Annotated in this window: 48 protein-coding genes, 1 tRNA gene and 1 pseudogene (1 of these 50 cut by a window edge); 34 read left to right on the top strand and 16 right to left on the bottom strand. The window is 73.4% G+C overall.

Features of this window, described 5'->3' with window-relative positions; genetic code table 11:
• Positions 1–144: 144 nt before the first annotated feature.
• Positions 145–759 (bottom strand): 5-formyltetrahydrofolate cyclo-ligase, encoded by a 615-nt coding sequence (locus ABZ719_RS20960; RefSeq protein WP_366726682.1) that lies wholly within the window; start codon positions 757–759, stop codon positions 145–147.
• Between the two features lie 101 nt (positions 760–860).
• Between ABZ719_RS20960 and galU the strand changes: the two genes are divergently transcribed.
• The 7 genes from galU (at position 861) to ABZ719_RS20925 (ending at position 6,682) form a co-directional block, all read left to right on the top strand.
• Positions 861–1,763 carry a UTP--glucose-1-phosphate uridylyltransferase GalU gene (galU, locus tag ABZ719_RS20955; protein WP_366726681.1) on the top strand — a complete coding sequence of 301 codons (903 nt, stop codon included), beginning with the start codon at positions 861–863 and terminating at the stop codon, positions 1,761–1,763.
• Positions 1,764–1,768: 5 nt separating this feature from the next.
• Positions 1,769–3,091 carry a gephyrin-like molybdotransferase Glp gene (glp, locus tag ABZ719_RS20950; RefSeq protein ID WP_366726680.1) on the top strand — a complete coding sequence of 441 codons (1,323 nt, stop codon included), beginning with the start codon at positions 1,769–1,771 and terminating at the stop codon, positions 3,089–3,091.
• 85 nt (positions 3,092–3,176) lie between these two features.
• Positions 3,177–3,737: a cyclic pyranopterin monophosphate synthase MoaC gene (gene moaC / locus ABZ719_RS20945; RefSeq protein WP_366726679.1), complete on the top strand. Its 561-nt coding sequence runs from the start codon at positions 3,177–3,179 to the stop codon at positions 3,735–3,737.
• Entirely contained in the window at positions 3,734–4,276 is a 543-nt protein-coding gene (locus tag ABZ719_RS20940; protein ID WP_366726678.1) for a MogA/MoaB family molybdenum cofactor biosynthesis protein, read from the top strand. The genes moaC and ABZ719_RS20940 overlap by 4 nt, the downstream gene beginning before the upstream one ends.
• Before the next feature lie 20 nt (positions 4,277–4,296).
• A complete protein-coding gene (locus ABZ719_RS20935) occupies positions 4,297–4,911 on the top strand; it encodes a GNAT family protein (RefSeq protein ID WP_366726686.1) in 615 nt (204 codons plus the stop codon).
• A gap of 302 nt (positions 4,912–5,213) precedes the next feature.
• The gene (gene glpR / locus ABZ719_RS20930; protein WP_366726677.1) at positions 5,214–6,476 is read left to right on the top strand and encodes a gephyrin-like molybdotransferase receptor GlpR; all 1,263 of its coding nucleotides are present in this window, start codon (positions 5,214–5,216) and stop codon (positions 6,474–6,476) included.
• Between the two features lie 132 nt (positions 6,477–6,608).
• Positions 6,609–6,682: transfer RNA gene (locus ABZ719_RS20925), tRNA-Ala, on the top strand.
• A gap of 197 nt (positions 6,683–6,879) precedes the next feature.
• Here ABZ719_RS20925 and ABZ719_RS20920 read toward each other — a convergent pair.
• Positions 6,880–7,359 (bottom strand): GNAT family N-acetyltransferase, encoded by a 480-nt coding sequence (locus ABZ719_RS20920; RefSeq protein ID WP_366726676.1) that lies wholly within the window; start codon positions 7,357–7,359, stop codon positions 6,880–6,882.
• 90 nt (positions 7,360–7,449) lie between these two features.
• Here ABZ719_RS20920 and ABZ719_RS20915 point away from each other — a divergent pair, with 90 nt between their 5' ends.
• Positions 7,450–8,253, top strand: coding sequence for an exodeoxyribonuclease III (locus ABZ719_RS20915; protein ID WP_366726675.1), 804 nt, complete (start codon positions 7,450–7,452; stop codon positions 8,251–8,253).
• 19 nt (positions 8,254–8,272) lie between these two features.
• On the opposite strand, the gene ABZ719_RS20910 is transcribed toward ABZ719_RS20915, so the two are convergent.
• The gene (locus tag ABZ719_RS20910; RefSeq protein ID WP_366726685.1) at positions 8,273–8,893 is read right to left on the bottom strand and encodes a MerR family transcriptional regulator; all 621 of its coding nucleotides are present in this window, start codon (positions 8,891–8,893) and stop codon (positions 8,273–8,275) included.
• A gap of 190 nt (positions 8,894–9,083) precedes the next feature.
• Between ABZ719_RS20910 and ABZ719_RS20905 the strand changes: the two genes are divergently transcribed.
• The 4 genes from ABZ719_RS20905 (at position 9,084) to ABZ719_RS20890 (ending at position 12,797) form a co-directional block, all read left to right on the top strand.
• Positions 9,084–10,646 (top strand): NAD(P)/FAD-dependent oxidoreductase, encoded by a 1,563-nt coding sequence (locus ABZ719_RS20905; protein WP_366726674.1) that lies wholly within the window; start codon positions 9,084–9,086, stop codon positions 10,644–10,646.
• A complete protein-coding gene (locus ABZ719_RS20900; RefSeq protein WP_366726673.1) occupies positions 10,643–11,608 on the top strand; it encodes an alpha/beta hydrolase in 966 nt (321 codons plus the stop codon). The genes ABZ719_RS20905 and ABZ719_RS20900 overlap by 4 nt, the downstream gene beginning before the upstream one ends.
• Positions 11,605–12,498 (top strand): SDR family oxidoreductase, encoded by an 894-nt coding sequence (locus ABZ719_RS20895; protein ID WP_366726672.1) that lies wholly within the window; start codon positions 11,605–11,607, stop codon positions 12,496–12,498. Before ABZ719_RS20900 ends, ABZ719_RS20895 begins: the two co-directional genes overlap by 4 nt.
• A 92-nt stretch (positions 12,499–12,590) precedes the next feature.
• A complete protein-coding gene (locus tag ABZ719_RS20890) occupies positions 12,591–12,797 on the top strand; it encodes a hypothetical protein (RefSeq protein WP_366726671.1) in 207 nt (68 codons plus the stop codon).
• 91 nt (positions 12,798–12,888) lie between these two features.
• On the opposite strand, the gene ABZ719_RS20885 is transcribed toward ABZ719_RS20890, so the two are convergent.
• On the bottom strand, positions 12,889–16,422 hold the full coding sequence (locus ABZ719_RS20885; protein ID WP_366726670.1) for a S41 family peptidase: 3,534 nt from the start codon (positions 16,420–16,422) through the stop codon (positions 12,889–12,891).
• Between the two features lie 203 nt (positions 16,423–16,625).
• Here ABZ719_RS20885 and ABZ719_RS20880 point away from each other — a divergent pair, with 203 nt between their 5' ends.
• From ABZ719_RS20880 to ABZ719_RS20860, 5 genes are all read left to right on the top strand, one after another.
• Positions 16,626–17,270 (top strand): TetR/AcrR family transcriptional regulator, encoded by a 645-nt coding sequence (locus ABZ719_RS20880; protein ID WP_366726669.1) that lies wholly within the window; start codon positions 16,626–16,628, stop codon positions 17,268–17,270.
• Positions 17,271–17,406: 136 nt separating this feature from the next.
• Complete coding sequence (locus tag ABZ719_RS20875) at positions 17,407–19,623, top strand: MMPL family transporter (protein WP_366726668.1); 2,217 nt, start codon at positions 17,407–17,409, stop codon at positions 19,621–19,623.
• Positions 19,624–19,776: 153 nt separating this feature from the next.
• A complete protein-coding gene (locus ABZ719_RS20870) occupies positions 19,777–20,334 on the top strand; it encodes a YbaK/EbsC family protein (protein WP_366726667.1) in 558 nt (185 codons plus the stop codon).
• The gene (locus ABZ719_RS20865; protein ID WP_366726666.1) at positions 20,331–21,176 is read left to right on the top strand and encodes a DMT family transporter; all 846 of its coding nucleotides are present in this window, start codon (positions 20,331–20,333) and stop codon (positions 21,174–21,176) included. The genes ABZ719_RS20870 and ABZ719_RS20865 overlap by 4 nt, the downstream gene beginning before the upstream one ends.
• A 106-nt stretch (positions 21,177–21,282) precedes the next feature.
• Entirely contained in the window at positions 21,283–21,558 is a 276-nt protein-coding gene (locus ABZ719_RS20860) for a DUF1876 domain-containing protein (protein WP_037852975.1), read from the top strand.
• A gap of 47 nt (positions 21,559–21,605) precedes the next feature.
• Here ABZ719_RS20860 and ABZ719_RS20855 read toward each other — a convergent pair whose 3' ends face one another.
• From ABZ719_RS20855 to ABZ719_RS20840, 4 genes are all read right to left on the bottom strand, one after another.
• Entirely contained in the window at positions 21,606–22,823 is a 1,218-nt protein-coding gene (locus ABZ719_RS20855; protein WP_366726665.1) for a serine hydrolase domain-containing protein, read from the bottom strand.
• A gap of 68 nt (positions 22,824–22,891) precedes the next feature.
• Positions 22,892–23,677: an ABC transporter ATP-binding protein gene (locus ABZ719_RS20850; protein WP_366726664.1), complete on the bottom strand. Its 786-nt coding sequence runs from the start codon at positions 23,675–23,677 to the stop codon at positions 22,892–22,894.
• Between the two features lies 1 nt (position 23,678).
• Positions 23,679–24,440, bottom strand: a complete 762-nt coding sequence (gene cbiQ, locus ABZ719_RS20845) for a cobalt ECF transporter T component CbiQ (RefSeq protein ID WP_037852733.1) — start codon at positions 24,438–24,440, stop codon at positions 23,679–23,681.
• Between the two features lies 1 nt (position 24,441).
• On the bottom strand, positions 24,442–25,497 hold the full coding sequence (locus ABZ719_RS20840) for an energy-coupling factor ABC transporter permease (RefSeq protein WP_366726663.1): 1,056 nt from the start codon (positions 25,495–25,497) through the stop codon (positions 24,442–24,444).
• A gap of 170 nt (positions 25,498–25,667) precedes the next feature.
• On the opposite strand from ABZ719_RS20840, the gene ABZ719_RS20835 reads away from it, so the two are divergent.
• Positions 25,668–26,024 (top strand): SsgA family sporulation/cell division regulator, encoded by a 357-nt coding sequence (locus ABZ719_RS20835; protein WP_366726662.1) that lies wholly within the window; start codon positions 25,668–25,670, stop codon positions 26,022–26,024.
• A 21-nt stretch (positions 26,025–26,045) separates the two neighbouring features.
• Here the strand turns inward: ABZ719_RS20835 and ABZ719_RS20830 are convergent, their stop codons facing one another.
• The 3 genes from ABZ719_RS20830 to ABZ719_RS20820 form a co-directional block, all read right to left on the bottom strand.
• Positions 26,046–27,710, bottom strand: a complete 1,665-nt coding sequence (locus ABZ719_RS20830) for a penicillin-binding transpeptidase domain-containing protein (protein WP_366726661.1) — start codon at positions 27,708–27,710, stop codon at positions 26,046–26,048.
• Between the two features lie 326 nt (positions 27,711–28,036).
• Positions 28,037–29,659 carry a penicillin-binding transpeptidase domain-containing protein gene (locus ABZ719_RS20825; protein WP_366726660.1) on the bottom strand — a complete coding sequence of 541 codons (1,623 nt, stop codon included), beginning with the start codon at positions 29,657–29,659 and terminating at the stop codon, positions 28,037–28,039.
• 156 nt (positions 29,660–29,815) lie between these two features.
• The gene (locus ABZ719_RS20820) at positions 29,816–31,567 is read right to left on the bottom strand and encodes a phospholipid carrier-dependent glycosyltransferase (protein ID WP_366726659.1); all 1,752 of its coding nucleotides are present in this window, start codon (positions 31,565–31,567) and stop codon (positions 29,816–29,818) included.
• 97 nt (positions 31,568–31,664) lie between these two features.
• Between ABZ719_RS20820 and rsmI the strand changes: the two genes are divergently transcribed.
• The 6 genes from rsmI to ABZ719_RS20790 all read left to right on the top strand — a co-directional run bounded on the left by rsmI (position 31,665) and on the right by ABZ719_RS20790 (position 37,976).
• The gene (gene rsmI / locus ABZ719_RS20815; protein ID WP_366726658.1) at positions 31,665–32,513 is read left to right on the top strand and encodes a 16S rRNA (cytidine(1402)-2'-O)-methyltransferase; all 849 of its coding nucleotides are present in this window, start codon (positions 31,665–31,667) and stop codon (positions 32,511–32,513) included.
• A gap of 442 nt (positions 32,514–32,955) precedes the next feature.
• Positions 32,956–33,396, top strand: a complete 441-nt coding sequence (locus ABZ719_RS20810) for a hypothetical protein (RefSeq protein WP_366726657.1) — start codon at positions 32,956–32,958, stop codon at positions 33,394–33,396.
• A 71-nt stretch (positions 33,397–33,467) separates the two neighbouring features.
• Positions 33,468–34,352, top strand: a complete 885-nt coding sequence (locus ABZ719_RS20805) for a TatD family hydrolase (protein WP_366726656.1) — start codon at positions 33,468–33,470, stop codon at positions 34,350–34,352.
• Positions 34,353–34,465: 113 nt separating this feature from the next.
• Positions 34,466–36,016, top strand: a complete 1,551-nt coding sequence (locus ABZ719_RS20800; protein WP_366726655.1) for a ubiquitin-like domain-containing protein — start codon at positions 34,466–34,468, stop codon at positions 36,014–36,016.
• A 182-nt stretch (positions 36,017–36,198) separates the two neighbouring features.
• Entirely contained in the window at positions 36,199–37,086 is an 888-nt protein-coding gene (gene rsmA / locus ABZ719_RS20795; protein ID WP_366726654.1) for a 16S rRNA (adenine(1518)-N(6)/adenine(1519)-N(6))-dimethyltransferase RsmA, read from the top strand.
• Positions 37,083–37,976 carry a 4-(cytidine 5'-diphospho)-2-C-methyl-D-erythritol kinase gene (locus ABZ719_RS20790; protein WP_366726653.1) on the top strand — a complete coding sequence of 298 codons (894 nt, stop codon included), beginning with the start codon at positions 37,083–37,085 and terminating at the stop codon, positions 37,974–37,976. Before rsmA ends, ABZ719_RS20790 begins: the two co-directional genes overlap by 4 nt.
• Positions 37,977–37,987: 11 nt before the next feature.
• On the opposite strand, the pseudogene ABZ719_RS20785 reads toward ABZ719_RS20790, so the two are convergent.
• Positions 37,988–38,173: pseudogene (locus tag ABZ719_RS20785) on the bottom strand (Uma2 family endonuclease); the annotation flags it as partial.
• A gap of 152 nt (positions 38,174–38,325) precedes the next feature.
• Between ABZ719_RS20785 and ABZ719_RS20780 the strand changes: the two are divergent.
• The 4 genes from ABZ719_RS20780 (at position 38,326) to ABZ719_RS20765 (ending at position 45,241) form a co-directional block, all read left to right on the top strand.
• Positions 38,326–40,140, top strand: a complete 1,815-nt coding sequence (locus ABZ719_RS20780) for an ABC-F family ATP-binding cassette domain-containing protein (protein ID WP_366726652.1) — start codon at positions 38,326–38,328, stop codon at positions 40,138–40,140.
• Positions 40,141–40,395: 255 nt separating this feature from the next.
• Positions 40,396–42,300 (top strand): PQQ-binding-like beta-propeller repeat protein, encoded by a 1,905-nt coding sequence (locus tag ABZ719_RS20775; RefSeq protein ID WP_366726651.1) that lies wholly within the window; start codon positions 40,396–40,398, stop codon positions 42,298–42,300.
• A 199-nt stretch (positions 42,301–42,499) separates the two neighbouring features.
• Positions 42,500–44,377: a PQQ-binding-like beta-propeller repeat protein gene (locus ABZ719_RS20770; protein ID WP_366726650.1), complete on the top strand. Its 1,878-nt coding sequence runs from the start codon at positions 42,500–42,502 to the stop codon at positions 44,375–44,377.
• Between the two features lie 195 nt (positions 44,378–44,572).
• Positions 44,573–45,241, top strand: a complete 669-nt coding sequence (locus ABZ719_RS20765; RefSeq protein ID WP_366726684.1) for a response regulator transcription factor — start codon at positions 44,573–44,575, stop codon at positions 45,239–45,241.
• A gap of 35 nt (positions 45,242–45,276) precedes the next feature.
• Here the strand turns inward: ABZ719_RS20765 and ABZ719_RS20760 are convergent, their stop codons facing one another.
• Positions 45,277–45,627: a hypothetical protein gene (locus tag ABZ719_RS20760; RefSeq protein WP_366726649.1), complete on the bottom strand. Its 351-nt coding sequence runs from the start codon at positions 45,625–45,627 to the stop codon at positions 45,277–45,279.
• A 21-nt stretch (positions 45,628–45,648) separates the two neighbouring features.
• Positions 45,649–47,349, bottom strand: coding sequence for a sodium:solute symporter family protein (locus ABZ719_RS20755; protein ID WP_366726648.1), 1,701 nt, complete (start codon positions 47,347–47,349; stop codon positions 45,649–45,651).
• A 230-nt stretch (positions 47,350–47,579) separates the two neighbouring features.
• Between ABZ719_RS20755 and galT the strand changes: the two genes are divergently transcribed.
• The 4 genes from galT to ABZ719_RS20735 all read left to right on the top strand — a co-directional run bounded on the left by galT (position 47,580) and on the right by ABZ719_RS20735 (position 51,619).
• Positions 47,580–48,641, top strand: coding sequence for a galactose-1-phosphate uridylyltransferase (gene galT, locus ABZ719_RS20750; protein ID WP_366726647.1), 1,062 nt, complete (start codon positions 47,580–47,582; stop codon positions 48,639–48,641).
• The gene (gene galE / locus ABZ719_RS20745; protein ID WP_366726646.1) at positions 48,638–49,606 is read left to right on the top strand and encodes a UDP-glucose 4-epimerase GalE; all 969 of its coding nucleotides are present in this window, start codon (positions 48,638–48,640) and stop codon (positions 49,604–49,606) included. The genes galT and galE overlap by 4 nt, the downstream gene beginning before the upstream one ends.
• Complete coding sequence (gene galK, locus ABZ719_RS20740) at positions 49,606–50,760, top strand: galactokinase (protein ID WP_366726645.1); 1,155 nt, start codon at positions 49,606–49,608, stop codon at positions 50,758–50,760. Before galE ends, galK begins: the two co-directional genes overlap by 1 nt.
• Positions 50,761–50,929: 169 nt before the next feature.
• Positions 50,930–51,619 (top strand): adenosylcobinamide amidohydrolase, encoded by a 690-nt coding sequence (locus ABZ719_RS20735; protein WP_366726644.1) that lies wholly within the window; start codon positions 50,930–50,932, stop codon positions 51,617–51,619.
• A 135-nt stretch (positions 51,620–51,754) separates the two neighbouring features.
• On the opposite strand, the gene ABZ719_RS20730 is transcribed toward ABZ719_RS20735, so the two are convergent.
• Positions 51,755–52,198: a GNAT family N-acetyltransferase gene (locus ABZ719_RS20730; RefSeq protein WP_366726643.1), complete on the bottom strand. Its 444-nt coding sequence runs from the start codon at positions 52,196–52,198 to the stop codon at positions 51,755–51,757.
• Positions 52,199–52,486: 288 nt separating this feature from the next.
• Here ABZ719_RS20730 and ABZ719_RS20725 point away from each other — a divergent pair, with 288 nt between their 5' ends.
• Positions 52,487–53,260: a response regulator transcription factor gene (locus tag ABZ719_RS20725; protein WP_366726642.1), complete on the top strand. Its 774-nt coding sequence runs from the start codon at positions 52,487–52,489 to the stop codon at positions 53,258–53,260.
• On the opposite strand, the gene tamR is transcribed toward ABZ719_RS20725, so the two are convergent.
• Entirely contained in the window at positions 53,219–53,716 is a 498-nt protein-coding gene (gene tamR / locus ABZ719_RS20720; protein ID WP_037852775.1) for a MarR family transcriptional regulator TamR, read from the bottom strand. The genes ABZ719_RS20725 and tamR overlap by 42 nt on opposite strands.
• Positions 53,717–53,834: 118 nt before the next feature.
• Between tamR and ABZ719_RS20715 the strand changes: the two genes are divergently transcribed.
• On the top strand, positions 53,835–53,844 hold the 5' portion of the coding sequence (locus ABZ719_RS20715) for a trans-aconitate 2-methyltransferase (RefSeq protein ID WP_366726641.1). Its footprint extends 839 nt past the window's final position; only the first 10 of its 849 coding nucleotides appear in the window; it begins with the start codon at positions 53,835–53,837; the stop codon falls past the right edge of the window.

Here is a 53,844-nt window from a genome sequence, read left to right as displayed (position 1 = left end):
GTCCCAAACCCCCCGCGCCACAGGGTGTTTCACACGCGGGCCGCCGCTCCCCGCCGCCCCGCCCCCCCACCCGCGCCCGCCCCCCCCCGCGCGCGTGGAGGGCCGTCGCCGTACCCGGACCCTCCTTCGGGGACAGGCGGGCGGTCAGGTGAAGCGCCGGACCGCCGACGGCGTGACCACCGCCTGCACCGGCCGGTCGTGCGGTTCGGCCGGGACGTGCTCGACGACCTCGCGGTCATAGAGCAGGACGACGAGCGCGGGGTGCGCGTCCGCCCGCTCCAGACGCGCCAGGACGCGGTCGTAGGAACCGCCGCCGCGCCCCAGCCGCATTCCGCGCGCGTCGGCGGCCAGGCCGGGCAGCAGGACGACGTCGGCGGCCGTCACGGCGTCCGGGCCGAGCCGCGGGCCGACCGGTTCGAACAGCGCCATCCGCCCGCCGTGCCGCACGCGCGCGAGGGAGCCCTCACCGGCGTAGGCGCCCCAGTCCAGGTCGTTGTCCGGCAGCAGTACGGGCAGCAGGACCCGGGCACCCCGCGCGCGCAGCGCGTCGAGCAGCGCGAGGGTGCCCGGCTCGGCGCCCACGGAGACGTACGCGGCCACCGTGCGCGCCCCCGCCAGCTCGGGCAGCTCCAGCGCGTGCCGGGCCAGCGCGTCGGCGGCCTCCCGCACGTCGTCCACGGTCAGCAGGTCGCGCGCGGCGAGGACCTCCCGCCGCAGGTTCTGCTTGCCCGGCCCCGCCGGCCGTCCGATGTGACTCAAGGTCGCTCCCGTGCCCTTCCTCGAACAGTAAATGTGCTCATATGCGATCTAATGAACCGGAGGCGCGGAACCCCACAAACGCAGCGGTTAAGGTGGCCGCCATGAGTCACGCGCACCCCAGGATCAGCAAGGCTGTCATTCCCGCGGCAGGCCTCGGCACCCGGTTCCTGCCGGCCACCAAGGCCACTCCCAAGGAGATGCTGCCGGTCGTGGACAAGCCGGCGATCCAGTACGTGGTCGAGGAGGCCGTCGCCGCCGGCCTCGACGACGTCCTCATGGTGACGGGCCGCAACAAGCGCCCGCTGGAGGACCACTTCGACCGCAACTACGAGCTGGAGTCGGCCCTGGAGAAGAAGGGCGACACCGAACGGCTCTCCAAGGTGCAGGAGTCCAGCGACCTGGCGATGATCCACTACGTCCGCCAGGGCGACCCGAAGGGCCTGGGGCACGCGGTGCTCTGCGCGGCACCGCACGTGGGCGAGGAGCCCTTCGCGGTGCTGCTCGGTGACGACCTGATCGACCCCCGCGACCCGCTGCTGCGGCGGATGATCGAGGTCCAGGCGCAGTACGGCGGCAGCGTCGTCGCCCTCATGGAGGTCGCGCCCGAGCAGATCCACCTCTACGGGTGCGCCGCCGTCGAGGCCACCGGCGACAGCGACGTCGTCCAGGTGACCGGCCTGGTGGAGAAGCCCGAGCCGGCCGACGCCCCGTCCAACTACGCGATCATCGGCCGCTACGTCCTCGACCCGCACATCTTCGAGATACTGCGCAAGACGGAGCCCGGCCGCGGCGGCGAGATCCAGCTCACCGACGCCCTGCAGCGCCTCGCCCAGGAGGAGACCGCCGGCGGCCCGGTGCACGGCGTGGTCTTCAAGGGCCGCCGCTATGACACCGGCGACCGCGGCGACTACCTCCGTGCCATTGTCAGACTCGCGTGCGAACGTGAGGACCTGGGCCCCGACTTCAGGACCTGGCTTCAGCGGTACGTAGCCGAGGAGATGTAACGACGTTGAGCAGCGCCGCGCACCACAACGCAGACCCGGACCGCCTGTGGTCGGTGGACGAGCACCTGGAGGACGTCCTCACCACCGTCCGCCCGCTCGAACCCATCGAGCTGCAACTGCTCGACGCCCAGGGGTGCGTCCTCGTCGAGGACGTCATGGTGCCGCTGTCGCTGCCCCCCTTCGACAACAGCTCCATGGACGGGTACGCGGTCCGGGTCGCGGACGTCGCCGGCGCGAGCGAGGAGTTCCCGGCCGCCCTGGAGGTCGTCGGGGACGTCGCCGCGGGCGCGGCCGACCCGGTGCGGGTCGGCCCCGGCCAGGCCGCCCGGATCATGACCGGCGCCCCGCTGCCGCCCGGCGCCGAGACCGTCGTCCCCGTGGAGTGGACCGACGGCGGGCTCGGTGAGGGACCGGTGAGCGGGATGCGCGCCCGCAGCCTGGCGCCGGAGGGCGCCGCCGGACAGGTGCGCGTGTACCGGCCCGCGCAGGCACGCGCGCACGTGCGCGAGCGGGGCAGCGACGTGCGGGCGGGCGAGTGCGCCCTGAAGGCCGGTACGGTCCTCGGGCCGCCGCAGATCGGGCTGCTCGCCGCGATCGGCCGCGGCACGGTGCGGGTGCGCCCGCGCCCGCGCGTGGTGGTGCTCTCCACCGGCAGTGAACTCGTCCAGCCCGGCGAGCAGCTGGCCGGCGGCCAGATCCACGACTCCAACAGCTTCGCGCTGACCGCCGCGGCCCGGGACGCCGGCGCCATCGGCTACCGGGTGGGCGCCGTCGCCGACGACGCCGACACCCTGCGCTCCACCATCGAGGACCAACTGGTCCGCGCCGACCTGATGGTCACCACCGGCGGGGTGAGCGTCGGCGCGTACGACGTGGTCAAGGAGGCTCTGTCGCACGTAGGGGACGAGGACGAGCCGGGGGGCGGGGTGGAGTTCCGCAAGCTGGCCATGCAGCCCGGCAAGCCCCAGGGCTTCGGCACCGTCGGCCCCGACCACGTCCCGCTGCTGGCGCTGCCCGGCAACCCGGTCTCCTCCTACGTCTCCTTCGAGCTGTTCGTCCGCCCGGCGATCCGCACCCTCATGGGCCTGGCGGACGTGCACCGGCCGACGGCCCGCGCGAAGCTGGCGGCGGACAAGGCGCTGACGTCGCCGCGCGGCCGCAGGCAGTTCCTGCGCGGGACGTACGCCGACGGCGAGGTGACCCCCGTCGGCGGCACCGGTTCGCATCTGATCGCGGCGCTCGCGCAGGCCGACGCCCTGATCGTCGTCCCCGAGGACACCGAGTCCGTCGAGCCCGGCACCGAGGTCGAGGTGGTCCTGCTCGGCTGACCGCCCCCGGTTGGCGGTAGCGTGTCGCGCACAGCAGGCCCGCACGCCGCACCGCGCCGGGCCCGGACCGGGAGCGCCACAGAGCATGACCACACCTTCCCGGGGGGAGACCCCCGGACCCGTGCAGGACCGAGTGCAGGACGCGCAGCACCCGCGGCACCCGCAGGACAGCGCGCAGGACCGGCTGACCCACATCGACGAGGCGGGCGCCGCCCGGATGGTCGACGTGTCCGGCAAGGACGTGACCGCGCGCACCGCCCGCGCCAGTGGCCGCGTCCTCGTCTCGCCCCGCGTGGTGGAGCTGCTGCGCGGCGAGGGAGTGCCCAAGGGTGACGCCCTCGCCACCGCGCGGATCGCCGGGATCATGGGCGCCAAGCGCACCCCGGACCTCGTCCCGCTGTGCCACCCGTTGTCGGTGTCGGGTGTGAAACTGGACCTGTCGGTCGCGGACGACGCCGTGGAGATCACGGCGACCGTGAAGACGACGGACCGCACGGGCGTGGAGATGGAGGCGCTCACCGCGGTCTCCGTCGCCGCGCTCACCGTGATCGACATGGTCAAGGCTGTCGACAAGGGGGCGGTCATCACGGACGTCAGGGTCGAGGAGAAGACGGGCGGCAAGTCCGGCGACTGGAGCCGGGCATGACCTCCGAGGCGCCGGCCGGCGGCGCCCCGTCCGCGCCGTACCGCGCGCTCGTGGTCACCGCCTCCAACCGGGCCGCCGCCGGGGTCTACGAGGACAGGGGCGGCCCGCTGATCGCCGACGGCCTGGAGCGGTTCGGTTTCGCCGTCGACGGGCCGCGGGTCGTCCCCGACGGCGACCCGGTCCGGGCCGCGCTGCGCGCCGCCGTCGAGGCCGGGTACGACGTCGTGGTCACCACCGGCGGCACCGGCATCTCGCCCACCGACCGCACCCCCGAGGCCACCCGTGAGGTGATCGACCACGAGGTGCCGGGCATCGCGGAGGCCATCCGGGCGTACGGCCGGGAGAAGGTGGCGACCGCGGTGCTGTCGCGGGGACTGGCCGGGGTGGCCGGCCGCACCCTGATCGTCAACCTGCCGGGCTCCACCGGCGGGGTGAAGGACGGACTGGCGGTCCTGGAGCCCCTGTTGACGCACGCCGTTGACCAGCTGCGCGGCGGTGACCATCCCAGAGCCGCGGCAGGCCCCGGGGGTGCGAGCTGAACACCGCCTCCTGGCCCGTGGTGCTCGCGGAGGGCGACGTCGTCCTGCGGCCGATAAAGCTGCGCGACCAGCGGCTCTGGCGCGAGGTGAACCGGCGCAACCGGAACTGGCTCAGGCCCTGGGAGGCGACCATCCCGCCGCCCACGCCCAGCGGCCCGGTCACCCACCGGCCGACCTACCGCCAGATGGTGCGGCACCTGCGCGCGGAGGCCAGGGCGGGCCGGATGCTGCCGTTCGTCATCGAGTACCAGGGGCGGCTGGTGGGGCAGTTGACGGTGGCCGGGATCACCTGGGGTTCGATGTGCTCGGGGCACGTCGGCTACTGGGTGGACGAGGCGGTGGCGGGCCGCGGGGTGATGCCGACGGCCGTGGCGCTCGTCGTGGACCACTGTTTCCGCACCGTGGGCCTGCACCGCCTGGAGGTCTGCATTCGCCCCGAGAACGGCCCGAGCCGCCGGGTCGTGGAGAAACTCGGATTCCGCGAGGAGGGGCTGCGGCCGCGATATCTGCACATCGACGGGGCCTGGCGCGATCACCTGGTCTTCGCGCTGACCGCGGAAGAGGTGCCCGAGGGGCTGCTGAGCCGCTGGCGGCGCACCCGCGCCGACCGCACCCCCAAGGGAAATCCGGCCTGACCCTCCTCCTGCCCGGTCCCTGCCCCACCCGTCGGCGCCGCACCCCGCCCCCTGCGCGCCCTGGCTCCCGCCGCCGCCTCGTTCCTGCCGCATCCCGGCGAGCGAACAGCGGTAATTGAATAAGTGTTCGAATTTATTCCGGAACTGATCACTCTTCGATCGCCTCGTGCCGGGGAATTCCCCGGCTTGATGGTCCGCTGATCGCATCGGTCGCAAAAAAAGTTCGAAATATCAGCCAGATCGTGCGACACACCGGCCCAATTGGCCGATGGCCTCACGTGAACCCCTCTACGGTGTGAGGCGTGAGCAGCAGCGGCCTCATCTACGCAGTCATTGTCGGGGCCTGGGCCGCCTACTTGGTGCCGATGTGGCTCCGTAGGCAGGACGAGCTGAACGAGGCCCGTCCGACGGAACGCTTCAGCACCGCCATCCGGCTGCTGTCCGGACGGGCGGGCATGGAACGCCGTTACGCCAGGGACCTCCGGGCGCGCTCCGCCGACGCGGGGGAGTCCAGCGCCGTGGAACCGGACGTCGTCACCGACTCGGTGGACGTCCGGTCCTTCGCCCTGCCCCCGGACCGTGCGCAGGCTCCCGCGCCCGGAGCCGAGGCCGGGCGGACCGCCCGCCCCGCGGCATCGCCGGCGCCCGCGGCGCGGACGACGGCACCGGCGGCGCAGTCCGCGCCGGAACCCGGCCCCGAGCCGGAGGCCGCCCGGACGGACGAGGCCGCCCCCGCGCGGGGGCGGATCCCCGCGGCCCGGCGCGCGCCCGGCGCGGAGGCGGCGGCAGCACGCGCACGGCGCTCGAAGGTGCTCGCGCGCCGCAGGCGCACCACCGTCGTGCTCTTCCTCGCCTTCACCCTGGGCGCGATCGTCGCCGCCGTCGGCGGGCTCGCCTTCCTGTGGGCGCCCGCCGTGCCCGCCGTGCTGCTCAGCGCGTACATCGCCTATCTGCGCACCCAGGAGCGGCGCCGCTTCGCCTACCAGATGGACCGCCGCCGCGCCGAGGCCGCGGCGCAGCGGCTTCGGGAGAGCCGCCGCCAGCCGCGCCGTCGCGCGGCCCTGGGCGGGGCCGGGGCGGCGGACACGGAGGAGCCCGACGCGGGCCCCGAGCCGGAGACGGACCCCGGCCTGTCGGCGCTCGCCGCGGACCGGCGCGCCCTGGTGGAGCAGACGGACCACGCGGAGTGGCTGGACCAGCAGCAGCGCGAGCGCCGGCGGCGCCCCGGCCGCGGGGACAGCTGGGACCCGGTGCCCGTGCCGCTGCCGACGTACGTGACCGCGCCGGTCGCCCCGCGGGCCACCTCCGACGTGGACCTGGGCGCTCCGGACACCTGGAGTTCGGCGCGTTCGTCCGCCGCCGTGCCCGAGCAGGAGGCCGCCCCGGCGGCCGAGGAGCCGCAGGCTCCCGCGGCGGACGCGGCGGACGCGGAGGACCGTCCCGCCGCCGACGGCCGCAGCGACGCCCGCCGCGCCGCCTCGGCCCGCCGGTCCCGCGAGCGGGGCCGTACTCCGCTCTTCGACCAGTACGAGGACGGCGGCCGGCCGCGCGCGGCCAACGAGTAGCAGCCCGCGAGCCGGGCGGTCCGGCGCGGGGTGACACCGCCTCAGACGCCGTGCGGGGCCGCCGCCGCTGACCAGCCCGGGAACGGATTTCCAACCACCCGGATGAGGATGCTAGAGTTTCACTCGTTGCAAGGGCCTGTGGCGCAGTCCGGTAGCGCACCTCGTTCGCATCGAGGGGGCCAGGGGTTCAAATCCCCTCAGGTCCACGCAGCACGAGATCCCGATCAGACGGTCACCGTCGGATTGGGATCTCGTCGTTTCCGGGGCTGGTCCCGCAGTAGATGAGCCGCTGATCCGTTGCTCCGGCGGCCCGAAGGTCCGGAGAAACCGGAGATCCGGAGATCCCTCCAGGGCGTGGCGGGAGGGAAGCGGCGCGGCTCCCTCCCGCCGGGGTGCCCCGCCGTCACCGCAGGGGCTTGGCGTAGCACAGGCTCGACTGGTACTCCCGGTAGTAGCCGAACTTGGCGCACGGCTCGTAGCCGCTGGAGGTGTACAGGGCGATGGCCTCCGGCTGCTGGTCGCCGGTCTCCAGGACCATGCGGACGCGGCCGGCGGCGCGGGCGTCGTCCTCCAGGGCGGCGAGGACGCGGCGGGCCAGGCCCCGGCCGCGCATCGGTTCGATGACGAACATCCGCTTCAGTTCGGCGTCGCCGTCCTCGTTGCCCTCCTCGTTCTTGTCCTGGCTGCGCCAGCCGCCCGTGGCGACGGGGGTGCCGTCCTCGTCGTAGGCGATGAGGTACACCCCGTTCGGCGGCCGGAAGTCGGCCGGGTCGAGGTGGGTGGCGTCGCCGCCGTCGCCGTAGCGCGCGTGGTACTCGGCCTGGACCTCGTCGTTGAGCTTGACGGCGTCGGGGTGGTCGAAGGCAACCGGACGAATAAGCATGTTATGTACCGTATGTCAATGCAGTGTGGACGGGGAGGCTGGACCGGGTCTCTTGCGGGACCCCGTCCAGTGTGCAGGTAGGGTGCGCGAGTGCTCACTGTGACCTCCGTCAACGTCAACGGACTGCGTGCCGCCGCCAGGAAGGGCTTCGTCGAGTGGCTCGCCGGGACCGGCGCCGACGTGCTGTGCCTCCAGGAGGTGCGCGCCGAGCCGCAGCAGCTGCCCGAGCACGTGCGCACGCCGGACGGCTGGCACACCGTGCACGCGCCCGCCGCCGCCAAGGGCCGCGCCGGTGTCTCCCTCTACACCCGCCGGGAGCCGGACCGGGTCCGCGTCGGCTTCGGGTCGGCGGAGTTCGACGGCAGCGGACGGTACGTCGAGGCGGACCTGCCGGGCGTGACGGTCGCCTCCCTCTACCTGCCCTCCGGCGAGGCCGGCACCGAGCGGCAGGACGAGAAGCTCCGCTTCATGGGCGAGTTCCACGCCTATCTGAAGGAGCTGCGCGAGCGCGCCGCCGCCGACGGGCGCGAGGTCCTGGTCTGCGGCGACTGGAACATCGCCCACCGGCAGGCCGACCTGAAGAACTGGCGCGCGAACCAGAAGAACTCCGGCTTCCTGCCCGAGGAGCGGGAGTGGCTGAGCCGGGTCCTGGACGCGGCGGACGGCGGGTACGCCGACGTCGTGCGCGCCCTGCATCCGGACACCGAGGGGCCGTACAGCTGGTGGTCCTACCGGGGGCGGGCCTTCGACAACGACTCGGGCTGGCGCATCGACTACCACGTGGCCACGCCCGGGCTCGCGGGCCGGGCCGTCAAGGGTTTCGTGGAGCGCGCGGCCACACACGCCGAGCGCTGGTCGGACCACGCGCCCGTGACGGTCGTCTACGACCTCTGAGTGGTCCGGCCGGCCGGGCCTACGGCTCCTTGCGCAGCCGCCGGTCCAGCGCCATCGACAGCTCCGCGTCCACCACGCTCTTGGCCAGCGGGCGCAGCCGCTGGAGGTCCTCCTCGGAGGCGTGGCGGGTGATCAGGTCGGTGAACAGGGCGGCCAGCGCCTCGGCGTGCCGGCGGACGCGGTGGCCGGCGTCCAGCACCTCGGCGAGCGGGATGCCCTCGCGGACCAGTGCTGCGGAGACGTCCAGCAGCCGGCGGCTGATGTGGACGATCTCGTCGCCGTCGGTGCCGAGGTAGCCCAGCTCCATGGCGGCGGCCAGGTTCTCGGCGGTGACCTCGCCCGCGAAGTGGTCGGCGAGTTCCTCCGGGGTGAGGCGGACCGGGATCTCCTCGGTGGGGGCGCCCAGGCCCAGCAGGTCGCCCACGTCACGGCCGTGGTCGAAGGCCTCGGCGAGTTCGGCGATGCCGCTGAGCGTGTGGCCGCGTTCGAGGAGGGCCGAGATGGTGCGCAGGCGGGACAGGTGGTGGTCGTTGTACCAGGCGATCCGGCCCTCGCGGCGGGGCGGCGGTATCAGCCTGCGCTCGCGGTAGAAGCGCAGCGTGCGCACGGTGATGCCGGCCAGCCGGGCCAGTTCCTCCATGCGGTACTCGCGCGGGCCGCCGCCCTGTCCGTCCTGCCGTCCAGCGTCTTCTGCCACACCGGAAGCCTATGTTGTACCGCCGGTAACTTTCGTCGGCGTACCCCTACCGATCGGTACGTCTCTCCTCTACCCTCCCGATTGTGCCAGTGTTCACTGGCGGAATTGCTGGCGAGTCATGGAGGGGCGCTCAATGGCCGAGCACGAGTACGAGCACGTGCGGGTGGCGGTGATCGGGTCCGGGTTCGGCGGACTGGGCGCCGCGGTGCGACTGCGCCGGGAGGGGATCACCGACTTCGTCGTGCTGGAGCGCGCCGACAGCGTCGGCGGCACCTGGCGGGACAACAGCTACCCCGGGTGCGCCTGCGACGTGCCCTCCCACCTCTACTCCTTCTCCTTCGCCCCGAACCCCCTGTGGCCGCGCACCTTCTCCGGCCAGCGGCACATCCGCGCCTACCTGGAGCACGTCACCGACACCTTCGGCCTGCGCCCGCACCTGCGCTTCGGCTCCGAGGTCCAGAAGGCGGCCTGGAACACCGAGCGGCTGTGCTGGGACATCGAGACCAGCAGCGGGAACCTCTCCGCCGACGTCGTGGTCTCCGCGACCGGCCCGCTGTCCGACCCCAAGATCCCCGACATCCCGGGCCTGGACGGCTTCCCCGGCAAGGTCTTCCACTCCGCCCGCTGGGACCACGACTACGACCTGACGGGCAAGCGGGTCGCCATGATCGGAACCGGCGCCTCGGCCATCCAGATCGTGCCCGCCATCCAGCCCGAGGTGGCCCGCCTCACCCTCTTCCAGCGCACCCCGCCCTGGGTGATGCCCCGCGTCGACCGCGCCATCAGCGGCCTGGAGCGCTCCGTGCACCGGGCGGTGCCGGTCACCACCCGGCTGCGCCGCGGACTGCTGTGGGGCATCCGCGAACTCCAGGTGCAGGCCTTCACCAAACGGCCCGACGAACTCGGCTTCGTCGAGCAGATCGCCAAGCGCAACATGGCCCGCTCCATCAAGGACCCGGCGCTGCGCGCCCGGCTCACCCCCGACTACCGCATCGGCTGCAAGCGGATCCTGCTGTCCAGCACGTACTACCCGGCGCTCGCGCAGGACAACGTGGACGTGGTGGCCGGCGGCCTCAGCGAGATCCGCGGCTCCACCCTGGTCGCCGCCGACGGCACCGAGGCCGAGGCCGACGCGATCATCTTCGGCACCGGCTTCCACGTCACGGACATGCCGATCGCCGAGCGCGTCGTCGGGGCGGACGGCCGCACCCTCGCCGAGACCTGGAAGGACGGCATGGCCGCGCTGCGCGGCGCCACCGCCGCCGGCTTCCCGAACTGGATGACGATCATCGGCCCCAACACCGGCCTCGGCAACTCCTCGATGATCCTCATGATCGAGTCCCAGCTGAACTACATGGCCGACTACCTGCGCCAGCTCGACGTCCTGGGGGGCCGCCCAGGCCCTCGAGGCACCGGGGGAGGCAGGGTCGCCCTGGACGCCCGGCAGAGCGCCGTGGACGCCTGGAACCGCACGGTGCAGGAGCGCATGAAGCGCACCGTGTGGAACACCGGCGGCTGCACGAGCTGGTACCTGGACGCCCACGGGCGCAACACCACCGTCTGGCCGGGCACGACCACCGAGTTCCGGCGTGCCACGCGGCGCGTGGACCTCGCGGAGTACGAGGTCGTCCGGCGGCCCCGGCCGGCGGCCGCCCCCGCGGCTGCCGCACCCCGGCCCGCGGAGGTGGACGCGTGAGCCGTCCCACGCGCGCCCCCTTCGATCCGTACGCCCCGCCCGCCCCCGACCGCGAACTCACCGTCGTCTCCGCCGACGGCGCCCGGCTGCACGTCGAGGTGCACGGGCCCGAGGGCGCCCCCGCGGTCGTCCTCGCTCACGGCTGGACCTGCTCCACCGCCTTCTGGGCCGCCCAGATCCGCGAACTCGCCACCGCTCACCGGGTCGTCACCTACGACCAGCGCGGCCACGGCCGCAGCCCGGCGAGCCCGGTGTGCACCACGCGGGCGCTCGCCGACGATCTGGAGGCCGTGCTCGCCGCCACCCTCGCACCCGGTGAGAAGGCCGTGGTCGCGGGCCACTCCATGGGCGGGATGACGGTCATGGCGGCGGCCGGCCGGCCCGGGTTCCGGGAGCACGCCGCCGCCGTCGTGCTGTGCAGCACCGGCAGTTCACGGCTGGTCGAGGAGGCGACCGTCGTCCCGATCCGGCCGGGCCGGCTGCGCACCCGGCTGACCCGGGGAATCCTCGGCTCCCGGGCCCCGCTCGGTCCCGTCACGCCGCTCGCCCTGCGGATCCTCAAGTACGGGACGCTCGGGCCCGGTTCGGCGGCCCACGTGACCGAGGCGTGCGCGCGGATCGTGCACGCCTGCCCGGCCCGGGTGCGCCACGCCTGGTCGCGGATCTTCGACGGGCTCGATCTCGGCGACGGCGTACGGCGGTTGAGGGTGCCGGCCGCGGTCGTCGTGGGCACGGCCGACCGGCTGACGCCACCGGTGCACGCGCGGGCGCTGGCCGCCGCGCTGCCGCGGTGCGCGGGCCTGACCGAACTGCCCGGCATCGGGCACATGACCCCCATGGAAGCGCCCGGGCAGGTCACCGCGACGATCCGGGACCTCGTGGACAGGCACCTGCGCGCACGCGGGCACGACGGCGACAACGACAACGACAACGAGGCCGCACGGATCGGAGAGGGCGCATGAGCAAGGTCAGCCTGGAGGGACAGGTCGCGGTCGTCACGGGCGCCGCGCGGGGCGTCGGTGAACTGCTCGCCCGCAAACTGTCCGCGCGCGGCGCGAAGGTGGCGCTCGTCGGACTGGAACCGGACGCGCTCAAGCAGGTCGCGGAGCGGCTGCACGGCGAGAGCGCCCACTGGTACGCCGATGTCACCGACCACGAGGCGATGGCCCGGGTCGCGGCCGAGGTGAGGGAACGGTTCGGCCGGGTCGACATCGTGGTCGCCAACGCCGGTGTGGCGACCGGCGGTCCGTTCGCCGACTCCGACCCGGAGTCCTGGCGCCGCGTGATCGAGGTCAACCTCGTCGGATCGGCGGTCACCGGGCGGGCGTTCCTGCCCGCGCTGACCGAGAGCCGGGGGTATCTGCTCCAGATCGCCTCGCTCGCCGCGATCACCCCGGCGCCGATGATGACGGCGTACTGCGCCTCCAAGTCCGGTGTGGAGGCGTACGCGCACAGTCTGCGCGCCGAAGTCGGCCACCGGGGTGTGCGCGTGGGCGTGGCCTACCTGTCGTGGACCGACACCGACATGGTGCGCGGCGCCGACCAGGACGACGTCATGCGGGAGTTGAGGCAGCGGCTGCCGTGGCCGTCGAACAAGACGTATCCGCTGGGTCCGGCCGTGGACCGGATCGTGGACGGCATCGAGCGGCGCTCCAGCCATGTGTACGGGCAGTGGTGGCTGCGCGGGATGCAGGGGGTGCGCGGGTACCTGCCCGGGGTCATCGGGACCGTGGGGCAGCGGGAGATGCGGCGGTTCGCGGACCGGCTGACGGGCATGCGGACGGGGCTGGTCGGGGCGGGCGGAGCGGCCGACGAACAGCACCGGTCGACCTCGGTCACAACCCGTCACTGATCGACATGCACAGGGTCACCGCCCGTGTGAATCTGGTCGAGGCCGATCCCCTCACCCACTTGGGGATCCCCCTCACACGGGAGTGAAACAGCATGGGTATGAAGGACAAGTTCCAGGAGCAGTCCGAGCAGCGCAAGCAGCAGGGCAAGGAGCGCATGCAGGAGGGCCGCGAGAAGGCCGGCCAGCGTGCGGGCCAGCAGCGTGAGCAGGGCCGCCAGGGCGGTGAGCGTGGGCGTCAGGGCATCGAGGACGCGCACGACGAGATGGAGGACCGTCTCAACGAGGACTACGACCGGTAGCCGACGGGCCACCGGAAGCCGTTGCTGAGACGTGGGGTGCCCTGTGTGCCGGGGCACCCCATGCCGGCGACCGGACCGCCCGGGGGGTACGTCAGCCGGGGCGCGGGGGCAGCTTCGGGCGGGCCAGGTCGGGGACGCCGTCGTAGTCGGGCGGGGTCGCGGCCGGGTGGGAGTCCAGGAGCCGCAGGGCCAGTTCGATGGCGTCGTCCATCCCGACGTGCCGGCCCTCGGCCCAGTCCAGGGGGGTGCGCAGGGCCTCGACGTCGGGAGTGACGCCGTGGTTCTCCACGGACCAGCCGTAGGCGTCGAACCAGGCCGCGTTCATCGGCACCGTGATGACCGTGCCGTCGCCGAGGCGGTGCCTGCCGGTCATGCCGACCACGCCGCCCCAGGTGCGCTGGCCCACCACCGGCCCGAGCCCGAGCAGTTTGAAGGCGGCGGTGATCATGTCGCCGTCGGAGGAGGTCGCCTCGTCGGCGAGGGCCACGATGGGGCCCCGCGGCGCGTTGGAGGTGTACGACACCGGCTCGGCGTCCCGCGTCAGGTCCCAGCCCAGGATGGTCCGGGTCAGCTTCTCGATGACCAGTTCGCTGATGTTGCCGCCCGCGTTGCCGCGCACGTCGACGATGAGCGCGGGCCGGGACATCTCCATGCGCACGTCCCGGTTGAACTGCGCCCAGCCGGAGCCGCCCAGGTCCGGGATGTGCAGGTAGCCGCACTTGCCGTTGCTCAACTCGCGGGTGACGGCGCGGCGTTTGGCCACCCAGTCCTGGTAGCGCAGCGGCCGGTCGTCGATCAGCGGGACGAGCGCGACCCGCCGCGCGGGGCCCGTGCCCTGGGCGGGCGCGAAGGTCAGCTCCACGGTCGTGCCGCCGGACCCGGCCAGCAGCGGGTAGGGACCGGTCACCGGGTCGACCGGGCGGCCGTCCACATGGGTCAGCACGGAGCCCTCGCGGATGCCGGTGCCGGCCAGCGGCGAGCGGGCGCGCGAGTCGGAGGAGTCGCCGGGCAGGATCCGCCGGAGCACCCAGCCGGCGTCGCGGCGCACCAGGTCGGCGCCGAGCAGCCCCTGCCAGCGCTGGTAGTGCGCGGGGCCCTCGTTGCGGCGGGCGGCGGCGACGTAGGCGTGGGAGGTGCCCAGTTCGCCGAGGACCTCGCGCAGCAGGTCGGCGAACTCGTCGGGCGAGGCGACCCGTTCGACCAGGGGGCGGTACTGGGCGAGGACACCGTCCCAGTCGATGCCGCACATCCGCGGCTCCCAGAAGTAGGCGCGGATCAGCCGCCCCGCCTCCTCGTACGCCTGGCGCCACTCCGCGCCCGGGTCGACGACGTGCATGATCCGGCGTACGTCGATCCAGGTGGTGGTGTCGCTGTCGCCCAGCTCGGTGGAGGGGACGGCGCGCAGGTCGCCCTCGTCGACGACGACGAGCCGGGTGCCGTCGCCGCTGACCGCGAACCAGTCGAGGTGGCCGACGAGTTCGGACTTCTTCGCCTTGCTGATGGTGAAGTACTCCAGGGTGGGCCGGCCCGTCATGTCGTCCGGGTTGGCGAACGTCTCCCCGAGCGCGCCGGAGATCGGCCAGCGCAGCCAGACCAGGCCGCCGCCGGCGACCGGGGCGAGCGCCGAGTACTTGGAGGCGATGACCGGGAACGGCGTGACCCGGTTCTCCAGGCCCGCCACCTCCACGGTGACGGCGCCGGGCTCGCCGCCCTCCTCGTCCTCCACGGGGTCCAGGCCGCCCGCGGCCGGCCGGCCCTCGGGGTTGAGCGCGAAGGGGGAGGGGGTCGCGGAGGAGAGCGGGACCAGATAGGGCTTGCAGCCCAGCGGGAAGGACAGGTCGCCGGTGTGCACGTCGTACACCGGGTCGAAGCCGCGCCAGGACAGGAAGGCCAGGTAGCGGCCGTCGCGGGTGAAGACCGGGTTCTCGTCCTCGAAACGGCCGTTGGTGACGTCGACGACCAGCCGGTCCTTGATCCGGGCCATCTTGATCTGCCGCAGCGTCCGGCCGATCCCGGGATGGGACCAGGTCAGCCAGGCGCCGTCCGGCGAGAAGGCCAGGTCGCGCACGGGTCCGTTGGCGGACCGCACGAGTTCGGTGACCGGCCCGGCCACGACGGCGGGACCGTCGGCGCCCGCGGGCGCCCCCGCCCTGCCGGTCCCCGGGGTTCCGGCATCGGGGTCCGGGGTTCCGGCCGTTGGCGTCCCGCCGTCCGCCGGCCGGGCCGTTGGCGTCCCGGCTTCTGGCGTCCCGGCATCGGGGATCCCGGCCGTCGGGGCCCCGGCCTCCGCCGGTCCGCCCTCCGTGGTTCCGCCCTCCCGGGTGGTTTCTCCCGGAGTTTCCCCGGGGGCCGGTTCGGTCTGCTCCGCCGTCGTCGCGGGCGCCTCCTCGGATCCGTCCTCCTCCCGGACGTCGAGCAGCAGCAGCCGGCCGTCGTGCGAGGCCAGGGCGAGCCGTTCGCCGTCGGGGTCGGAGACCATCTCCAGCACCCGGCCCAGTGCACCGGAGGCGAGCCGGCGCGGCGGGCGGGCGCCGGAGGCGCGGGGCAGGTGCGCGATCTCGACGGCGTCGGCGCCGTCGGCGTCGGTGACGTAGGCGATCCGGCCGCTCTCACCGAGCATCTCCGGGAGGCGCACGCGGACCCCGGGGGTGTCGGTGAGGGTGCGCGCGGGGCCGTCACGGTGGGTGAGCCAGTACAGCGAGCCGCGGACGACGACCGCGCTGGCCCGTCCGGTCTCGTCGACCGAGAGGCCGTCCAGGTTCTGGGCGGCGGGCACCGGGTAGCGGCGGCGGCCCGCGCGGGGCCCGCTGAGCCGGACGTCGAGCCGGCGCGGGACAGAGTCCGGGGACAGGTCGTCCACCATCCACAGGTCGCCCGCGCACTGGTACACCACCCGGGCGCCGTCACTGGAGGCGTGGCGGGCGTAGAAGGCGTCGTGATCGGTGTGCCGGCGCAGGCCGGAGCCGTCGTACGCGCAGGAGTACAGGTTGCCCACGCCCTCGTGGTCGGACAGGAAGGCGATGCGGTCGCCGACGAACATGGGGCAGGCCAGGTGGCCGCCGATGTCGGGGAGCAGCCGCTGCCCGTGCAGCCAGAGCCGGCCCGTGGCACCGCCCCGGTAGCGCTTCCAGGAGGCGGGTTCGTGCGGCGGGGTGCCGGTCAGCAGCAGGCTCCTGCGTTCGCCGTCGATCTCACGGGCCTGGAGGTCGGAGACCGGCCCCCAGGGCAGTTTGCGGCCCGGGGAGCCGTCGGTGGCGACCTTGTAGGCCCAGGTGAAGTAGGAGAACGGTTCGCCGTGCGAGGTGACGGCGAGGATCTCGCTGTGTCCGTCCTCCTCCGGCGGCGTCCAGCCGCACACCTGCGTGTCGGAGCTGCCCCAGTACGTCAGCTGGCGGCCCGGTCCGCCGTCCACCGGGACGAGGTGGATCTCCGGCGCGAGGCTGCGCCAGCTGGTGCAGGCGATGTGGCGGCCGTCGGGGGAGAAGCGCGGATGGCCGGTCTTGGTGCGGTCCACCGTGAGCCGCCAGGCCCGGCCCGCTCCGTCGAGCGGTGCCAGCCAGAGGTCGTCCTCGGCCACGAAGCACAGCAGATCGCCGCTGAGGTGCGGCAGGCGCAGATAGCTCACCTCCTCAATGCTTCGCCCGGGAACCTGCCGCAGCAACCGGAGCACCCGACAGCTCCGGACAGAAGAAGGCCCTTATGCGGACCCGACAGGAGTGACCGAGCGCACGTACGAAACCGTTTCGTTTCGATGAGGGGGTGCGCTACATTCGTGTCGTACGAGAACGACAGCGGGAGCGCGGTCCTGCGGATCGGGAGGCGGACGGGATGACCGAGGCGGCCGAGGGCGCGGCGGCAGCCGCTCCGCCGGAACCGGTGCCCGCACCGGGGCGCCGCAGCCGGATCTCGCCCGAACGCGAGGCCGAGCTGTACGCGGCCGTGCTCGAGCTGCTCCGCGAGGTCGGTTACGACGCCCTCACCATGGACGCCGTGGCCGCCCGCACCCGTTCCAGCAAGGCCACGCTCTACCGCCAGTGGGGCGGCAAGGCCGAACTGGTCGTCCGGGCCGTCCGGCACGGCAAGCCCGGGAAACTGGAGGACACCGACACCGGATCGCTCCGCGGCGACCTGCACGAACTGATGAGCCGCGAGGACGACTGCACCATGGAGCGGAACTCCGCGCTGATGCGCGGCCTGGCCATGGCGGTGCACTCCAACCCCGACCTCAGAGAGGCCTTCCGGGAACAGCTCGTCGAACCGGAGATGGCCGCGTTCCGCAAGCTGGTGCAGCGCGCCGTCGACCGGGGCGAGATCCGCCCGGACTGCCCGGCGCTCGACTTCGTCGTGCACATGCTGGCCGGCGGCTTCGTCGTCCGGGCACTGATCGAGAACCAGCCGCCGACCCAGGCCTTCCTGCGTTCGTACATCGACGCCGTGGTGCTCCCCGCCCTCGGCGCGCCCACCACCTCCTGACACCCCTTCCCCGCGCCCGCCTCCCCGGCGGGCCCGCCGTCCCCAGCAAGCCCACCCTCTGACGTCACCGCTCACGTCGTCGGGCTGATGACCCCTGCCCTGATCCACCCCACGACCTGACCGGGAGTACGCCCACGTGGCCACGTTCCTGTACAAACTAGGACGCCTCGCCTTCAGGCGACGGCACTTCGTCGCGCTGATATGGGTGGCGCTGCTGACCCTCGCCGGTGTCGGCGCCGCCTCCGCGCCCCCCGCGGGCAACACCTCCTTCTCCATTCCGGGCACCGAGGCCCAGAAGGCCTTCGACCTGCTGGAACAGCGCTTCCCCGGCGCGAGCGCCGACGGGGCGACCGCGCGGGTGGTCTTCAAGGCACCCGGCGGGCAGAAGATGACGCAGGCCGGGAACAAGGCGACCGTCGAGAAGACCGTCAAGGAGCTGTCCGACGGCTCCGAGGTCGCCTCCGTCGCCGACCCCTACACCGGCCACGCCGTCAGCAAGGACGGCACCGTCGCCTACACCTCGGTGAAGTACAAGGTCTCCGGCATGGAGCTGGAGGACTCCTCGCGCACCGCCCTGGAGGACGCGGCGCAGCACGCGCGGGACGCCGGGCTGACCGTGGAGATCGGCGGTGACGCGCTCAACGCCGCTCCCGAGACCGGTGCCACCGAGGTCATCGGCATCGCCATCGCCGCCGTCGTCCTCGTCATCACCTTCGGCTCGCTGCTGGCCGCCGGTCTGCCGCTGCTGACCGCGATCATCGGCGTCGGCATCGGTGTCTCCACCGTGACCGCGCTCGCCAGCGCCCTCGACCTGGGCACCACCACCTCCACCCTGGCCTCGATGATCGGCCTCGCCGTCGGCATCGACTACGCGCTGTTCATCGTCTCCCGCTACCGGGGCGAACTGGCCGAGGGCCACTCCCGTGAGGAGGCGGCGGGCCGGGCCACCGGCACCGCGGGCTCCGCGGTGGTCTTCGCCGGACTCACCGTCGTGATCGCCCTGGTCGGCCTGTCCGTCGTCAACATCCCGATGCTGACGAAGATGGGCATCGCCGCGGCCGGCACGGTCGTCATCGCCGTCCTCATCGCGCTGACCATGATCCCCGCGCTGCTCGGCTACGCCGGCCGCAGGGTGAAGCCGGCCGGGGAGAAGAGCAGGCTGCTGGGCGGCGGACGGCCCGCGAAGAAGCCGGCCCGGGCGAACATGGGCACCCGCTGGGCGAGCTTCGTGGTCCGCCGTCCCGTCGCCGTGCTGCTGCTCGGCGTGGTCGGCCTCGGCGCCGCCGCCGTACCGGCCGCCTCCCTCGAACTGGGCCTCCCGGACGACGGCTCCCAGCCCGTCTCCACCACCCAGCGCCGCGCCTACGATCTCCTCTCGGAGGGCTTCGGCCCCGGCTTCAACGGCCCGCTGATGGTCGTCGTCGACGCCAAGGGCAGCCATGACGCGAAGGCCGCCTTCACCGAGGTGACCGACGAGATCAAGGGCCTCAAGGACGTCGTGACGGTCACCCCGGCCCAGCCCAACAAGGCCGGTGACACCGCGACCATCACCGTCGTCCCGAACTCCAAGCCGTCCTCCACCACCACCGAGGACCTGGTGCACGCCATCCGCGACGCGGGCAGCGGCATCAAGGACAAGACGGACGCCGAGGTGCTGGTCACCGGCTCCACGGCGATGAACATCGACGTCTCGCAGAAGCTGAACGACGCCCTGTTCCCCTACCTGGCGCTGGTCGTCGGCCTGGCCTTCCTGCTGCTGATCGTGGTGTTCCGCTCGGTCCTGGTGCCGCTGAAGGCGGCGCTCGGCTTCCTGCTGTCGGTGATGGCGGCGCTCGGCGCGGTCGTCGCGGTCTTCCAGTGGGGCTGGCTGTCCGGCCTGATGGGCGTGGAGGAGACCGGCCCGGTCATGTCGATGATGCCGATCTTCATGGTGGGTGTCGTCTTCGGCCTCGCGATGGACTACGAGGTGTTCCTGGTGACCCGGATGCGCGAGGCGTACGTCCACGGCGAGAAGCCGAGCCAGGCCGTCGTCACCGGCTTCCGGCACGGCGCACGGGTCGTCACCGCCGCCGCGGTCATCATGATCGCCGTCTTCTCCGGGTTCATCGGCTCCAGCGAGTCGATGATCAAGATGATCGGTTTCGGGCTGGCGATCGCGGTGTTCTTCGACGCGTTCATCGTGCGCATGGCCATCGTGCCGGCCGTCCTCGCCCTGCTGGGCCGCAGGGCCTGGTGGCTGCCGAGGTGGCTGGACCGCGCCCTGCCCAACGTCGACGTGGAGGGCGAGGGCCTGCGCGCCCACGACTCCCGGCGCACGGACCCGGACGAGGACCGGGAACCGGCCCTGGCCTGACCGGGCGGCTCCCGGCCGGGAGCGGGCCGCCGGCCGGTGAGGGTTCCGTGGGGACGGGCACCCTCACCGGCCTTCCGGTCCAGGTCACCAGGACGGCCGGGAGCGGCGGAAATCCCGGTGAGCGGGCGCGGGCCATGTCGTAGCGTGCTCGTCATGACGACGACAGCCGGCACCGACGGCGCCGGGCAGCCGGCCGCCCACCCCCGCTTCGCCGAGGCCCTGCGGCAACTGGGGCTCGGCGAGCTGGTGGCCGGGATCCGCCGGTTCCCCGACGCCACCCGGACCGCCGCCGAGGCGGCCGCCGCCGTCGGCTGCGAACTGAGCCAGATCTGCAAGTCGCTGATCTTCGAGGTCTGGGGGTCCCCCCTCCTCGGACCCGGCCGGGAACCGGGAGCGGGCGCCCCCGTGCTCGTGCTGGTGGACGGGGCCTCCAGGGTCGACGTGGAGCGGGTCCGGCGGGAACTGGGCGCGGACAAGGTCACCCGGGCGAAGGCCGACGTCGTACGGGAGACCACCGGGTACGCCATCGGCGGGGTCCCGCCTTTCGGGCACCGCACGCGGACCCGGGTCCTGGCCGACCGTTCGCTGCTGGAGCACGACGTCGTCTGGGCCGCCGCCGGCACCCCGCACACCGTCTTCCCGATGGAGCCCGGGGTGCTCGTTGCGCGGGCCGGGGCCGTCCTCGTGGACGTGCGCGAGCGCCCGTCGTGACCCCGCTGGTCACCGCGGCCGTCCTGCTGGCCGCCGTCACCCACGCCTGCTGGAACGCGCTCGCGCACCGCATCCCCGACAAGCTCGTCGGCTTCACCCTGATCAGTGGCGGCGGGCTCCTCATCGGCGCCGCGCTCGCGCCGTTCACCGCCGTACCGGCGGCGGCCGCCTGGCCGTACCTCGGCGCGTCGGCGGCCCTGCACATCGTCTACTACGCGCTGCTGATGACGTCCTTCCGGCTCGGTGACTTCGGGCAGGCCTACCCCATCGCGCGGGGCACGGCACCGCTGGTCGTCACGGTCCTGGCCGCCGTCTTCGCCCACGAGGTGCCCGACCTGTGGGCCGGCGCGGGCATCGCGCTGTCCTGCGCGGGCCTGACCGGCGTCGCGCTGTGGGGGCTGCGCGGGCGCCGCCCGGACTGGACGGCGGTCGGCGCCGCGCTGGCGACCGGCCTGTCCATCGCCGCGTACACGGTCGTCGACGGCCTGGGCGTACGGGCCGGCGGGTCCTCCCTCGGCTACATCGCCTGGCTCATGATGATCCAGGGCATGGTGATCCCGGCGTACGCCCTCACCCGCCGGCGCCGCCGGACCGCCGCCCTGCTGCGCCCCCACGCCGTCCTCGGCCTGCTCGGCGCCGCCCTGTCCGTCACGGCGTACGGCCTGGTCCTTTGGGCGCAGACCCGTGCCGACCTGGCACCGGTCTCGGCGCTGCGCGAGTCCTCCATCCTGGTCGGCGCGGCCATCGGCGCCGTCTTCTTCAAGGAGCGCTTCGGCGCGCCGCGGATCGCCGCGGCCGGTCTGCTGGTCGTCGGCATCGGCCTGATGCTGCACGCCGGTTAGGCCCTGACGACAGGGCCTGGTGGGCCCCTGCCCCCGCGGTGACTGGTGCTGCACGCCGGTCGGGAAGGGAGCACCCTGGAAAGAGGTGTTCGTGGAGGTGATGGTCATGATGAAGACGGCCGTGGGATGGCACGTGGAGCTGGAGTTCGAGGAGGACGGACAGCACACGCGGGCGGTGGCGATGGTCCGTCTGCCCGACGGCAGCGAGGTCCGGGCGCACGGCCGGGCCAGCCGGCACCGCACCGACTCCGACCAGCCGCGCGTGGGCGAGGAGATCGCCGGCGCCCGCGCCCTCAACGAGCTCGCCATGGAACTGCTCACCAAGGCGCACGAGGAGATCGACAGCGCGTCGGGCCGTACGTCCTCGCCCATCCACGTCTGAGCGCAGGCCGGGCGCCAGGGTCCGCAGGGCGGCCGGGCGCGGGGCGGTCAGGCCGGGCGCGCCGTCGCCGTCCGCACCGCCCGTACCAGCGCCTGGGCCCGCGGATCCGCCGTCACGCTCGTACGGAAGCCGTTGGTGACGTAACCGAAGGCGATGCCCGTGTCCGGGTCGGCGAAGCCGAGGGCGCCGCCGCGTCCCGGGTGGCCGAAGGAGCCGGGCCCGAGCAGCGGGGAAGCGCTGCCGTGCAGCATGTACCCGAGGCCGAACCGGGTGCCCACGACCAGCACCCGGTCGGGGCCCGCCGACCGTTCGGCGCGGGCCAGTTCGGTCGTCTCCGGTGCGAACAGGCGCCTGCCGCCGTCCACCTCGCCGATCAGCGCCGCGTAGAAGCGGGCCAGGCCGTCGGCGGTGGCGATGCCGTTGGAGGCGGGCAGGAGCGCCGCCCGGAAGGCCTCGCCGTTCTCGTCGGGCAGCGGGGTGATCGCCGCGAAGGCGCGGCGGGTCAGCGACCCGGGATCGGCGTACGCCTCGGCCACCGCCGGCTTGGGCCGCAGCCGCGGTCCGCCCGCGGACTCGGGAGCCGCGACCGGTCCGACCCGGCCCACGCGTCCGGCCTCGTGCCCGGGCAGCCCGACCCACAGCCGCGCACCCGCCGGTGCGGCGATCTCGCGCGCTATCCACGCGCCGATCGTTTCGCCCGTCACCCGCCGCACCAGTTCGCCGGTCAGCCAGCTGTACGTCTGCGCGTGGTAGCCGTGGTCCGTGCCCGGCTCCCACACCGGCGCCTGGGCCGCCACCGCACGGGCACCGAGCGCCGGGTCGGCGGCCTCGGCGGGCGTGAGCGGGCGGTCCAGGACCGGTACGCCCGCCCGGTGCGCGAGCAGGTGCCACACCAGCGTGTGCTCCTTGCCCGCCGCCTTGAACTCGGGCCAGTACGCCCCGACCGGCGCGTCCAGGTCCAGCTCCCCGCGCTGGTGCAGCAGCAGGAGCACGGCCGCGGCGATGCCCTTGGTGGCGGAGCGCACGACCTGCGCGGTGCCCTGCTCCCAGGGCGCGGGGGGCTGCGCCGCACCGGGCGCGGCGTCGACGTCCCGGGTCCCGGCCCACAGGTCGACGACCTTGTGCCCGTCCCGGTACACCGCGAGGGCCGCGCCCCGCTCGCCGCGTGCGGTGAAGTTCTCGGCGAAGGCCCGCCTGACCGGCTCGAAGCCCTGGGCCACCGCGCCGCTCACGTCCACGCCCACGTCCGCACTCCCGTCACTCATCACTCGTATCCGCCGACCGCCTGCGACAGTGAGTGCAACACGGGCGCTGCGCCTGCGATTCCTCGGGGTCAGGCGTCCGTCGTCACCGAGCGCGGGTCGAACCCGAACGGGAGCTCCAGGCGGTGGGCGCGCATCAGCGCCTCGTCGCACAGCAGGGTGCCGGTCGCGTCGTCCGCCGCGATCACCCCGTCGCTGAGGACCAGCGCGCGCGGGCACAGTTCGAGGGCGTACGGCAGGTCGTGCGTGACCATGAGGACGGTGACGTCCAGCGAGCGCAGCACGTCGGCCAGTTCCCGGCGGGAGGCCGGGTCGAGGTTGGAGGACGGCTCGTCCAGCACCAGGATCTCCGGCTCCATGGCGAGCACCGTCGCCACGGCGACCCGGCGGCGCTGGCCGAAGGAGAGGTGGTGCGGGGGGCGGTCGGCGAAGCCGGCCATGCCGACCCGTTCCAGGGCCGTGCGCACCCGCTGCTCCAGCGCGGGTCCCTTCAGCCCGGCCGCCGCCGGACCGAACGCCACGTCCTCGCGCACGGTCGGCATGAACAGCTGGTCGTCCGGGTCCTGGAAGACGATGCCGACCTTCTGCCGGATCTCGGCCATGTGCTTCTTGCCGACGGGCAGCCCGGCCACCTTCACCGAGCCGGCGCCGCCGCCCAGGATGCCGTTGAGGTGCAGCACGAGGGTCGTCTTGCCGGCGCCGTTCGGGCCGAGCAGTGCCACCCGCTCCCCGCGCGCGATCGAGAAGTCCACGCCGAACAGGGCCTGGTGCCCGTCGGGGTAGGCGAAGGCGAGGCCGGAGACCTCGAGGGAGGGGACGGCCGGGGAAGCCGGGGAAGTCACAGTCACGGCGTCCATCTCACACCATCCATCCCAGCAGGCAGACGACGAGCGCCGCGGCGGGCAGGGCCAGCGCGGACGACCACTGGGCCCGCGAGGCGGTCACCTCGTCGATGACCGGCATGGAGCCGGTGTAGCCGCGGCTCACCATGGCCAGGTGGACGCGCTCGCCGCGCTCGTAGGAGCGGATGAACAGGGCACCCGCGGACTTGGCGAGCACGCCCCAGTGCCGCACGCCGCGCGCCTCGAAGCCGCGGGAGGCCCGGGCGATGCGCATGCGCCGCATCTCGTCGGTGATCACGTCGCCGTAGCGGATCATGAAGGAGGCGATCTGCACCAGCAGCGGCGGGAGCTTGAGGCGTTGCAGGCCCAGCAGCAGTTCCCGCAGCTCCGTCGTGCTCGCCAGCAGTACGGACGCGGCGACGCCGAGGGTGCCCTTGGCGAGCACGTTCCAGGCGCCCCACAGGCCGTTCACGCTCAGCGAGAGCCCGAGCACGTGCACCCGCTCGCCCTCGGCCACGAACGGCATCAGCACCGCGAAGGCGACGAACGGGACCTCGATCAGCAGCCGGCCGAGCAGGAAACCGGCGGGCACGCGGGCCACGGCGGCGGTGGCGCCGAGCAGCACGGCGTACAGGGCGAACGCCCACAGGGCCTCGCGCGGGGTCGACACCACGACGACCACGAACGCGAAGGCGGCGGCGAGCTTGGTGTGCGGCGGCAGCGCGTGCACCGGCGAGTTCCCGGGCCGGTAGAGCCGGTGGGCGTGTCCGGCGCCCATGTCAGGCCGCGGCCCGGGAGGAGGTCTCGGCGTCCGCCGTACGGCGCCTGCGGACGACCCAGAAGACGCCGCTGCCGACGGCGACGGTGACGCCGACGCCGATCACGCCCGCGAGGCCGCCGGACAGCCGGGCGTCGGAGACGTCCTTGACGCCGTAGTCGGCGAGCGGGGAGTCCGCGGAGGCGTGCGGCTCCTCCTTCTTGTCGATGCCCTTGTCGTGGGCGACCTTCTCCAGGCCGTCGGGGCTGGCGGAGGCGTAGAAGCTGACGAACCCGGCGAGGACCAGGGAGGTGACCAGGCCGGTGATCCACAGCTTGCGGTGGGACAGTGCGGCGGCCGTGGGGGCGGGGACGGGTGCGGCGGCCGGGGCGTCGACCAGTTCGCCGTTCACCCGCAGCTTCAGGCGCTGCTCCAGGCCGCGTGCCCCGTACACCAGGTCCGGGCGTACGGCGATGACGGCGCCGACGGTGAGCGCGGTGATCGCGGCCTCGCCGATGCCGATGAGGACGTGCACGCCGATCATGGCGGTGGCGACCTTGCCGATCGCCACGTCGGTGGTGCCGCCCACGGCGTAGATCAGGGTGAAGGCGACGGCGGCGGCCGGGACCGAGACCAGCGCGGCCACGAAGGAGGCCACGGTGACGGTGCGGCGCCGGCGCGGCAGCGCCTTCACCAGGCCGCGGAAGACGGCGTACGCCACGACCGTGGTGACGATCGCCATGTCGGTGATGTTGACGCCGAGCGCGGTCAGGCCGCCGTCGGCGAAGAGGATGCCCTGCATGAGCAGGACGACCGAGACGCACAGGACCCCTGTGAAGGGCCCCACGAGTATCGCCGCGAGCGCTCCGCCGAGCAGGTGGCCGCTGGTGCCGGCCGCGACCGGGAAGTTGAGCATCTGCACCGCGAAGATGAACGCGGCGACCAGGCCCGCCAGCGGCGCGGTCCGCTCGTCGAGTTCCCGGCGGGCGCCCCGCAGGCTGACCGCGACGGCACCGGCGGCGATCACCCCCGTGACGGCGGAGGTGGGGGCGTTGATGAATCCGTCAGGCACATGCACCGTTCGATGATAGTGGCCTGTTGCGAACCTCTTGCAAGAGCGAGGCGCTGTGCATCTGCGGTGAGGGGCGGCGCATCGGTTGAAAAGGAATAAATCGACATTTATGGGACATTGGTAAGGAAACCGAAAAGTGCCTCCTGGTGAGGTCACTGAGTGTGAGGGGCCGTCCGATGACTGTAGTCGAACAGTACGCGCGAGCCCGTATCGTCACCGAGGACGACGAGTCCGAGGACCACTGTGCGGTCCCGGTCGTCCTGCGCTACGACCCGCGGGACGACCCGCGCGCGGTCCGGATCGCGCTGCCCGGCGCGCGCGAGTGGACGTTTCCCCGGTCACTGCTCGAACAGGGGCTGCGCGCGCCGACGGGCACCGGTGAGGTGCGGGTGTGGCCGTGCGGCCGCGTGCAGGCCGTGGTCGAGTTCCACTCGGCGCGCGGCGTCTCGGTGGTGCAGTTCGAGACGAAGACGCTGCTCAGGTTCCTGCGGCGGACCTACAGCGCGGTGGCGACGGAGATGGTCCACCGGTAGGGTCCGCGGCCGACGTGGCGGTCAGCCGCCCTTCTTCAGCAGGGCCGCCACGATCGGGCCCGCGGTGTCGCCGCCGTGGCCGCCCGCCTGCACGACGCCCGCCGCCGCGAGATCACCCCGGTAGGCGGTGAACCAGCCGTTCGGCTTCTTCTGCCCGTCGACCTCGGCGGAGCCCGTCTTCGCGCCGTAGTCCGGGCCGAGCCCGGCCATGGCCTGGGCGGCGGTGCCCGAGGAGGCCGTGTAGGCCATCAGCTCCCGCAGCTGGGCCAGCGTGGACGCGGACAGCGTGCGCGAGGCCGTGGCCCGCTTGCGGTGGTCGGTGTCCGGGGAGACCAGGTACGGCTGGCGGAAGGTGCCCGAGCGGACCGTCGCGGCCACCGACGCCATGTTCAGCGGGTTCATCCGGACCCCGCCCTGGCCGATGAGCGAGGCCGCCTTCTGGGCGGCCGACTGCACCGGCACCGCGCCGTCGAAGGACGGCACACCGATCGCCCAGTCGTCCCGCGCCAGCCCGAACACGTCCTGGGCCTGCCGGGTCAGGTCGTCGTCCTTCAGCTTGCCCGCCTGGCTGATGAAGGCGGTGTTGCAGGAGCGGGCGAAGCTCGCCTTGAACGTGCCGCCCTTGATCTCGAAGTCGTCGTCGTTGTGGAACTTCCAGCCGCCGTAGGTGAACGTCTTGGGGCACGGGTGTTCCTTGTCCGCGGACGCCAGCCCCTTGTCGATCAGCAGCGAGGCGGTGATGACCTTCATCGTGGAGCCGGGTGCCAGGGAGCCCTGCAGCGCGGTGTCGAAGCCGTGCCCGCTGTTGGCCACGGCGAGGATCTCCCCGGTGGAGGGGCGCACCACCACGACGGAGGCACGGTCGCGCCGGGACACCTCCCGCTCGGCGGCCGACTGGAGCGAGGGGCTCAGCGTCGTGCGCACCGTGCCCGGGGTGCCCTCGCTCAGTTCGGCGAGGGTCTTGTCCGAGAGCCCGGCCTTCTTCGACGCCTTGCCGCGCACCACCCGCAGCTCGACGCCCGCCCTGCCGCCCGCCGTCCTGCCGTACTTCTCGCGCAGCCCGTCCAGGACCGAGCCCAGCGACGGGTAGGCCGCGGTGGTGATCGCGCCGCCGTCCCGGTCGAGCGCCTTGACCGGCGGGATGCCCGACTCGCCGGTGACCAGCGTGTCGCCGTCCTTCAGGTCGGGGTGGACGACCGCCGCGTGCCAGTCGACGACCGGGGCGCCGTCGGCCGCGCGGCGCACGACGGTCAGCGCGCTGTCGTACCTCAGCGGCTTGCTCACGCCCTTGTACGCGACCGTCGCCTTCACGGAGAAGGGGACCCTGCCGCCGCTCGGGGCGCCCTGGGTGAGCGTGACGTTCTCCAGGTGGGCGTCCTTGGTGTAGCCGGCCAGCAGCGCGCCGGCCGCCGCGGCGTCGCTGGTGGCGGCCGCGGCCTGGGACGGCCTGCCCTGCTGCCACGCCGTCAGGAACCGGCCCGCGGTGGTCTGCGTCTCCAGGGCCGTCACCGGACCGGTCTTCACCTTCTTGTGCGCGCCGGCCGCGGTGCGGCCCTCGGCCTCGGCGCCGCCGCCGGACAGCGTGTAGGCGCCGACCGCGACACCGCCCACGACCACGGCGATCACTCCGCCGACCACGGCGGGACCCGTCCTCCGCCGCTCGGCGACGCGCCTTCTCTTGCCCACTGCCGTCCGTCCTTTGCGATCCCGGGCCCCGGGAGCCCCCGCTGCCGTCGTCCTCGTCCGCACCGGCGTCCCGCGCGGTCCCGCACGGCCCTCGTGCCGCGCGGACGCGACGACGCCCACCACCCTAGGGTCCCGTCCCCGGGGGACGGCCGCCGCGAGCCGTCCGTAGCCAACCTGCGACAAACGGCGCGGCGGCGCACGCCCGGCGGGGCCGGGTGGCTCAAGGGCGGGCGCGGCAGCGGACCCGCGCCGGACGCCCCGGCCGGCGCGGAGCGCGCTCGCCTCGTCGCCCCCGCGCCCGGCGCACCCCCCCCCGTGCCGCGTGCTCAGCCGGCCGCGCGCAGTACCGCCGCCACGATCGGGCCGGCCGCGTCACCGCCGTGGCCGCCCTCCTGGGTCATGGCCGCCGCCGCCACGTCGTTGCGGTACCCGGTGAACCAGCTGTTGGACTTGGCCTGCCCGTCCACCTCGGCGGAGCCGGTCTTCGCGCCGATGCTGCCGCTCAGCCCGGACATGGCGGCGGCCGCGGTGCCGGTCGTGGCGGTGCGGTGCATCATCTGCCGCAGCTGGGCGACGGTGCCGGCGGGCAGGCCCTTGGCCGTCGCCAGGGTGCGGTCGTCGAGGCCGGCCGGGACGAGGACGGGCTGCCGGAAGCCGCCCGTCATCGCGGTCGCCGTCACCGAGGCCATGTTCAGCGGGCTCATCTGCACCTGGCCCTGGCCGATCAGGTTGGCGGCGGTGTCCGGGCCGCCGGAGGCGGGGACCGAGCCGTCGAAGGACGGGATGCCGGTCTTCCAGTTGTCCCGGCCCAGCCCGAACCGGTCCTGGGCCTCCTTGGTCAGGGAGTCCACCTTGACCTCGTCGGCGTACTTCACGAACGCCGTGTTGCACGAGCGCGCGAAACTCTCGGAGAGGGTGGCGTGTTCGTCCGGCGTCATGCCCTTCAGGTTGTGGAACGTCTGGCTCTGCCAGACCGCCTTGTCGGGGCAGGGCGCCGGCCCGGAGGCGGTGGTGATCCCGTTGTCGATGAGCGTCGCGGCGCTGATGATCTTCATCGTGGAGCCCGGCGCCAGCCTGCCCAGGAACGCCGCGTTGAAGGCGTCGTCGCGGTGGTTGGCGACGGCCAGCACCTCGCCGGTGGAGGCCTCGACGGCCACGACGGAGGACTCGGCGAACTTCGTCACCGCCTTCTCGGCCGCCGCCTGCGCGCCCGCGCTGAGGGTCGTACGGAGCTTGCCGGGGCGGCCCTTGGCGAGGGTGAGGAGCGGGGTCTCGGCGGCCTCCGTGTCCGCGTGATGGATGCTCAGCTCGACGGACGGGGTGCCGCCCGCCTTGTCGCCGTACTTGTCGCGCAGTTCGTCCAGGAGGGGGCCGAGGGAGGGGTACTCGTCCTTGGTCAGGACGGTGCCGTGCCGGTCGACGGCCTCGATCGGCGGGGCGGCCGAGTCGCCGGTGACGAGCGTGTCGCCCTTCTTCAACCGCGGGTGCACGAGGGCCGGCTGCCAGTCGACGAGCGCCCGGTGGCTGGTCTCCCCGCGGACCACGGTCAGCCTGCTGCTGTAGGCGAGCGGCGCGGACTTGCCGTCGTAGGAGACGGTCGCCCTGACCGAGAAGGGCACGGTGGTGCCGGAGGCGGTCCCGGGGGAGATCTTCACCCCGGTGATGTGCGCCTCGTGCCCGTAGGAGGACAGCAACTGCTGCGCGTCCTGCGGGAAGTTCGTGTACGTCCCGGCCTTCGCGGCGTCCCCCTGCTCCCAGGCCGCGAAGAACTTCGACGTCGTCTCCTCGACCTCGTCCCGGCTCGGCGGGCCGGTCCTGGCCGGCACCGGCGCGCCGGTGGCCGTGTCGCCCTCCAGCGCGGAGACGAAGGTGTACCCGCCGTACACCGCTCCGCCGGCCAGCACGACGACGATCCCACCCACGACGGCGGCCTTGGTGCCCTTGCGCATCAGCGCGCTCCTCCCCGGTCCCTCCCTGGTGCCTTCGCCCGCGCGGGTTCGTTGAACGCGTTCAAAGACGCTGCGTGTCTCGCACTGTAGGCGAAACCGGGGCGCCGGTGGCGGCTGTTGCCGGATGGTGGCCGAAGAGAGATCGACCGATCCGTGTCAGACCCACGTATCCAGCCACATACGGGCCCGCCACTCGTCGATCGGGATCGCCACCCCCGTGTACAGCGGCCAGAAGTAGATGAAGTTCCAGACGACCAGCAGGACCAGGACGCCCGCGCCGGTGGCGCCGGCCACGCGGCGGGTGTCCGGGGCGTCGGGCGGGCCGAGCAGGGCGCCGGCCAGCATGGTGACGGCCAGGCAGAGGAACGGCACGAAGACGACGGCGTAGAAGAAGAAGATCGTGCGCTCCTGGTACAGGAACCAGGGCAGGTAGCCGGCCGCGACGCCGCAGGCGATGGCGCCCGCCCGCCAGTCGCGGCGGAAGAACCAGCGCCACAGGACGTACACGAGCGCGGCGCACGCCGCCCACCACAGCACCGGAGTGCCCAGCGCGAGCACCTCGCGGGCGCACTTGTCACCGGCGCCGGACGGACAGCCCGCCGTACCGGGCGAGGGTGACTCGTAGAAGTACGACACCGGGCGGCCGTCGACGATCCAGCTCCACGGGTTGGACTGGTAGGTGTGCGGCGAGGACAGGCCGACGTGGAACTTGTAGACCTCCGACTCGTAGTGCCACAGACTGCGCCACCAGTCCGGGAAGAGCCACGACCAGGAGCTGCCGCGGCCGTCCGTCGCCGCCCAGTTGCGGAAGTAGCCGCCGGTGCCGTCGGTGGGGGAGAAGATCCAGCCGGCCCACGACCAGACGTAGGTGATGACGGCGACCGGGACCGTGGCCAGGAACGCCCAGCCCAGGTCGTGGCGGATCACCGCCAGGTACGGGCGCCGGGCACCGGCGGTCCGGCGGGCGCCGACGTCCCACAGCACCGTCATCACGCAGAACGCGACCAGGATGTACAGGCCGTTCCACTTGGTGCCGATCGCCAGGCCCATCATCAGGCCGGCCGCCCAGCGCCAGGGGCGCAGACCCAGGCGCAGGGTGTCCGCCGTGTGCGCGTCGGGCCGGATCCGGCCGTCCGGGCCGGCGGGCAGGGCGGCGGCGAGTCTTGCTCTGGCCCGGTCGCGGTCGGCCAGCAGACAGCCGAAGGCCGCGAGGACGAAGAACATCAGCACCCCGTCGAGCAGCGAGGTGCGGCTCATCACGAAGTGCAGGCCGTCCACCGCCATCAGCGTGCCCGCCAGGCAGCCGAGGAGGGTGGACCGGAAGAGCCTGCGGCCGATCCGGCACAGCAGCAGGACCGAGAGCGTGCCCAGCAGCGCGGTCATGAAGCGCCAGCCGAACGGGTCGAACCCGAACATCAGCTCGCCCAGGCCGATCACGTACTTGCCGACCGGCGGGTGCACGACGTACGACGCGTCGGTGGGCACGGCGACGTGGCCGCCGGTGCTGAGGATCAGGTCGTTGGCGTTCTTGTCCCAGTTGACCTCGAAACCGCGGTGGACGATCGCCCACGCGTCCTTGGCGTAGTACGTCTCGTCGAATATCACCGCCTTCGGGCTGCCCAGGTGCCAGAACCGCAGCACGCCCGCGAACAGCGTCACCAGGAGCGGGCCGCCCCAGTCCGACCAGCGGGCCACGCGCGCGCCGAAGGCCGGCGAGAGGCCCAGGGCAGCCCACAGCCGCGGGCCCGGCCGCGAGAACGGGGGCACCAGGCGCTCGCGCACGCCGGCCGCGGGCCCCGCGGGCCGCACCGTGTGGCCGAAACGGCGCAGCCGCTGCTGCCACGCCGGCCGCCTCTCGTGCGGGGCCGGGTCCTGCCGGGAGTCCGTGGAGGACGCGGTACTGGTCACCGCGCCATCGTAGGGAACGGCGCTGTGCGAGTCCCGTGCATGGGCGTCACCGGGTGGGGACGCGTCCGCCGCCGCCCGTGCTTGAGAGGATGGGGACGTGACAGGAACCCTTGTTCTGGCAGGTACTCCCATCGGCGACGTCCGGGACGCGCCGCCCCGGCTCGCCGCCGAGCTGGCGGACGCGGACGTGATCGCCGCCGAGGACACCCGGCGGCTGCGCCGCCTCACGCAGGCGCTCGGCGTCACCCCGCGCGGGCGCGTCGTGTCCTACTTCGAGGGCAACGAGTCCGCCCGCACCCCGGAGCTGGTCGAGGAGCTGGTGGGCGGGGCGCGGGTGCTGCTGGTCACGGACGCGGGCATGCCGTCCGTGTCCGACCCCGGCTACCGGCTGGTCGCGGCGGCCGTCGAGAAGGACGTGCGGGTCACCGCGGTCCCCGGGCCGTCCGCCGTGCTGACCGCGCTGGCGCTGTCCGGGCTGCCGGTCGACCGGTTCTGCTTCGAGGGGTTCCTGCCCCGCAAGACCGGCGAACGGCTCGCGCGGCTGCGGGAGGTCGAGGGCGAGCGGCGCACGCTCGTCTTCTTCGAGTCCACCCACCGCATCGAGGAGACGCTCGCGGCGATGGCCTCGGTGTTCGGCGCCGACCGGCGGGCCGCCGTGTGCCGCGAGCTGACCAAGACCTACGAGGAGGTCAGGCGCGGCGGGCTCGGCGAGCTGGCCGCGTGGGCGGAGGCGAGCGGGGTGCGCGGCGAGATCACCGTCGTGGTCGAGGGCGCCCCGGACAAGGGGCCCGAGGAGATCGGGGCCGAGGAGCTGGTGCGGCGGGTGCGCGTCCGCGAGGAGGCGGGCGAGCGGCGCAAGGAGGCCATCGCGGCGGTCGCCGCCGAGGCCGGGCTGCCCAAGCGCGAGGTGTTCGACGCGGTGGTGGCGGCCAAGCACTCGGGGTGACCCGGCGCCCGGCACACCGGGCCCCCGCGCCCCCACGCCGGGGCACGCTCACGCCCCATGCCGGGCGCGGTGGGCAACGCCCGGGCACGCCCGCACCCCCGGCGTTGACCCCCGAGCCCCCCGCCGGCCGTGACGCGCCCCCCGCACTCCGGGTGACACCGCCAGTACGCGGCTTGACGGACGGCGGGCCGCGCGGTGTCGGGAGATGTCGCTCACACCCCCGCTGAGCAGGGCGTATCTCCCATGAGCGCGCGCCCCATGCGGGAGTAAAGCGACGTTTCGGGAAAGCAAAGCGACACCTGCCGTTCAGGGGACGCTTGGGCAAGCGCCGCCCAAATCGGGTCCAACACTCGGCAGGACCGGTGCGTTCACGCCGGGTGGAGGCGTCCACTGGAGGAAGGGACGCACCCGTCCCTTCGTCCAGCGGACACGAGGAGCTGGCATGAGTGAGATCGCAGGGCAGGCCGCCCTCCGCGGTTCGGCCACCGCCGTCGTCAACGAGTCGTACTCCTTCGCCTGCATGCGCTGCGGGCACGGATGGGAGCAGTCCTACGAGATAGAGCACCACACGGACGCCGACGGCAACGAGTTCGTGCTGTACGTGGCGGACGGCCGCATCGTGCCGTCGCCGCTGTCGAGGCCCAGCTGCACGAACTGCGACGGCCACGTGGTCCGCATCATGCGGGCCGGCCGGGTCTCCTCCGCGCAGAGCCATCTGCACGAGCACGAGCAGGCGCGCCACCGGCAGCAGGCGCCCGCGGGACCCGTGACGGGCCCGCTGTCCGAGTCCGCGCCCGGGGAGGAGGCGGCGGCCCGGAAGCCGGAGGAGCACCACTGGCACCTGTCCGACCTGTTGCACCCGTTCCACCGCAAGGAGGGGTGACGGCGCCGGGAGCCCGGCGCCGGAGGATCCGCCGGACCCGGCCGGGCATGCCCCTTCCGTAGGATCGGGGCATGCCCTCGAACGCCAAGGCCGACAAGAACGCGGCGCCCCCGCTCCCCGAGCCGCTGCGGATACCGGTCGCCGACTCCCACACCCACCTCGACATGCAGTCCGGCACGGTGGAGGAGGGCCTCGCCAAGGCCGCCTCGGTGGGTGTGACCACGGTCGTCCAGGTCGGCTGCGACGTGCGCGGCTCGCAGTGGGCCGCCGAGACGGCCGCCGCCCACGACAGCGTCCACGCGGCGGTCGCCCTGCACCCCAACGAGGCGCCGCGCATCGTCCTCGGCGACCCCGACGGCTGGTCGCGGCAGGACGCCCGGCAGCCGGGCGGGGACGCGGCCCTCGACGACGCGCTCGCCGAGATCGACCGCCTGGCCGCCCTGGACCACGTCAAGGGCGTGGGCGAGACCGGCCTCGACCGCTTCCGCACCGGACCGGAGGGCATGGCGGCCCAGGAGCGGTCCTTCCGCGCCCACATCGAGATCGCCAAACGGCACGGCAAGGCGCTCGTCATCCACGACCGTGACGCCCACGCCGACGTGCTGCGCGTCCTCAAGGAGGAGGGCGCGCCCGAGCGGACGGTGTTCCACTGCTACTCCGGCGACGCGGAGATGGCCGAGGTGTGCGCCCGGGCGGGCTACTACATGTCCTTCGCCGGCAACGTCACCTTCAAGAACGCCCAGAACCTGCGGGACGCGCTCGCGGTGGCCCCGCTGGAGCTGGTCCTGGTGGAGACCGACGCGCCCTTCCTCACCCCGGCGCCCTACCGCGGACGGCCCAACGCCCCCTATCTCGTCCCGGTGACGGTGCGCGCGATGGCCGCGGTGCGGGGCATCGGCGAGGACGCGCTGGCCACGGCCCTCGCCGCCAACACCGCCCGCGCCTTCGGCTACTGACACCGCCGGCGTCCGGCCGGTGTGGGCACGGAGCGTAGTGGCGCCGCTTTGGAGAGTGACGGCGGCTCCGCTAGGTTCTGGGGACCCTGATCTCGGTCCCGGGAGTGTGTCGGTTGAGCAGCACGCCGTACGAGACGTACGAGGCGTACGAACGCCACGGCGCGTATGAGCGGCCCAGGCCGTACGAACGCCACGCACCGTATCCGCCCTGCCCGCCGCAGGGGCCCCACGGGACGGCGTACGAGCCGCAGCAACCGGCGTACCGGACGCGCGAGAGCCACGAGGCCGAGGTGCGGGGGGCCGGTGAGGCGGCGGGGGCCTACGCGTCCTCCGCGCCGGTGCAGGAGCCGCCCTCCGGTCACCTCCTGGATCCGCACCCCGCGCCGGCCCCTCCCTACCAGGACACCTACCGGCCCGCCTACGAAGCCGCCGCCCGGTCCTTCGCCGCCCGGCCGCCCGGGGCCGCCCCGGCCCGGCCGCCGGCCGCCGCCCCGGTGGTGCCGCGGCAGACGGGCGGCCGGGGCGGGCGCCGGCGTGCGCGGCGGCGCGGTCCGCGTCCCGCGTACCTGCCGGAGGCGGGCGTGCGGCGGCTGCTGCCGCAGGCCCTGGTGGTCGCCTTCCTGGCGGGCGGCACCACCGCGTTCGTCGCCGACGACAAGGCGGTCGACCTCAGCGTCGACGGCAGTCCGCGCAGCCTGCACACCTTCGCCGACGACGTCGCGGAACTGCTCGCCGACGAGGGCGTGCGCGTCGGGGAGCACGACACGGTGGTCCCGGCCCCGGGCGCGGCGCTCACCAGCGGCGAAGAGGTCGTGGTGCGCTACGGGCGGCCGGTACGGCTCACGCTCGACGGACAGCGGCGCGAGGTGTGGACGACGGCGCGCACGGTGGAGGGGGCGCTCAGGGAGTGGGGGGTGCGCGCGGAGGGCGCGTATCTCTCGACCGCCCGCTCCCGGCCCATCGGACGCGCCGGACTCACGCTCGACGTCCGCACCGAGCGCGCCGTCACGGTCATGGCGGACGGCCGTCCGCGCACCGTCCGCACCAACGCGGCGACCGTGCGGGAGGCGGTCGAGCAGGCCGGGGTCACCCTGCGGGGCCAGGACACCACCTCCGTCCCCCCGGACAGCTTCCCGCGCGACGGGCAGACGGTCACCGTGCTGCGGATCACCGGCGGCCGCGAGGTGCGCGAGGAGGCGATCCCGTTCCTCACCCGGCGCACCGCCGACCCCACCCTGTTCCGCGGCACCGAGGTCGTCGAGCGGACCGGACGGCCGGGGGTGCGCCGGGTCACGTACTCCCTGCGCACCGTCAACGGCGTGCGGCAGCGGCCGCGGCGCGTGGAGTCCGTGGTGGTGCGCGCGCCCCGCACACAGATCGTGAAGGTCGGCACCCGGCCGCATCCGCCGTCGGTGCGCGGCGCCGACCACCTGAACTGGCAGGGGCTGGCGCAGTGCGAGTCCGGCGGCAGGCCCGACGCCCAGGACCCGTCCGGCACCTACGGCGGCCTCTACCAGTTCGACCAGGGCACCTGGCACGGCCTCGGCGGCACCGGCCGCCCCCAGGACGCCCCGGCCGAGGAGCAGACGTACCGGGCGAAGAAGCTCTACGTCCGCCGGGGCGCCGCTCCGTGGCCGCACTGCGGCGACCGCCTGCACTCCTAGGAAAGGCGACCGCCCGCGCTCCTGGGAGGGGCGACCGCCCGCGCTCCTGGGAATGGCGTGCGCCTGCGCCCGGGGAAAGGGGAGGGCCCCGCCGGCGGGCCGGGCGGCAGGACCTGCCCGCCGGGGCGGGCCGCACAGCGTGCTCGGGCGGGACGGGCGCCGGCGCCCCGTACCCTTGTGCCGTGAGCAGCCCCATCCCCGACGCCCTGCTGGGCCCCGCCGACGTCCGCGAGCTGGCGGCGGCCCTCGGCGTCCGCCCCACCAAACAGCGCGGCCAGAACTTCGTGATCGACGCGAACACGGTCCGCCGTATCGTGCGCACCGCCGACGTCACCCCCGAGGACGTGGTCGTCGAGGTCGGGCCGGGGCTCGGCTCCCTCACCCTCGCCCTGCTGGAGGCCGCCGACCGGGTCACCGCCGTGGAGATCGACGACGTGCTGGCCGCCGCGCTGCCCGCCACGATCGCCGCGCGCATGCCCGAGCGCGCCGACCGGTTCGCGCTGGTCCACTCCGACGCCCTGCACGTCACCGGACTGCCGGGCCCCGCCCCGACCGCGCTGGTGGCGAACCTGCCGTACAACGTCGCCGTCCCGGTGCTGCTGCACATGCTCGAGACCTTCCCGAGCATCGAGCGCACCCTCGTCATGGTGCAGGCGGAGGTCGCCGACCGGCTGGCCGCCGCCCCCGGCTCGAAGGTGTACGGCGTCCCGTCGGTCAAGGCGAACTGGTACGCCGAGGTCAAGCGCGCCGGAGCCATCGGCCGCAACGTGTTCTGGCCCGCCCCGAACGTCGACAGCGGACTGGTGTCCCTGGTCCGCCGCGCCGAGCCGCTGAAGACCACCGCCACCAGGCGCGAGGTCTTCGCGGTCGTCGACGCGGCCTTCGCGCAGCGCCGCAAGACCCTGCGGGCCGCGCTGTCCGGCTGGGCCGGTTCGGCGGCGGCGGCCGAGGCGGCGCTGGTGGCCGCCGGGGTCTCGCCGCAGGCGCGCGGCGAGTCGCTGACCGTGGAGGAGTTCGCGCGGATCGCCGAGCACCGCGCCGCCCGACCCGAGGAGCCCGAAGCCCAGTGAGCGTCACCGTCCGCGTCCCCGCCAAGGTCAACGTCCAGCTCGCGGTGGGCGCCGCCCGCCCCGACGGCTTCCACGACCTGGCCAACGTCTTCCTCGCCGTCGGCCTGTACGACGAGGTCACCGTCACCGAGGCCGACGAACTGCGCGTCACCTGCGAGGGCCCGGACGCCGCCGAGGTCCCCCTGGACCGTACGAACCTCGCCGCCCGCGCGGTCCTCGCGCTCGCCGAGCGCCACGGCCTCGCCCCCGCCGTGCACGTCCACATCGCCAAGGACATCCCCGTCGCCGGCGGCATGGCGGGCGGCAGCGCGGACGGCGCGGGCGCGTTGGTGGCCTGCGACGCGCTGTGGGGGACCGGAGCGTCCCGCGACGAACTGCTGGAGATCTGCGCCGGGCTGGGCAGCGACGTGCCGTTCTCCCTGGTGGGCGGTGCGGCGCTGGGCACCGGACGCGGGGAGAGGCTGACGCCGCTGGAGGTGGGCGGCACCTTCCACTGGGTGTTCGCGGTCGCCGACGGCGGGCTGTCCACGCCCGCGGTGTACGGCGAGTTCGACCGGCTGGCGCGGGGCCGGGAGATTCCCGGGCCGGTGGCCTCGGCCGACCTGCTGGCCGCGCTGGCGAAGGGCGACGCCGACGCGCTGGCCGCCACCCTCACCAACGACCTCCAGCCCGCGGCCCTGTCCCTGCGCCCGTCCCTGGCGGACACCCTCGCGGCGGGGCGTGCGGCAGGCGCGCCGGCGGGGCTGGTGTCGGGGTCGGGGCCGACGACGGCGTTCCTGGTTCCCGACGAGGAGACGGGCGCGCGGGTGGCGAAGGCACTGCTGGCCTCGGGGACGTGCCGGGCCGTCCGGGTCGCCGGGTCCCCGGCGGCCGGGGCGACGGTCGTCTGAGGAAGCCGCGATCAGAGAAGGTCGATCTCCGTCAGGTCGATGTCGATGTCGAAGGGGACGGTGAGCTTCAGCCGCTCATGGTGGATTCCGGTGACTGAGTACGTCTTGGTGACCGGGTCGCGCTCGTACACGTAGACGACGGGGCGCTCCTCTGCGCCCGCCATTTCCACCAGCCAGAAGTGGTCGATGCCTGCGGCGCCCATGGGTGGGATCCTGCGACCTGCGTTCCCACCGCAGCGGCCGAATCCCGATCACGTCATCACAAAGAGTGATGACACTCCCACGCCCGGACCCCCCTCCCGCAGGCCCTACGCTTGAAAGCCGATCCATCCCCCGGGGCAGGAGTGAAATGGCCGTCAACCTGGTCAATGTCGAGAACGTCAGCAAGGTGTACGGCACGCGTGCCCTGCTCGACGGTGTGTCGCTCGGCGTGTCCGAGGGTGACCGGATCGGTGTCGTCGGACGCAACGGCGACGGCAAGACGACCCTGATCCGGATGCTGGCCAAGGCGGAGGAGGCCGACAGCGGGCGGGTCACCCACTCGGGCGGCCTGCGGCTCGGCGTGCTCACCCAGCACGACTCGCTCGACCCGGAGGCGACCGTCCGCCACGAGGTCATCGGTGACCTCGCCGACCACGAGTGGGCGGGCAACGCCAAGATCCGCGACGTGCTGACCGGACTGTTCGGCGGGCTCGACCTGCCGGGCTTCCCCAAGGGCCTGGACACCGTGATCGGCCCGCTTTCCGGCGGCGAGCGGCGCCGCATCGCCCTGGCCAAGCTGCTCATCGAGGAGCAGGACCTGCTCGTCCTGGACGAGCCCACCAACCACCTCGACGTCGAGGGCATCGCCTGGCTCGCCGGGCACCTGCGCGAGCGCCGCTCCGCGCTCGTCTGCGTCACCCACGACCGCTGGTTCCTCGACCAGGTCTGCACCCGCATGTGGGACGTGCAGCGCGGCGCCGTCTACGAGTACGAGGGCGGCTACTCCGACTACGTCTTCGCCCGCGCCGAACGCGAACGCATCGCCGCCACCGAGGAGACCAAGCGGCAGAACCTGGTCCGCAAGGAGCTGGCCTGGCTGCGCCGCGGCGCCCCCGCCCGGACCTCCAAGCCCCGCTTCCGCATCGAGGCCGCCAACGAGCTGATCGCCGACGTCCCCCCGCCCCGCGACAGGAGCGAGCTGATGAAGTTCGCCTCCTCGCGGCTGGGCCGGACCGTCTTCGACCTGGAGGACGTGACCGTCCAGGCCGGCCCCAAGGTGCTGCTGGAGCACGTCACCTGGCAGCTCGGCCCCGGCGACCGCATCGGCCTGGTCGGGGTCAACGGCGCGGGCAAGACCTCCCTGCTGCGGGCCATGGAGCAGGCGGCGCGCACCGGGGGCGAGACGCAGCCCGCGGGCGGCCGGATCGCCGTCGGCAGGACCGTCAAGCTGGCCTACCTGTCCCAGGAGGTCGCCGAACTGGATCCCGCCTGGCGGGTTCTGGAGGCCGTGCAGCGGGTGCGTGAGCGCGTCGACCTCGGCAAGGGCCGGGAGATGACCGCCGGACAGCTGTGCGAGACGTTCGGCTTCGGCAAGGAGAAGCAGTGGACGCCGGTCGGTGACCTGTCCGGCGGTGAGCGCCGCCGGCTGCAACTGCTGCGCCTGCTGATGGACGAGCCCAACGTCCTCTTCCTCGACGAGCCCACCAACGACCTCGACATCGAGACCCTGACCCAGCTGGAGGACCTGCTCGACGGCTGGCCCGGCTCGATGATCGTCATCTCCCACGACCGGTTCTTCATCGAGCGCACCACCGACACGGTGCAGGCGCTGCTGGGCGACGGCACCCTGCGGATGCTGCCGCGCGGCATCGACGAGTACCTGGAACGGCGCCGGCGCATGGAGGAGCAGGCGGCGGCCGCCGCCTCGGCCGCGGCCCCTGCCGCGGAGAACTCCTCGCCCGAGAAGAGCGCCGCCGAACTGCGCGCGGCGAAGAAGGAACTCCAGAAGATCGAACGGCAGTTGGACCGGATCTCCGACAAGGAGGGCACCCTGCACGCCCGGATCGCGGAGAACGCCACCGATTTCGCGAAGGTGGCCGAACTCGACGCCGAACTGCGCGACCTGGCGGCGGAGCGCGACGAACTGGAGCTGCGCTGGCTCGAACTCGCCGAGGACGCGTAGCGGGGACCACGGCGCGCACGACGGGGCGCGCGCCGTGTGGAAGACGCGTGAAGGTCCGGACGGGCGCGCGTAACGACGCCATCACGGGCCGGTTCTCCCTTGGGAACAGGGGTGGTCGGGGCGCGGTGACTGGCCGGCGGCCAGTGATAGAAAGGGCCGTCCGGGCCCTGTCCGGAACCGTCCGCGTACGACTCCGCGTCCACCACGGATCTCAGGGCGTGGCTAAAAATCAGTGAACGAGGGGGGAACGCGCTGATGACTCAGCCGCCCAGTCAGCCGCCGCAGGGTGGCTTCGGAGCACCGTCACCGCAGGACGGGCCTTCGCAGCCGCAACCAGGGCAGCCGGGCGCGTTCGGCGCTCCCGGGGACCCCCGGCAGGCGCCGCCCCCGCCCCCGGCCCAGCCGCCCCAGGACGCTCCGCCGGCCCCGCCGTCCGGCCCGCCGCAGCCCCAGCCCGGGTACGGCTATCCGCAGCAGCCGCAGCCGGGTCACGGCTATCCGCAGCAGCCCGGCCCGTACGGCGGGCCCGGACCGTACGCCCAGCCGGGACCGTACGCCCAGCCGGGCCCCTACGGCACTCCCGCGCCGGGTGCCCCCGCGCCCGGCCCCTACGGGCCGCCGCAGCAGCCGGGGCCGTACGGACAGCAGCCCGGATACGGCCACCCGCAGCCGCAGTTCCCCGGCGCGCCCGGCACCCCGCCGGCCGGCGGCGGCTCGCGCGGCCCCTTCAAGGGCAGGCCCGCCGTCGTCATCGGCGCGGCGGTGGCCGCGCTGCTCGTGGTCGGCGGCACCGTGTGGGCCGTCACCGGCCGCGACGGCGGCGACAAGAAGCCGGTCGCGGGCAGGAGCGGCGGCGCCGGGCCGTCGGGTTCGGCGGGCACCGCGTCCGACGCGCCGGTCAACCCGGGTGACGGCAGCGGCGACGGCGGCAAGGACTCCAGTGACCTCAACGCGGGCCGCAAGCCCGGCGAGGCCCGGGTGCTCTGGTACAAGGAGGCCCCGGACGCCCCCGGCAGCGGCGCCGACGCCCCCGGGATGTGGATCACCGGCAAGACCGCGGTGAAGGCCGCCTACAAGCAGCTCTTCGCGTACGACGTCGCTGACGGCAGGCCCACCTGGGCGCCGGTCGCCTTCCCGCAGAAGATCTGCGCGGTGACCGGGCAGAAGACGGCCGACGACAAGGTCGTCGTGGCGTACATGAGCGGTACCAGTGACCGCGCCAAGTGCAACCAGCTCCAGCAGATCGACCTGAACACCGGGCAGAAGGGCTGGAAGGCGACGGTCGCCGACGGCGCGCTCTTCGACAGCGCGCTCACCGTCGAACTGTCCCTCACCGGCAAGACGCTGATGGTGGGCCGCTCGCAGTCCGGTGTCGCGTACGACGTCGGCACCGGCGCCAAGATGTACGAGAAGACGCGGTACGGCCAGGCGTGCTTCCCGACCGCGTTCGCGGGCGGCTCCCGGCTGGTCCTGGTCGCCTCCTGCGGGGCCGGCGGCGCCAACGCCCACGACGAGGTGCAGGAACTCGACCCCGCCACCGGCCGGGCCAGGTGGACCCGGAAGATCCCCAAGGGCTGGTCGGTCCAGCGCGCCTACTCCGTCGACCCGCTGGTGCTGTACTCCACCGACGAGGACAAGAAGCACTGGAACCTGTCGACGCTGAACAGCGACGGCTCCGTGCGTTCGCAGGCCGACGTCAAGGGCACCTTCGCCCCTGACTGCGGCTGGGCCATCCTCAACCGCGACCTCCAGGGCTGCCAGGGCGTGGCGGCCGACGCCGACACCCTCTACCTGCCCACCAAGCAGACCACCGGAGCGAACGAGATCGTCGCGGTCGACCTCTCCACCGGCAAGGAGAAGTGGCGGGCCAAGTCCCCCTCGGACACCTCGATGATGCCGCTGAAGGTGGAGAACGGCCGGCTCATCGCGTACGTCGAGCCGTCGTACGACCAGGGCGGCCAGATCGTGTCCCTGGCGGCGGGGGGCGCGAACCACGCCCCGGTGAAGCTGCTCCAGAACCCGCGGGGCACCGCGGAGATCGAGAACGGCTTCTTCTCGCGGGACGTCGACTGGGTCGACGGACGGTTCTACATCTCCACCGGCCGGCTGAACGGCAACGACAAGTCGAAGGAGAAGCTGATGCTCGCCTTCGGCAAGTGAGGCGGCCCGGCCACCGGCAGGGCGGTCCGGGCGCCACGGCGCCGTCCCCGGCCTGCCGGTTTCCTCTCCTTCACCGTCCTTTTCCGTCCCCGGCCCCCGGTCCCCTCCTCGGACCCGTGCCAGGTCCCGGTTGCGTCCCGGGGCCCGTGTCCGAACCCGGCCCCGGATCCGTTCCCGTCGCCCAGAGGTGCATCCGCCCATGACTCAGCCGCCGCCCCCGCCGCCCCAGCAGCCGCCGCACCAGGGCGGGTTCGGCCCGCCCCCCGGCGGGCAGCCCCAGGACCAGCAGCCCGCGCAGCCCGGCGTGCCGCCGCAGACACCGCCCCCGCAGCCGGCACCGGGGTACGGCCACCCGCAGCCCCCTCAGCAGCCCCAGCCCGGCTACGGCTACCCGCAGGCCCCTCAAGCACCCCAGCCGCCCCAGCCTCCCGCGGGTTACGGCTACCCCGGCTACCCGCAGGCCGCCGCCCCGAGCCCGTACGGCGCCCAGCCGGGTCACGGTCAGCCCGGTCACCCGGGCCAGCCGGCCCAGCCGGGTTACGGTCAGCCCGCTCAGCCGGGCTACGGTCACCCGGCCCAGCCCGGGTACGGCTACCCCGGGCAGCCCCCGGCGCAGCCGCACATCGGGGTACCCGGCGGCGGCCCGGGCCGCAGGGACAACAAGCAGTTGCTGATCATCGTGGCGGCCGTCGCCGCCATCGCGCTGATCGTCGGCGGCGGCGTCTGGTACGCGAGTTCGCCCGGTGGCAGCGGCAAGAAGGACACCGCGTCCTCCGGCGGCACGAGCGGCGGCGGGACCGGTTCCGGCGGCACCTCGACGGACGGCAAGGAGAAGGCGCCCTCCGACCCCGCCGCCAAGGTCCTGTACCGGCTCCCGATGCCCGCCGTCGACGACACGACGGCCACCACCGGCTCCTGGCTCACCGACAAGGTGTACGCCAAGACCGGCAACGCCGAGATCGGCGGGTACGACCCGGTCAAGGGCAGCAGGCTGTGGACGCTCAAGCTGCCCGGCCCGGTCTGCCAGGCCACCCGCCACGTCACGGCGGACGGCCGGACGGCGATCGTGTACGAACCGGCCATGCCCACCAAGGCCAAGCCCTCGCACGGCTGCAGCCAGGTCGCGGTGATCGACCTCGCGGCGGGCCGGAAGCTGTGGACGCGGGTGGTGAAGGCCGGCGACGAGACGGTCAACCTGAACAACGTCACCATCGGCGGCGGCACCGTGGCCGTCGGCGGCACCGCGGGCGGCGCCGCGTTCAGCGTCGCGGACGGCAAGCCGCTGTGGAGCCCCAAGACCGGCGACACCTGCTACGACGCCGGGTACGGCGGCGGCGAGAAGCTGGTCGCGGTGCGCAAGTGCGGCGCGTACGGCCGGCGCCAGCTGCTCATCCAGACCGTCGACCCGGCCTCCGGGAAGGTGCTCTCGGAGTACAAGCTGGCCAAGGGCATCGAGTACGCGGGGATCGTCTCGACCGACCCGCTGGTCGTCGCGGCCGACCTCGGCGGCGACCACGGCATCTCCGACTTCTTCGCCGTCGACAGCGCGACCGGCAAGCTGCGCTCCCACATCAGCGCGCCCGGTGAGCAGTACGCGGGCCGCTGCGACGCGATCACCCGGATCGAGTTCTGCGCGGGCATCGTGACCGGCAACGACCGGCTGTACCTGGCGACCGAGCAGCACGACGGCAGCGGCGAGCACGGCCAGACCAACGAGATCGTCGCCTTCGACCTGGCCACCGGCCGGCAGACCGGCCAGCGCGGGGACGCGGGCGACGGCTACCAGATCTACCCGCTGCGCATGGACGGCGGGAACCTGCTCGCCTACAAGCGTCCGCCCTACGACAAGGGCGGCCAGGTGGTGAGCCTCGACGGCGACAGCTTCAAGGAGACCGTGCTGCTGGAGAACCCGGCCACGCGCGACGTACGGGCCGCGGAGACCGGCATGTCCCCGGACTACGCGGAGTTCCTGTACGGGCAGGGCCGTCTCTACATGTCGGCGGTCTACGCCCACAAGCAGCGGTCGTCGGCCTTCGGCAAGGAGTACCTGGCGCTGGTCTTCGGCGCGGGCGGCTGACCCGGCCGCCGCACCGCCGCACCGGCGACGGCCCCGCCCCCCGCGTCCCGCGCGGGGGCGGGGCCGTCGCGCGCCGCGTCGCGGGGTGCTTCCGCGCGCCGGGTGTTTTCGGCGATCCGGGGCACTTCTGGCCGGGAGGGGCAGCGCGGCACCGGGTGAGCGTGTAGCTTCCGGGAGGGAACTGGGGGGTTGCCGATGGGAGTCCGGCTGATGGTGGTCGACGACCACCGACTGCTCGCCGAGGCGCTGGCCTCGGCGCTGAAGCTGCGGGGCCACCGGGTGCTGGCCGCGGCGGCGCCGGCGGCGGGCGCGGCGGAGCTGGTGATCAGCCGTGCGCCGGAGGTGTGCCTGCTGGGCACGGCGGCACCGGCCGGGCCGGGCGCGTTCGAGCCGGTGGCGCGGATCAAGCGGGAACGTCCGCAGGTGGCGGTGGTCGTGCTGGGGCCGGTGCCCTCCCCGCGGGGCATCGCGGCGGCGTTCGCCGCGGGTGCCTCGGGCTATGTGCGGCACGACGAGCGCATAGAGGGCGTGGAGCGGGCGATCCTGAAGGCGCGCGCGGGGGAGGCGGCGGTGGCTCCGCAACTGCTCCAGGAGGCCTTCGGTGAGCTGCTGAACCCGGCCGCCCAGCCGGACGACGAGGGCCAGCGGCTGCTGCGGCTGCTCACCCCCCGGGAGGTGGAGGTCCTGGTGCGGGTGGCCGAGGGGGAGGACACCCGGCTGATCGCGGCCGGGATGGGGATCGCCCCGAGCACCGCCCGCACCCATGTGCAGCGGGTCCTGATGAAACTGGGCGTGGGCTCCCGCCTGGAGGCGGCGGCCCTGGCGGCCCGCACGGGTCTGCTGGCCCGCGCGGGCCGCACGTAGCGTGCGGGGCCGTCCGGGCCGCCGCCTGCCGGGGCCTACTCGGCCTCCGGTTCCTCCGTCGCCGGCACCGGGGGCGCGGCCGGGCGGAGCTTGAGCCACACCAGGAAGAACACGCCGAGGACCAGCATGCCGATCCCGGTCCACAGGTTGATGTTGACGCCCTGCGCCTTGTCGATGGCGGCCTGCGAGTCGGTGATCCCGGTGATCGTGACGATGACGCCGTAGAGGACGAACAGCCCGCCGATGATGCGCCGCAGGTCGAAGATGCGCGCGGCGGTCGCGGACTTGCCCTCCAGGTCGGTGACCTCGCGCTGTACGTCCTGCTCGGAGTAACCGGGGTGCGGGTCCGGGTGCTCGGACCGGCCGGGGTTCTCAGACTGTGACATGGTCTCTCAATCCTCCCGCGATCAGAACGAGAACGGGATGTAGCAGGCGGCGGCGAGGACGACGGCGCCCCAGCCGAGCAGCGCGGGCTTGCGGTACCAGGCCTCGTCGCCGGGGGCGGGCGCTTCCGCCATGCCGGGGGACCGGGTGCCGTAGACGAGTCCTTGCAGGGCCGCCTCCGGCTTGGGCTTGGTGAAGAGGGTGACGGCCACCATGACCACCGCGCCGGCGACGAACCCGGCGATGGCGGAGACGAAGTTGGCGCCCTGGTCGGTGGGGATGTGGATGATGTCCTTCTTGTAGAGGACGAAGTAGTTCACCATCGCCGCGGTGGTGCCCGCGAGCAGGCCCCAGAAGCCGGACTTCACGGACGCGCGCTTCCAGAACATGCCGACGATGAACACCACGAACATCGGCACGTTGAAGAAGGAGAACAGCGTCTGCAGGTAGCTCATGATGTTCGAGAACGACGACGCCAGGAACGCGGTGCCGACCGAGGCGAGCACGCCGATGGCGGTGATGAGCCGGCCGAAGCGCACGTAGTAGGAGTCCTCGCGGCCCTTGACGACGTACTTGGCCCAGATGTCGTTGGTGAACACGGTGTTGAAGGACGACACGTTGGCGGCCATGCCGGCCATGAAGGCGGCGAGCAGACCGGTGACCGCGATGCCGAGGACGCCGTTGGGGAGCAGTTCCTGCATCAGGTAGGGGATCGCGTCGTTGTACTGGAGCCCGGAGGCGGAGGTGCCGATCTTCGGGACGACGGCGGCGGCGACCAGGCCCGGGATCATCACCAGGAAGACGATGAAGATCTTCGGGAACGCGGCGATCAGCGGGGTGCGCTGCGCGGCGGAGAGGTTCTTCGCGGACAGGGCGCGCTGCACCTCGGCGAAGTTGGTCGTCCAGTAGCCGAAGGAGAGCACGAAGCCGAGGCCGAGGACGATGGTCAGCCAGTTGGCGCCGAGCGGGTTGGCGTGGCCGATGCCGGTGCCGCCCCAGGCGGTGGTGAAGTCCGCGCCGTGCGTCTCGGTGAGCTTGTGGGTCAGGCCGTCCCAGCCGCCGACCTTCTTCAGGCTGAGGACCACGAGCGGGATGAGGGCCGCGAGGATCACGAAGAACTGCAGCACCTCGTTGTAGATCGCGGAGGACAGTCCGCCGAGGGTGATGTAGGCGAGGACGAAGAAGCCGGCGACGACGATCGCGACCCACTGCGGCCAGCCGAGCAGCGCCTCGACGACGATCGCGAGGGCGTAGAGGTTGACGCCGGCGATCAGGATGGCGGCGAAGGCGAACAGGATCGAACTGAGCAGGTGCGCGCCCTTGTCGAAGCGCAGCAGCAGGAACTCGGGGACCGAGCGCACCTTGGAGCCGTAGTAGAAGGGCATCATCACCAGGCCGAGGAAGACCATGGCGGGAATGGCGCCGATCCAGTACCAGTGCACGGTGTAGGCGCCGTACTGGGCGCTGTTGGCGGCCATGCCGAGGATCTCGGTCGCGGCCAGGTTGGCGGAGATGAACGCCAGACCGGTGATCCACGCGGGCAGGGAGCGTCCGGAGAGGAAGAAGTCGAGGCTGGTCTTGACCGAGCGCCGGGCGGCGAAGCCGATGCCGAGGACCACGACGAAGTAGATGGCGAGGATCGTGTAGTCGAGGGCGTTGGTCGGCAGCCGTAGCTCCGCCGCCAGATACGCGGGTGCGTAGCCGGGGGATGTGGGGGTTTGCATAAGTACTCGCTTCGTTGCACGAACGGATCCAGCGGGGAACCTACGCCTTCGCGTTCATGAATTGAACACTTTTGTTGGTTGTCTTTGTTTGATTGTGATGTGCGGGCCGTGGCGCCTCCTCGCGGGCTGCCGGTAGCCTCCCGTGGTGAGTTGTGATGTGTTATGTTCGATTGTGTTGGGTGACACAGTGATCGGGTGCGGCCCGGGCCTGGACGAACAGGGAGTCCGCAGTGAAGAAGACCTCGACCCGGCTGGCCGACGGTCGTGAGCTGATCTACTACGACCTGCGGGACGACACCGTGCGGGACGCCGTCGACCGGCGCCCGCTGGAGCCGACCGTCACCACCTCGGAGATCCGCCCGGACGTGCTGCTCGGCGACGCGGTCGCCGTGGCCTCCCACCGCCAGGGCCGCACCTACCACCCGCCGGCCGACGAGTGCCCGCTGTGCCCGACCCGCGGTGACAAGCTCACCGAGATCCCGGACTCCTCCTACGACGTGGCGGTCTTCGAGAACCGCTTCCCGTCGCTGGCCGGCGACTCGGGCCGCTGCGAGGTCGTCTGCTTCACCTCCGACCACGACGCGTCCTTCGCCGCGCTGAGCGAGGAGCAGGCACGGCTCGTTCTGGAGGCCTGGACCGACCGCACCTTCGAACTGTCGCACCTGCCCTCGGTGGAGCAGGTGTTCTGCTTCGAGAACCGCGGCGCCGAGATCGGCGTGACGCTGGGCCACCCGCACGGGCAGATCTACGCCTATCCGTTCACCACCCCGCGCACCGCGCTGATGCTGCGCTCGCTGGCCGCCCACAAGGACGCCACCGGCGGCGAGAACCTCTTCGACGCCGTACTGGAGCGGGAACTGGCCGGTGAGCGGGTCGTCCTGGAGACCGGTCACTGGGCGGCCTTCGTGCCCTACGCGGCGCACTGGCCCTACGAGGTCCACCTCTACCCCAAGCGCCGCGTCCCCGACCTGCTCGCGCTCGACGAGGCGGCCCGCACAGAGTTCCCCCAGGTCTATCTGGAACTCTTGAGGCGCTTCGACCGGATCTTCGGGGAAGGTGAACCGCCGACGCCGTACATCGCGGCCTGGCACCAGGCGCCGTTCGGCGCGCTGGAGGAGTTCGACGGGGTCGTCCGCGAGGACTTCGCCCTCCACCTCGAGCTTTTCACCATCCGCCGTACTTCCGGCAAGCTGAAGTTCCTCGCGGGCTCCGAGTCCGGCATGAACGTCTTCATCAACGACGTGCCCCCGGAGCGCGCGGCCCAGCGATTGCGAGAGGTAGCGAGTTCATGAGCGGGAAGTACCTGGTGACGGGCGGCGCGGGTTACGTCGGGAGCGTGGTCGCCCAGCATCTGCTGGAGGCCGGCCACGAGGTCGTCGTGCTCGACAACCTCTCGACGGGCTTCCGCGAGGGCGTGCCCGCCGGCGCCTCCTTCGTCGAGGGCGACATCCGCGACGCCGCCAAGTGGCTGGACCCCTCCTTCGACGCGGTGCTGCACTTCGCGGCGTTCTCGCAGGTCGGCGAGTCGGTGGTGAAGCCGGAGAAGTACTGGGAGAACAACGTCGGCGGCACCATGGCGCTGCTCGCCGCGATGCGCGAGGCCGGGGTGCGCAAGCTGGTCTTCTCCTCCACCGCGGCGACGTACGGCGAGCCGGAGCGGACGCCGATCGTCGAGACGGCCCCGACGAGGCCCACCAACCCCTACGGCGCCTCCAAGCTCGCCGTCGACCACATGATCACCGGTGAGGCGGCGGCCCACGGCCTGGGCGCGGTCTCCCTGCGCTACTTCAACGTGGCCGGCGCCTACGGCGCGTACGGCGAGCGCCACGACCCCGAGTCGCACCTGATCCCGCTGGTGCTCCAGGTCGCCCAGGGCCGCCGCGAGGCGATCAGCGTCTTCGGCGACGACTACCCGACGCCGGACGGCACCTGCGTGCGCGACTACATCCACGTGGCGGACCTGGCCGACGCCCACCTGCTCGCGCTGGACGCCGCCACCGCCGGCGAACACCTGATCTGCAACCTCGGCAACGGCAACGGCTTCTCGGTCCGCGAGGTGATCGAGACGGTCCGGCAGGTCACCGGCCACCCGGTCCCGGAGGTCGTGGCCCCGCGCCGGGCCGGCGACCCGGCCGTCCTCGTCGCCTCGGCCGGCACCGCCCGCGAGAAGCTCGGCTGGAACCCGTCCCGCGCGGACCTCGCGGGCATCGTCGCGGACGCCTGGGAGTTCGCGCAGCACACCACGAAGGAGCAGTAGTGGGGGCACAGCAGGTCCGGGACGGTTTCGCCGCGCTGTACGGCACCGGGCCGGAGGGAGTGTGGGCGGCACCCGGCCGCGTCAACCTCATCGGTGAGCACACCGACTACAACGACGGCTTCGTGATGCCGTTCGCCCTGCCGCACGACACGGTCGCGGCGGTCTCCCGCCGCGGCGACGGTGTCCTGCGGCTGCACTCGGCGGACGTCCCGGGCGACCCCGTCGAACTGCGCGTGGCCGGCCTGGCGCCCGAGTCCGACAAGGACTGGACCGCGTACCCGGCGGGCGTGGTCTGGGCGCTGCGCGAGGCCGGCCACGAGGTGGAGGGCGCGGACGTGCACCTGACGTCGACGGTGCCCTCGGGCGCCGGCCTGTCCTCGTCGGCGGCCCTGGAGGTCGTCGTCGCCCTGGCCCTGAACGACCTGTACGGACTGGGCCTGAAGCCCTGGCAGCTGGCCCGCCTGTGCCAGCGCGCCGAGAACGTCTACGTCGGCGCCCCCACCGGCATCATGGACCAGACGGCCTCGGCCTGCTGCACGGAGGGCCACGCCCTCTTCCTCGACACCCGCGACCTGTCCCAGCGTCAGGTCCCCTTCGACCTGGCGCGCGAGGGACTGCGCCTGCTCGTCGTCGACACCCGGGTCAAGCACGCGCACAGCGACGGCGAGTACGGCAAGCGCCGGGCGGGCTGCGAGAAGGGCGCGGCCCTGCTCGGCGTCGACGCCCTGCGGGACGTGCCCTACGACGGCCTGGACGCGGCCCTGGAACGGCTCGGCGACGAGGAGGAGATCCGCCGCCTGGTGCGCCACGTGGTGACGGAGGACGCCCGCGTGGAACGCGTCATCGCCCTCCTGGAATCCTCCGGCGCCCGCGCCATCGGCCCGGTCCTGACCGAGGGCCACGTCTCGCTGCGCGACGACTTCCGCATCTCCTGCCCGGAGCTGGACCTGGTCGTCGACACGGCCCTGGCCGCCGGCGCGCTGGGCGCCCGGATGACGGGCGGCGGCTTCGGCGGCTCGGCGATCGTCCTCGCCGAGGAGACCGACGTCCCCTCGGTCACCAAGGCGGTCGAGGAGGCCTTCGCGGGGGCCGGCTTCACCTCCCCGCGCGTCTTCGAGGCGGTGCCCTCGGCGGGGGCGCGGCGCCTGGTCTGACGGCGCCCCGGCGGACGGACGCGGCGGCACGGGCGCGACTCCCCGCGCCGCCGTGCGCGAGGCGGACGGCGTGAGCGGACCGGGGCCGCCCGCGCCCGGGGCGGCCGGCTCCCGCGCTCACGCTCCCGCGTACGATCGGCCGGTTCCCCACCGCAAGGAGCCTCCCCCGGTGACCACCGCACACCCGGCGTCCGTAACCGCCGCCCCGGCCGCCGGCCCGTGCGCGGCGCGCCTGCTGACCCGTACCGAGGACGGCGAGCGGCTGCACGCGCTGCTGTGGCGGGCGGGGCCGGGGTGGCGGATGGTCAGCAGCGCGGTGCTCGGCGGCGGTGTCGGCCCGCGTGAGTGGGTTCTCAACGCCCAGGTGGCGCACGGCTACCGGCGCACCGACCCGGACCGCCACCTGGCCGAACTGGCCGCCGGCGCCGGGCTGAGGGGAGAGGGCGTCGGCCTGATGACGGCGGCCGACGTCTCCCGCCACGCCCGTGCGGCGGACGCCGGGGCGCAGGCGCTGGTCACGGCGGGCATCGACGTACGCGGCTGGGCCGCCTCCCCGGCCGAGGGCACCGCCCTGCCCGCCCAGCCGGGCACCATCAACATCATCGCCGCCCTCCCCGTGGCCCTGACCGACGCTGCCCTGGTCAACGCGGTCGCGACCGCCACCGAGGCCAAGGTGCAGGCGCTCCTGGAAACCGGCCACGACTGCTCCGGCACCCCCACGGACGCGGTCTGCGTCGCCGCCCGCACCCCGGCCCCCGGCGAGGATCCCCAGCCCTTCGCGGGCCCCCGCTCACTGTGGGGCGCCCGACTGGCCCGGGCGGTGCACCGGGCGGTGGGGGAGGCCGTGCCGGCGGGGTGACACGGCATCCGTGCCCGTCGCCAGACCGCTGCCGTCACACCGGAGCCGTCAGGATCCGATGGCCCGGCGTCAAGGACGAAGACACGGGGGCTGGACGAGGTGCCGTCGCAGCGTCGGCCCCGCTCGTCCCCCGGCTCACCCCAGCGGTTTGATCAGCGTGTACTCCGTCGTTCCCGGGGGATAGTCGGGGATCGCGCAGACCACCTTGTAGCCGTGTCTGCGGTAGAACTCCGGGGCCTGGAAGTCCCAGGTCTCCAGGCGGGCGCCGTGGCAGTCGCGCTGGGTGCGGGCCATCTGTTCGGCACGGGTCAGCAGGCGGGAGCCGAGGCCCGCGCCGCGGTGGTGGCCGTCGACCCACAGGAGCGCGACGTGCAGCCAGGTCGCCCAGGTGTGCCCCACCAGACCGCCGGCCAGCGCGCCCGACTCGTCCAGTGCCCACACGTGCAGGGGGATCTCTCGTTCGGCGGGGGTCCCGCGCAGGGCGGCCAGGACGGGGGAGGCCGCCGTGTTGGTGTCACGGAGGCGGGAGCGGAGCAGATCGCGACGCTCTTTGTCTACTTTCGCCTCGATACGAAACATGCGGCACACCCTAGACGCGGTCGTTGGCCAGTTCTGTGAATTTCCTTCCCCTCCCGGCCCCCGGTCGTACTCTGAGGAGCGGTGCCGGTGGGGGCCGGTGCCGATCAGGGGGCGAGACAGCCGGGTACGGCGCCCGAAGTGGGGGTAGCACTTCCGCACGGCGGCGGCCGTGCGGTCCAGCGGCCCCGGGCGCCGGGCCCGCGCCGCCGGCCTCCTCGGCAGGGCCCGCCGTCGTCCTGGACGACGCGATCCCCTGCTTCGTGAAGGAGCCCGGGGAAGGGGGTTTCAGTGGTTCGAGTCCGCGTCCTGGTCGTCGACGACCACCGTATTTTCGCCGAGTCCCTGGCCGCCGCCCTGGCCGCCGAGCCGGACGTCGACGTGTCCGCGGCCGGCTCCGGACCGGCCGCCCTGCGCTGCCTGGAGAGAGCCGCCGCCGAGGGCCGCCGCTTCGACGTGCTGCTCGTCGACGCGGACCTCGGCGGCACCGTGCCCGGCGGCCGGGTGCCCGTCCCCGTCCAGGAGGCCGACGCCGCCGGCCTGGTGGACGGGATCTCCCTGGTGGCCGGGGTGCGCGGCACCCAGCCCGGCGTACGGACCGTCGTCCTCGCCGAGAAGGACGACCCCCGGCGGGCGGCGCTCGCCCTGCAGGCCGGCGCCTGCGGCTGGGTCGCCAAGGACTGCTCGCTGTCGCGGCTGCTCACCGTCATCCGCGGGGTGCTGCGCGACGAGACGCACCTGCCGCCCGCCCTGCTCACCGGCGTGCTGCGCGAGCTGACCGCCGCCCGCAAGCACCGCACCGAGAGCGAACGCCTGGTGGAGTCGCTGACCCCGCGCGAGCGGGAGGTGCTGCGCTGCATGGTCGCCGGGCTCGGCCGCAAGGCCGTCGCCGAACGGCTCTACCTGTCCCCGCACACCGTCCGCACCCACATGCAGAACGTGCTGGGCAAGCTCGGCGTCCACTCCACCCTGGCCGCCGTCGCACTGGCCCGCCGGGCCGGTGTGGGTCCCGCGGATCTGGGATCAGCCGGGGATGTTGTCGAACGGGGCGGTCAGCTGGCGTAGCAGAGCGGCGAGCTCGGAGCGCTGGGCGGCGGACAGCTCGCCGAGGATCGCGCGCTCCTGGTCCAGCAGGCCGGCCAGGGACTGGTCGGCGCGGTCGCGGCCCTCGTCCGTGAGGCGGACCAGGACGCCCCGCCGGTCGCTGGGGTCGGGCAGACGCTCGACCAGGCCCTTCTTCGCGAGCCGGTCGATGCGGTTGGTCATCGTGCCCGAGGTGACCAGGGTCTGGGTGAGCAGCTGTCCGGGCGAGAGCTGGTACGGCGCGCCCGCGCGGCGCAGCGCGGTCAGCACGTCGAACTCCCAGGGCTCCAGACTGTGCTCGGAGAAGGCCAGCCGGCGGGCGCGGTCCAGGTGCCGGGCCAGCCTGCTCACGCGGCTCAGCACCTCGAGCGGTTCCACGTCGAGGTCCGGGCGCTCCCGGCGCCACGCTGCGACCAGCCGATCGACCTCGTCCTCCATGCGATCAGTGTAGTGGTTGTGTCGACGTGAAGTCTCTTGATATCAACTATCTTGGCATCGAGAGAGATTCCCGTGTGGATCACGGGACTCCCACTCCCGTGACGTCAAGGAGGCCGCCATGCCCGCCG

This window comes from Streptomyces sp. NPDC006743 (assembly GCF_040703815.1).
Classification (GTDB): Bacteria; Actinomycetota; Actinomycetes; order Streptomycetales; family Streptomycetaceae; genus Streptomyces.
The sequence above is the reverse complement of the archived record's forward strand: the minus strand, read 5'-3'. Positions and strand labels throughout refer to the sequence as shown.

Excerpts from the sequence above, each read along its gene's own strand:
- galU (WP_366726681.1), top strand. The coding sequence starts at position 861 with ATGAGTCACGCGCACCCCAGGATCAGCAAGGCTGTCATTCCCGCGGCA.
- moaC (WP_366726679.1), top strand. The coding sequence starts at position 3,177 with ATGACCACACCTTCCCGGGGGGAGACCCCCGGACCCGTGCAGGACCGA.
- ABZ719_RS20940 (WP_366726678.1), top strand. The coding sequence starts at position 3,734 with ATGACCTCCGAGGCGCCGGCCGGCGGCGCCCCGTCCGCGCCGTACCGC.
- ABZ719_RS20920 (WP_366726676.1), bottom strand. The coding sequence starts at position 7,359 with ATGCTTATTCGTCCGGTTGCCTTCGACCACCCCGACGCCGTCAAGCTC.
- ABZ719_RS20910 (WP_366726685.1), bottom strand. The coding sequence starts at position 8,893 with ATGGAGGAACTGGCCCGGCTGGCCGGCATCACCGTGCGCACGCTGCGC.
- ABZ719_RS20905 (WP_366726674.1), top strand. The coding sequence starts at position 9,084 with ATGGCCGAGCACGAGTACGAGCACGTGCGGGTGGCGGTGATCGGGTCC.
- ABZ719_RS20895 (WP_366726672.1), top strand. The coding sequence starts at position 11,605 with ATGAGCAAGGTCAGCCTGGAGGGACAGGTCGCGGTCGTCACGGGCGCC.
- ABZ719_RS20890 (WP_366726671.1), top strand. The coding sequence starts at position 12,591 with ATGGGTATGAAGGACAAGTTCCAGGAGCAGTCCGAGCAGCGCAAGCAG.
- ABZ719_RS20880 (WP_366726669.1), top strand. The coding sequence starts at position 16,626 with ATGACCGAGGCGGCCGAGGGCGCGGCGGCAGCCGCTCCGCCGGAACCG.
- ABZ719_RS20870 (WP_366726667.1), top strand. The coding sequence starts at position 19,777 with ATGACGACGACAGCCGGCACCGACGGCGCCGGGCAGCCGGCCGCCCAC.
- ABZ719_RS20860 (WP_037852975.1), top strand. The coding sequence starts at position 21,283 with ATGATGAAGACGGCCGTGGGATGGCACGTGGAGCTGGAGTTCGAGGAG.
- ABZ719_RS20855 (WP_366726665.1), bottom strand. The coding sequence starts at position 22,823 with ATGAGTGACGGGAGTGCGGACGTGGGCGTGGACGTGAGCGGCGCGGTG.
- ABZ719_RS20850 (WP_366726664.1), bottom strand. The coding sequence starts at position 23,677 with ATGGACGCCGTGACTGTGACTTCCCCGGCTTCCCCGGCCGTCCCCTCC.
- cbiQ (WP_037852733.1), bottom strand. The coding sequence starts at position 24,440 with ATGGGCGCCGGACACGCCCACCGGCTCTACCGGCCCGGGAACTCGCCG.
- ABZ719_RS20835 (WP_366726662.1), top strand. The coding sequence starts at position 25,668 with ATGACTGTAGTCGAACAGTACGCGCGAGCCCGTATCGTCACCGAGGAC.
- ABZ719_RS20825 (WP_366726660.1), bottom strand. The coding sequence starts at position 29,659 with ATGCGCAAGGGCACCAAGGCCGCCGTCGTGGGTGGGATCGTCGTCGTG.
- ABZ719_RS20810 (WP_366726657.1), top strand. The coding sequence starts at position 32,956 with ATGAGTGAGATCGCAGGGCAGGCCGCCCTCCGCGGTTCGGCCACCGCC.
- ABZ719_RS20805 (WP_366726656.1), top strand. The coding sequence starts at position 33,468 with ATGCCCTCGAACGCCAAGGCCGACAAGAACGCGGCGCCCCCGCTCCCC.
- ABZ719_RS20780 (WP_366726652.1), top strand. The coding sequence starts at position 38,326 with ATGGCCGTCAACCTGGTCAATGTCGAGAACGTCAGCAAGGTGTACGGC.
- ABZ719_RS20775 (WP_366726651.1), top strand. The coding sequence starts at position 40,396 with ATGACTCAGCCGCCCAGTCAGCCGCCGCAGGGTGGCTTCGGAGCACCG.
- ABZ719_RS20770 (WP_366726650.1), top strand. The coding sequence starts at position 42,500 with ATGACTCAGCCGCCGCCCCCGCCGCCCCAGCAGCCGCCGCACCAGGGC.
- ABZ719_RS20765 (WP_366726684.1), top strand. The coding sequence starts at position 44,573 with ATGGGAGTCCGGCTGATGGTGGTCGACGACCACCGACTGCTCGCCGAG.
- ABZ719_RS20760 (WP_366726649.1), bottom strand. The coding sequence starts at position 45,627 with ATGTCACAGTCTGAGAACCCCGGCCGGTCCGAGCACCCGGACCCGCAC.
- ABZ719_RS20755 (WP_366726648.1), bottom strand. The coding sequence starts at position 47,349 with ATGCAAACCCCCACATCCCCCGGCTACGCACCCGCGTATCTGGCGGCG.
- galE (WP_366726646.1), top strand. The coding sequence starts at position 48,638 with ATGAGCGGGAAGTACCTGGTGACGGGCGGCGCGGGTTACGTCGGGAGC.
- ABZ719_RS20730 (WP_366726643.1), bottom strand. The coding sequence starts at position 52,198 with ATGTTTCGTATCGAGGCGAAAGTAGACAAAGAGCGTCGCGATCTGCTC.
- tamR (WP_037852775.1), bottom strand. The coding sequence starts at position 53,716 with ATGGAGGACGAGGTCGATCGGCTGGTCGCAGCGTGGCGCCGGGAGCGC.